Annotated in this window: 50 protein-coding genes; 34 read left to right on the top strand and 16 right to left on the bottom strand. The window is 37.2% G+C overall.

Annotated elements, in window-relative coordinates; translation table 11 throughout:
- Positions 1 to 296 (top strand): transposase (locus AO843_RS19285; RefSeq protein ID WP_197278961.1); only part of this gene is annotated, 296 nt, incomplete at its 5' end.
- Between the two features lie 195 nt (positions 297 to 491).
- Here the strand turns inward: AO843_RS19285 and AO843_RS19280 are convergent.
- The 3 genes from AO843_RS19280 to AO843_RS19275 form a co-directional block, all read right to left on the bottom strand.
- A complete protein-coding gene (locus tag AO843_RS19280; protein WP_054612715.1) occupies positions 492 to 1,055 on the bottom strand; it encodes a beta-class carbonic anhydrase in 564 nt (187 codons plus the stop codon).
- A gap of 180 nt (positions 1,056 to 1,235) precedes the next feature.
- Complete coding sequence (locus AO843_RS25425; RefSeq protein ID WP_255350389.1) at positions 1,236 to 1,370, bottom strand: hypothetical protein; 135 nt, start codon at positions 1,368 to 1,370, stop codon at positions 1,236 to 1,238.
- 138 nt (positions 1,371 to 1,508) lie between these two features.
- The gene (locus AO843_RS19275) at positions 1,509 to 2,750 is read right to left on the bottom strand and encodes an aminopeptidase (protein ID WP_054612714.1); all 1,242 of its coding nucleotides are present in this window, start codon (positions 2,748 to 2,750) and stop codon (positions 1,509 to 1,511) included.
- Positions 2,751 to 2,941: 191 nt separating this feature from the next.
- On the opposite strand from AO843_RS19275, the gene motA reads away from it, so the two are divergent.
- Together motA and motB are read left to right on the top strand one after the other, a co-directional pair.
- Positions 2,942 to 3,745, top strand: coding sequence for a flagellar motor stator protein MotA (gene motA / locus AO843_RS19270; protein ID WP_054612713.1), 804 nt, complete (start codon positions 2,942 to 2,944; stop codon positions 3,743 to 3,745).
- Positions 3,729 to 4,493 carry a flagellar motor protein MotB gene (gene motB / locus AO843_RS19265; RefSeq protein ID WP_054612712.1) on the top strand — a complete coding sequence of 255 codons (765 nt, stop codon included), beginning with the start codon at positions 3,729 to 3,731 and terminating at the stop codon, positions 4,491 to 4,493. Before motA ends, motB begins: the two co-directional genes overlap by 17 nt.
- 55 nt (positions 4,494 to 4,548) lie before the next feature.
- Here motB and AO843_RS19260 read toward each other — a convergent pair whose 3' ends face one another.
- Positions 4,549 to 4,770: a DUF1128 domain-containing protein gene (locus AO843_RS19260; RefSeq protein WP_054612711.1), complete on the bottom strand. Its 222-nt coding sequence runs from the start codon at positions 4,768 to 4,770 to the stop codon at positions 4,549 to 4,551.
- A 177-nt stretch (positions 4,771 to 4,947) separates the two neighbouring features.
- Here AO843_RS19260 and AO843_RS19255 point away from each other — a divergent pair, with 177 nt between their 5' ends.
- A complete protein-coding gene (locus AO843_RS19255) occupies positions 4,948 to 5,274 on the top strand; it encodes a hypothetical protein (RefSeq protein ID WP_054612710.1) in 327 nt (108 codons plus the stop codon).
- 22 nt (positions 5,275 to 5,296) lie between these two features.
- The gene (locus AO843_RS19250) at positions 5,297 to 6,214 is read left to right on the top strand and encodes a YihY/virulence factor BrkB family protein (RefSeq protein WP_054612709.1); all 918 of its coding nucleotides are present in this window, start codon (positions 5,297 to 5,299) and stop codon (positions 6,212 to 6,214) included.
- A gap of 63 nt (positions 6,215 to 6,277) precedes the next feature.
- Here AO843_RS19250 and AO843_RS19245 read toward each other — a convergent pair whose 3' ends face one another.
- Positions 6,278 to 8,182, bottom strand: a complete 1,905-nt coding sequence (locus AO843_RS19245; protein WP_054612708.1) for a heavy metal translocating P-type ATPase — start codon at positions 8,180 to 8,182, stop codon at positions 6,278 to 6,280.
- Positions 8,183 to 8,444: 262 nt separating this feature from the next.
- Positions 8,445 to 9,983 (bottom strand): fumarate hydratase, encoded by a 1,539-nt coding sequence (locus tag AO843_RS19240; protein WP_054612707.1) that lies wholly within the window; start codon positions 9,981 to 9,983, stop codon positions 8,445 to 8,447.
- Positions 9,984 to 10,172: 189 nt separating this feature from the next.
- Between AO843_RS19240 and AO843_RS19235 the strand changes: the two genes are divergently transcribed.
- Entirely contained in the window at positions 10,173 to 10,973 is an 801-nt protein-coding gene (locus tag AO843_RS19235) for a YwqG family protein (protein ID WP_054612706.1), read from the top strand.
- 42 nt (positions 10,974 to 11,015) lie between these two features.
- On the opposite strand, the gene AO843_RS19230 is transcribed toward AO843_RS19235, so the two are convergent.
- Positions 11,016 to 11,201 carry an SE1561 family protein gene (locus AO843_RS19230; RefSeq protein ID WP_036123069.1) on the bottom strand — a complete coding sequence of 62 codons (186 nt, stop codon included), beginning with the start codon at positions 11,199 to 11,201 and terminating at the stop codon, positions 11,016 to 11,018.
- A 370-nt stretch (positions 11,202 to 11,571) separates the two neighbouring features.
- Here AO843_RS19230 and AO843_RS19225 point away from each other — a divergent pair, with 370 nt between their 5' ends.
- Together AO843_RS19225 and AO843_RS19220 are read left to right on the top strand one after the other, a co-directional pair.
- A complete protein-coding gene (locus tag AO843_RS19225) occupies positions 11,572 to 12,756 on the top strand; it encodes an MFS transporter (RefSeq protein WP_054612705.1) in 1,185 nt (394 codons plus the stop codon).
- A gap of 237 nt (positions 12,757 to 12,993) precedes the next feature.
- Positions 12,994 to 13,629, top strand: a complete 636-nt coding sequence (locus AO843_RS19220; protein WP_054612704.1) for a hypothetical protein — start codon at positions 12,994 to 12,996, stop codon at positions 13,627 to 13,629.
- A gap of 571 nt (positions 13,630 to 14,200) precedes the next feature.
- Here AO843_RS19220 and AO843_RS19215 read toward each other — a convergent pair.
- The 5 genes from AO843_RS19215 to AO843_RS19195 form a co-directional block, all read right to left on the bottom strand.
- Complete coding sequence (locus AO843_RS19215) at positions 14,201 to 14,863, bottom strand: peroxiredoxin-like family protein (RefSeq protein ID WP_054612703.1); 663 nt, start codon at positions 14,861 to 14,863, stop codon at positions 14,201 to 14,203.
- A gap of 137 nt (positions 14,864 to 15,000) precedes the next feature.
- Positions 15,001 to 15,684: a Crp/Fnr family transcriptional regulator gene (locus AO843_RS19210; protein ID WP_054612702.1), complete on the bottom strand. Its 684-nt coding sequence runs from the start codon at positions 15,682 to 15,684 to the stop codon at positions 15,001 to 15,003.
- A 233-nt stretch (positions 15,685 to 15,917) separates the two neighbouring features.
- A complete protein-coding gene (rlmD, locus tag AO843_RS19205) occupies positions 15,918 to 17,306 on the bottom strand; it encodes a 23S rRNA (uracil(1939)-C(5))-methyltransferase RlmD (RefSeq protein WP_054612701.1) in 1,389 nt (462 codons plus the stop codon).
- A gap of 37 nt (positions 17,307 to 17,343) precedes the next feature.
- Positions 17,344 to 18,168 carry a polysaccharide deacetylase family protein gene (locus tag AO843_RS19200; protein ID WP_054612700.1) on the bottom strand — a complete coding sequence of 275 codons (825 nt, stop codon included), beginning with the start codon at positions 18,166 to 18,168 and terminating at the stop codon, positions 17,344 to 17,346.
- Positions 18,169 to 18,223: 55 nt separating this feature from the next.
- Complete coding sequence (locus AO843_RS19195; RefSeq protein ID WP_054612699.1) at positions 18,224 to 19,132, bottom strand: TIGR01777 family oxidoreductase; 909 nt, start codon at positions 19,130 to 19,132, stop codon at positions 18,224 to 18,226.
- A gap of 177 nt (positions 19,133 to 19,309) precedes the next feature.
- Here AO843_RS19195 and recX point away from each other — a divergent pair, with 177 nt between their 5' ends.
- The 3 genes from recX to AO843_RS19180 are packed head-to-tail and all read left to right on the top strand — an operon-like array spanning position 19,310 to position 20,709.
- Positions 19,310 to 20,113 (top strand): recombination regulator RecX, encoded by an 804-nt coding sequence (gene recX / locus AO843_RS19190; protein ID WP_054612698.1) that lies wholly within the window; start codon positions 19,310 to 19,312, stop codon positions 20,111 to 20,113.
- Entirely contained in the window at positions 20,110 to 20,439 is a 330-nt protein-coding gene (locus tag AO843_RS19185; protein ID WP_054612697.1) for a YfhH family protein, read from the top strand. The genes recX and AO843_RS19185 overlap by 4 nt, the downstream gene beginning before the upstream one ends.
- Complete coding sequence (locus AO843_RS19180; RefSeq protein WP_054612696.1) at positions 20,440 to 20,709, top strand: YfhJ family protein; 270 nt, start codon at positions 20,440 to 20,442, stop codon at positions 20,707 to 20,709. It abuts the gene before it with no gap.
- Between the two features lie 35 nt (positions 20,710 to 20,744).
- Here AO843_RS19180 and AO843_RS19175 read toward each other — a convergent pair whose 3' ends face one another.
- Positions 20,745 to 21,731: a metal-dependent hydrolase gene (locus AO843_RS19175; RefSeq protein ID WP_054612695.1), complete on the bottom strand. Its 987-nt coding sequence runs from the start codon at positions 21,729 to 21,731 to the stop codon at positions 20,745 to 20,747.
- A 202-nt stretch (positions 21,732 to 21,933) separates the two neighbouring features.
- Here AO843_RS19175 and mutY point away from each other — a divergent pair, with 202 nt between their 5' ends.
- The 19 genes from mutY (at position 21,934) to AO843_RS19085 (ending at position 42,320) form a co-directional block, all read left to right on the top strand.
- Positions 21,934 to 22,971, top strand: coding sequence for an A/G-specific adenine glycosylase (mutY, locus tag AO843_RS19170; RefSeq protein WP_054612694.1), 1,038 nt, complete (start codon positions 21,934 to 21,936; stop codon positions 22,969 to 22,971).
- 88 nt (positions 22,972 to 23,059) lie between these two features.
- Positions 23,060 to 23,236, top strand: coding sequence for a gamma-type small acid-soluble spore protein (locus tag AO843_RS24210; RefSeq protein ID WP_008173504.1), 177 nt, complete (start codon positions 23,060 to 23,062; stop codon positions 23,234 to 23,236).
- Between the two features lie 277 nt (positions 23,237 to 23,513).
- Positions 23,514 to 24,062 (top strand): nucleoside tri-diphosphate phosphatase, encoded by a 549-nt coding sequence (locus AO843_RS19165; protein ID WP_025115837.1) that lies wholly within the window; start codon positions 23,514 to 23,516, stop codon positions 24,060 to 24,062.
- Between the two features lie 227 nt (positions 24,063 to 24,289).
- Positions 24,290 to 26,014: an ABC transporter ATP-binding protein gene (locus AO843_RS19160; RefSeq protein ID WP_197278962.1), complete on the top strand. Its 1,725-nt coding sequence runs from the start codon at positions 24,290 to 24,292 to the stop codon at positions 26,012 to 26,014.
- 305 nt (positions 26,015 to 26,319) lie between these two features.
- Entirely contained in the window at positions 26,320 to 27,333 is a 1,014-nt protein-coding gene (locus AO843_RS19155) for an ABC transporter ATP-binding protein (protein WP_054612692.1), read from the top strand.
- The gene (locus tag AO843_RS19150) at positions 27,308 to 28,288 is read left to right on the top strand and encodes an ABC transporter ATP-binding protein (protein ID WP_054612691.1); all 981 of its coding nucleotides are present in this window, start codon (positions 27,308 to 27,310) and stop codon (positions 28,286 to 28,288) included. The genes AO843_RS19155 and AO843_RS19150 overlap by 26 nt, the downstream gene beginning before the upstream one ends.
- A 31-nt stretch (positions 28,289 to 28,319) precedes the next feature.
- Entirely contained in the window at positions 28,320 to 29,936 is a 1,617-nt protein-coding gene (locus tag AO843_RS19145) for an ABC transporter substrate-binding protein (RefSeq protein WP_054612690.1), read from the top strand.
- Between the two features lie 233 nt (positions 29,937 to 30,169).
- Complete coding sequence (locus AO843_RS19140) at positions 30,170 to 31,174, top strand: ABC transporter permease (RefSeq protein WP_054612689.1); 1,005 nt, start codon at positions 30,170 to 30,172, stop codon at positions 31,172 to 31,174.
- Positions 31,175 to 31,186: 12 nt separating this feature from the next.
- A complete protein-coding gene (nikC, locus tag AO843_RS19135) occupies positions 31,187 to 32,083 on the top strand; it encodes a nickel transporter permease (RefSeq protein WP_054612688.1) in 897 nt (298 codons plus the stop codon).
- A gap of 285 nt (positions 32,084 to 32,368) precedes the next feature.
- Positions 32,369 to 32,992, top strand: a complete 624-nt coding sequence (locus AO843_RS19130; protein WP_054612687.1) for a TerD family protein — start codon at positions 32,369 to 32,371, stop codon at positions 32,990 to 32,992.
- Positions 32,993 to 33,023: 31 nt separating this feature from the next.
- Positions 33,024 to 33,605 carry a TerD family protein gene (locus tag AO843_RS19125; RefSeq protein ID WP_054612686.1) on the top strand — a complete coding sequence of 194 codons (582 nt, stop codon included), beginning with the start codon at positions 33,024 to 33,026 and terminating at the stop codon, positions 33,603 to 33,605.
- Between the two features lie 33 nt (positions 33,606 to 33,638).
- A complete protein-coding gene (locus AO843_RS19120; protein ID WP_054612685.1) occupies positions 33,639 to 34,214 on the top strand; it encodes a TerD family protein in 576 nt (191 codons plus the stop codon).
- A gap of 35 nt (positions 34,215 to 34,249) precedes the next feature.
- Entirely contained in the window at positions 34,250 to 34,996 is a 747-nt protein-coding gene (locus AO843_RS19115; protein WP_054612684.1) for a TerC family protein, read from the top strand.
- An 82-nt stretch (positions 34,997 to 35,078) separates the two neighbouring features.
- On the top strand, positions 35,079 to 36,272 hold the full coding sequence (locus AO843_RS19110; RefSeq protein WP_054612683.1) for an HpcH/HpaI aldolase/citrate lyase family protein: 1,194 nt from the start codon (positions 35,079 to 35,081) through the stop codon (positions 36,270 to 36,272).
- Positions 36,253 to 37,614: a phosphoribosyltransferase family protein gene (locus tag AO843_RS19105; RefSeq protein ID WP_054612682.1), complete on the top strand. Its 1,362-nt coding sequence runs from the start codon at positions 36,253 to 36,255 to the stop codon at positions 37,612 to 37,614. The genes AO843_RS19110 and AO843_RS19105 overlap by 20 nt, the downstream gene beginning before the upstream one ends.
- Entirely contained in the window at positions 37,611 to 38,711 is a 1,101-nt protein-coding gene (locus AO843_RS19100) for a cysteine protease StiP family protein (protein ID WP_054612681.1), read from the top strand. The genes AO843_RS19105 and AO843_RS19100 overlap by 4 nt, the downstream gene beginning before the upstream one ends.
- An 11-nt stretch (positions 38,712 to 38,722) precedes the next feature.
- Positions 38,723 to 39,535 carry an HAD family hydrolase gene (locus AO843_RS19095; protein ID WP_054612680.1) on the top strand — a complete coding sequence of 271 codons (813 nt, stop codon included), beginning with the start codon at positions 38,723 to 38,725 and terminating at the stop codon, positions 39,533 to 39,535.
- 96 nt (positions 39,536 to 39,631) lie between these two features.
- Positions 39,632 to 41,263, top strand: coding sequence for a YceG family protein (locus tag AO843_RS19090; RefSeq protein ID WP_054612679.1), 1,632 nt, complete (start codon positions 39,632 to 39,634; stop codon positions 41,261 to 41,263).
- A 22-nt stretch (positions 41,264 to 41,285) separates the two neighbouring features.
- Positions 41,286 to 42,320, top strand: coding sequence for a toxic anion resistance protein (locus AO843_RS19085; RefSeq protein ID WP_054612678.1), 1,035 nt, complete (start codon positions 41,286 to 41,288; stop codon positions 42,318 to 42,320).
- Positions 42,321 to 42,410: 90 nt separating this feature from the next.
- Here AO843_RS19085 and AO843_RS19080 read toward each other — a convergent pair whose 3' ends face one another.
- Positions 42,411 to 43,499: an FUSC family protein gene (locus AO843_RS19080; protein WP_054612677.1), complete on the bottom strand. Its 1,089-nt coding sequence runs from the start codon at positions 43,497 to 43,499 to the stop codon at positions 42,411 to 42,413.
- Positions 43,500 to 43,634: 135 nt separating this feature from the next.
- Positions 43,635 to 44,921: a glutamate-1-semialdehyde 2,1-aminomutase gene (locus tag AO843_RS19075; RefSeq protein WP_054612676.1), complete on the bottom strand. Its 1,287-nt coding sequence runs from the start codon at positions 44,919 to 44,921 to the stop codon at positions 43,635 to 43,637.
- 130 nt (positions 44,922 to 45,051) lie between these two features.
- On the opposite strand from AO843_RS19075, the gene bcp reads away from it, so the two are divergent.
- The 3 genes from bcp to perR all read left to right on the top strand — a co-directional run bounded on the left by bcp (position 45,052) and on the right by perR (position 47,032).
- A complete protein-coding gene (bcp, locus tag AO843_RS19070) occupies positions 45,052 to 45,528 on the top strand; it encodes a thioredoxin-dependent thiol peroxidase (RefSeq protein ID WP_054612675.1) in 477 nt (158 codons plus the stop codon).
- On the top strand, positions 45,525 to 46,469 hold the full coding sequence (locus AO843_RS19065) for a D-2-hydroxyacid dehydrogenase (RefSeq protein ID WP_054612674.1): 945 nt from the start codon (positions 45,525 to 45,527) through the stop codon (positions 46,467 to 46,469). Before bcp ends, AO843_RS19065 begins: the two co-directional genes overlap by 4 nt.
- A gap of 119 nt (positions 46,470 to 46,588) precedes the next feature.
- On the top strand, positions 46,589 to 47,032 hold the full coding sequence (perR, locus tag AO843_RS19060) for a peroxide-responsive transcriptional repressor PerR (protein WP_054612673.1): 444 nt from the start codon (positions 46,589 to 46,591) through the stop codon (positions 47,030 to 47,032).
- Positions 47,033 to 47,053: 21 nt separating this feature from the next.
- Here perR and AO843_RS19055 read toward each other — a convergent pair whose 3' ends face one another.
- Positions 47,054 to 47,407 (bottom strand): YgzB family protein, encoded by a 354-nt coding sequence (locus tag AO843_RS19055; protein WP_054612672.1) that lies wholly within the window; start codon positions 47,405 to 47,407, stop codon positions 47,054 to 47,056.
- A 149-nt stretch (positions 47,408 to 47,556) separates the two neighbouring features.
- On the opposite strand from AO843_RS19055, the gene AO843_RS19050 reads away from it, so the two are divergent.
- The gene (locus tag AO843_RS19050; protein WP_054612671.1) at positions 47,557 to 48,444 is read left to right on the top strand and encodes a nucleotidyltransferase-like protein; all 888 of its coding nucleotides are present in this window, start codon (positions 47,557 to 47,559) and stop codon (positions 48,442 to 48,444) included.
- Positions 48,445 to 48,755 lie beyond the last annotated feature (311 nt).

Here is a 48,755-nt window from a genome sequence, read left to right as displayed (position 1 = left end):
AGTGTCCATGTCTATCACAATGTACAGAAAGTAAGAATCACCAAAAACTCATTCAACGCCATATTTGGGAATCGTATGTGGAGGAAGCTGAACATTTACACCATTCCTATGAGATCAAACAAATCTATGCAAAGCGCAAAGAAACGATTGAGCGTGTCTTTGCAGATGCGAAGGAAAAGCATGGTATGCGATGGACGACCTTAAGAGGTCTTAAAAAATTGTCCATGCAGGCGATGCTTACTTTTGCTGCCATGAATTTAAAGAAACTGGCTACTTGGACGTGGCAAGTAGCTTAAGAGAGCAACTATGCTCGAAGAGTATGTTGGATTCGGCAGTGATTTACCAAATATTGAAAATGAGAGAGAAAGAAAAATGACAAAAGTCATCGAGAGTGAACTTCTCGATGGCTTTTGTCTACAGTCTGAAACAAGTGCCTTTCTTTCACAGAAAGGCACTTGTTCATTGATTACCTATAAATCAAGAAATGATAACTATTGTTGGTTACCATTTTCAATTAAATCTAGATGACCTGTATTTGGATCAATAATTAAACCATGTACAGGAACGTCTTTTACCATTAATGGGTGATTTCGAATAGTATCGACACTTTTCTTAACACTTGTTGCTACGTCTCCAAAACCTCGTAAAAATTCTTTCAAATCAAAACCAGAATACTCCAACATTTTTATGGTTTCTGGGTCAATACCTCTTTTAACCATCTCACTTAACATGGCATCAGGATCAACTGCGCTCATACCACAGTCATAATGTCCAACCACGTAAACTTCATCCGCTTGTAAGCCATAGACAGCAACTAATAGACTACGCATAACAGCACCGAAAGGATGGCTCACTAATGCACCAGCACTTTTCACAATTTTTACATCGCCATTACGCAAATTCATCGCTTTTGGTAAAAGCTCTACAAGACGAGTATCCATACAAGATAAAACGACAATACGTTTATCAGGATATTTTGTAGTGATGAATGGCTCATATTTCTTTTCTTGTACAAACTCTTTGTTAAACCCTAAAATATCTTGTAACATTGTCATGAAGATTGCTCCCTTCCTTACAAAAAATATTTTAGAGCAAAACTTTAATTATGCAAACAATAAAGACTTTATTCAGACAATTTTTACAATAAAGGAGCAACTTCATACACTTTAGCGGATTAAAAACTTCGAAACTATAAAAAAACAGCTACATTTGCAGTAGCTGTTTTTTTATAAATATTAAAATTTTTCGTTTGGCTTTGGATCTACAGTTACTGAAGACTTGCTATCTAAACCAACTTGTAGGTAGTGGATGAAGAATCCAGTTGAAAGTAATAAAACTACTGAAAAGCCAAGAACAGTTGTAATGAACATTTTTAGAGCTCCTCTCTACTTAAATGATCTACTAAATACCATAAATCAATTATACAATAGGATACTAGGAAAATCTAAGGATAATTTATGACATCCATAACATACTAGCCTAGAATACTATTAGTAGGAATGGATTATTTAGAATGCCCAATTTCCATCACGGAATATTGGGTCTTTTTGATTATCATGGGTAATACCATCAATATTCATTTTATTCGATCCAATCATAAAGTCTACATGTGTTAAGCTTTGGTTAAGGCCATGTGCAGCTAATTCATCAGTAGTCATTTCTTTGCCACCCTCAATACAAAATGCATAGGCACTACCAATCGCTAAGTGATTAGAGGCATTTTCATCAAATAATGTATTGTAGAATAATAAATTGGATTGTGAAATTGGTGATTGGTGGGGTACTAATGCTATTTCACCAAGGTATTGTGCTCCCTCATCTGTTTCAATAAGAGAAGCTAAAATTTCTTGACCTTGCTCTGCTTTTACATCCATAATCCGACCATCTTTAAAAGTTAATGTGAAATTGTCAATAATATTACCGCCATAGCTTAATGGTTTAGTGCTGGTTACAAACCCATTAACACCTGTTTTTAACGGTGCAGTAAAAATTTCTTCCGTAGGCATATTCGCCATAAATGTTTGACCTTGTATGTTGACACTACTACCGCCTGTCCATATGTGTTGTGTAGGTAACTCAATTGTTAAATCTGTACCTGGAGCTGTGTAGTGAAGTGATTTATACTGCTTGCTATTTAGATAATTCGCTTTGTCATGTAATTCCTTATCGTGCACTAACCAAGCCTCCACGGAATGTTCAAGATCCATACGTGTCGCAGCAAAGATGGCTTCCCATAAAGCATCAATTTGTTGATCCTCAGGTAAATGAGGGAACACCTTAGCTGCCCAAGCCTTGGATGGAGCTGCGATAACTGACCAACTAAATTTATCGGACTGTAGCGATTGGTAATAATTCGCTAATGCTTTACCAGATGCTTTTTGGAAGGCCATAATTCTGTCACGCTCAATGCCTTTTAGTAAATCAGGGTTTTGTGAACTAATGCTTAAGAAAGCTGCACCATTTTCAGCCAGCCATTCGCGTTCTTGAACTTTCCAAGGTGGGAAGAAATCAAATGAGTCTTTCGGTGCCCCTTCATAGCGAGCGCGAACAAGTTCATCATCGGATAAATCGACAAATACCTGTTTCGCACCATTTTTATAGGCAATTTTAGTAATTATTTGAGCTAGTTTTAAGTTATCGGTCGAACAGCTTATATAAAGATATTGATCTTTTTGGATATTTACTCCTACTTTTACCGCTAATTCGGCATATTTTAGTAATTTTGTGTTAAATGATAATAACAAATTCATATCCCCTTTCGAAATAAGACAGTTTAGTGTAATATTCTTAATTCAATATAATCAAAAATGGTCGAAATGTGAATAAAAAGCATTAATTACATCGAAAAATATTTAAAATACATTTATACTAGGAATATATATATTTAAAATTTGGAAAAACAGACGAAATTAACAGTAATAGTAGATTTGGAGGTTCTAGAATGGATAAGTCGTCGGTCATAGGGTTAATAATTGCGTTTATAGCGCTATTAACAGGGATGGTAATGAAGGGTGTAAGTTTAACAGCTTTTTATAACCCAGCAGCCATCCTAATTATCATCTTTGGTACTATTTCCGCAGTAACAATTGCCTTTCCAATGCAAGAGTTAAAGCGTGTACCAAAGCTATTTAAAATTCTTTTTAAAGAAACTAAATTAGCGGATGATATTGAAATTATTAAGATGTTTTCGCAATGGGCTGACTTAGCTCGTCGTGAAGGGTTATTAGCGCTTGAAAGTAAAGCGTCAGAAATTGAGGATCCGTTTTTGAAAAATGGTCTTACATTAGCCATTGATGGACAAAATGCAGACTACATCCGTGATGTATTAACAGAGGAAGTAGAGGCTATGGAGGAACGTCATGCTAGTGGTTCTGCCATTTTTACACAAGCAGGTACATATGCACCAACTCTTGGGGTTCTAGGTGCAGTAGTAGGGTTAATCGCCGCATTGGCTGATATGAATGATATCGAAAAGCTTGGACATGCAATTTCAGCAGCTTTCATGGCAACATTACTAGGTATCTTTACTGGTTATGTTTTATGGCACCCATTTGCGAACAAGTTAAAACGTAAGTCTGCTTTAGAAGTCAAACAAAAGAGAATGATGATTGAGGGTATCCTTTCAGTATTAGAAGGGGAGGCTCCACGTGTTATTGAACAAAAACTATCATCATACTTAACGATGGAAGAACGTCGTCAAATTTCTGGTGAAAGCGGGGCGGGTGGCCTTGGCAAAGAAAGCTAAGAAAAAAAAGCATGATGAGCACATAGATGAGTCTTGGTTGGTACCATACGCAGACATATTAACATTGCTCTTAGCTGTGTTTATTATTTTATTTGCTTCAAGTTCGGTAGACCAAGAAAAGCTAGAAAGAATGTCAGCAGTTTTTAGTCAAGTTTTTGATGGCGGAACAAGTTTTTTAGAGCAGCCTTCACCAGTGCCTAGTCCCAATGCGGATAGCGACCAAACACCACAACAAAGTTCAGCCTACTTAAAGGATCAACAGGAGTTGGCTGCAATTAAAGACAGTGTAGATAATTTTATCGCTGTCAATGAAATGGAAGGTCAATTCGCTACAGAAATGACAGATGAAGGGTTGCTTGTGACAATCCGTGATAGTATTTTATTTGATCCTGGACAAGCAACAGTTAAACCTGAATATGTGCCAATTGCCAAAGAGCTATCAAACATGTTGGTATCTGACCCAGCTCGAAATATTGTCATTACTGGTCATACTGATAATGTGCCAGCAGGTCCAAATTTCACATCAAATTTTCAGTTATCTGTCATGCGTGCAACGAAATTTTTAGAACTTTTAATTGAAAGTAATAACCAATTAGATCCTACAAGATTTAGTGCAAAAGGTAATGGGGAATATCGTGCGATTGCACCAAATGATACAGCAGAAGGTCGTGCAAAGAATCGTCGTGTAGAAGTACTCATCCAACCATTAGTGACTGAAGATGGCTCAGAATTAAAGAATACGCAATAAAATAAAAGCTATTAGCACTGACTGATCGTCTCGTGCTAATAGCTTTTCGTTTGCATTATTTACGTAAAGAACCCAATTCAGCCACAATCGCTTGCATCTCGCTTGGGCTAAATGAATCTCTTTTCATCACCATTTCGTATAAATACATTAAATCTTCATAGTGTGCTTCATTGAAGTGTTCCGATTTCATAGCATCGACATTAACCATGCGAAGCTTGTCCTTCATTTGATCGATCATATAAATAACGTTTTCTTTAGACGGGACTGATAAATCCATTTTTTACCCTACCTTTCATATTCCTCGCACATATCATTTCATTGAATAAAAAAAATGTCAACTCCGTATTTGGGCATTGCTTTAAAAATAGACTGTTATTGGGTAGAATAAGGGCAGTAGACTGTTTATTTATGTAATAATAGGGAATATGCAATTACACAAGCAGGAGGTTTTAATATGGGTCAAAGTAAATTATTAGCATCTATCGTAGCAGGAGCAGCAGTTGGAGCGGCGTTAAGCATGCTCGATCGCACTACTCGTGAGAAAACAATTGCAACAACTAAAAAAATGAAAGAATCTGTCTCGTATTATGCAACAAATCGAGAAGAATTACAGGTTTTAGTGGAGGAAAAAGTACTGGCTGCGAAGGTACTTTGTGAAAGTGTGTCAGATAATGTGAACACAATTGCTGAAAAGGTGGAAGAATTTAAAGAATTGCCTTCTACGATACAAAGTATGATTGAGGACACGAAGTCAGCTTTTACTTTACCTCATAAAGAATAATTGTAGTTTTAGGAGGAGTTATATGGAAAAGAAAAAGGCAACAATGCATAATGCCTTTGGATTCGTAAAATCATTCGTATCTCCTGAGGAGGATGCGATTGATGTTATGACATCCAAGGGCTTTGTCCAAGATTTACTAGGTCGGCTAAAGCGAGTTGAAGTTTCGGCGCTTTCCGCACAACTCGCTTATTTCTTTTTACTATCATTCTTCCCATTACTTATTTTCCTCGTTACATTGCTACCATATCTTAATTTAGAAACAACGCAAGTTTATTCTTTTTTAGTAAATATATTGCCAGATGAAGTTTATAGGCTCATTGAAAATACGTTGAAAGAAATTTTAACAAACCGTAACAGTAGTTTATTGTCCATCGGGGTACTAGGTACGATATGGTCTGCATCTAAAGGTATTAATGCGCTGATTCGAGCCTTGAATAAAGCATATGATACAGAAGGAAGAGCAGGCATATTAGATAGAGGGCTGTCTCTTGTCTTTACAATCGCTCTTGTTATTGTCATTGCAGTTGCTCTTCTATTACCGGTATTTGGACAGCAAATTGGCCATTTTTTATTTTCAATCGTTGGAATAGAGGAACAATTTGAATCGATTTGGCATAATTTAAGATGGTCGATACCACCGTTACTTATTTTTATTGTTTTAATGGGTATCTACTGGTTTGTGCCCAATACAAGTCCTAGGTTGAAAATAATGGGTGTTTGGCCAGGTGCAATGTTTGCTACACTTGCCTGGTTAGCAGTCACATATGGTTTCTCTTTTTACATTAATAACTTTGCGAATTATTCTGCTACATATGGTAGTATTGGTGGCGTCATTATTTTAATGCTCTGGTTATATTTTACTGGAATTATCTTAATCTTTGGTGGAGTATTGAATGCAACAATGCAGAAAAGGGCGCTGCAAAAGGAAATTCATAAGTAAAGAAATGACAAGATTAAAAAATGGCCTCGCTTCTCGTGTGGGAGAAGCGAGGCTGCTTTGTGATTAGACATTTTTATTCAGCATGCGTAAACCATTCAAAATAACTAGAATTGTACTTCCCTCATGCCCGATTACACCTAGAGGTAAATCGACTACTTGTAAAAAGTTAGAGGCAATTAACAAAGTAATAACCCCGATAGAAAAGACAATATTTTGCTTCACAATACGCTGCATTTTACGAGACAAACGAACAGCATAAGCGATTTTAGATAAGTCATTTTTCATTAACACGACATCAGCTGTTTCTAATGCAACATCTGTACCTTCTCCCATCGCAATACCAGTAGTTGCTGTAGCCAATGCAGGTGCATCATTTATGCCATCGCCAACCATTCCTACAAATTGATATTGGGAAAGCAAACGCTTCATTTCTGTTACCTTTGTTTCAGGTAGACATTCAGCAACGTGTTCAGTGACGCCAGCTTCTTTAGCAATTACTTTAGCCGTTTTTTCGTTGTCCCCTGTAAGCATCACTACTTGAATACCAAGCTCTTTTAATAATGACACTGCTTTTTTGGCTTCGTTACGTACAGTATCCTTTAAGGCTGTCAATGCCATAATACCATTTTGATCGCGAATGAAAATAACCGTTTTCCCTTGTGCTGCAAGTTTTGCGGCAGCGCCATTTGCAAAATCATTGGCACGTTGCGCATCTACAAATTCAGGTTTTCCAACTTGATATTCATTGTTGTGGATCGTTCCTTTAATACCCCAGCCAGGGATATCCTCGATTGTTGCTTGTGGAAATACTGTAATTCCTTCCGATTTTGCATAGGTGGTAATGGCTTGAGCAAGTGGATGGTTGGACTGTGTTTCAATCCCTGCAAGAATAGCTAAAGCCATATCACGATCGATTCCCTCTCTGATAATAAAATCTGTTACGACTGGTTTGCCTTGGGTTAATGTCCCCGTTTTATCGACAGCTAATGCACGTAAAACACTAAGGTGCTCTAAATGCAACCCACCCTTAAATAACACACCATTTTTTGCACCATTTGAAATAGCTGCAAGTGTCGCAGGCATAATGGATGCGACAAGTGCACAAGGAGAAGCAACTACCAATAATACCATTGCGCGATAAAAAGTTGTTGTCCAATCCCAACCAAGGACGAAGTGGGGAAGGAACATCATGATTGCAACACCTAGTAAAACAAATTTCACATAAGTTCCCTCGAATTTTTCGATGAATTGTTGAGACGGAGATTTTTCACTTTGAGCACTTTGGACAAGCTGGATAATTTTTTGAAAGAGTGTTTCTGAATTTGCCTTTGTCATTTCCATCGTAATAGCGCCATTTAAGTTTACTGTACCTGCAAAGATTTCATCACCTTCACTTTTTAAAACTGGTAATGGTTCACCGCTAATGGCTGACTCATCAATAGAAGATTGTCCTTTAAAAATAATACCATCGGCAGGAATGCGTTCTCCTGGTTTAATCAATAAATGGTCACCAATTTGTAATGTAGAAACAGATACCTTCATTGGTTCAAAGTTGCCTCGGACTAACCAAGCTTCTTCTGGCTGAAGGTTCATTAATGCTGATATTTCACGATGACTTTTATTCATAGCATAAGTTTCAAGTGCACCACTTACTGCGAAGATAAAAATAAGAATAGCGCCCTCTGTCCAATAACCAATGGCGGCTGAACCAATGGCAGCTAATACCATTAGTAGTTCAACATTCAACTTCTTATCTTCTATCGTTTCTTCAATGCCTTCTTTCGCTTTTGCAAAGCCACCTACACAAAATGCAATTACATATAGGAGCACAGAAGCAGTTGTTTGTCCGCTAGTATCTAAACGCCATGCAAGTAAGATGAAAATACCGGCTATCAGCGCAGCGATTAATTCTGCATGTTCTTTTGTTTTCTCAATTAAATTTATATTTTCTCGATTAGAGTATTCCATTCAAATCCCTCCTGATAATGAAAATCAATATCAAAACCTTTATAAATTAACATCTGTAATATTATCGTAATTGAAAATGGATTTCAATTACCATATCCTTTATTTAGAATTATTATAACAAAGGAATTTATAAAAATAAAGTGAGAAGTTTAAAAAAGGAGAGATTTTTATAAACAGAAAAAAGGCACAGTCTATTCAATAGGAATATTCTGTGCCTGACAAAAGTGTGCAGCAAGAAGGGTTACTGCTTACTTGTATTTAATTAGAAAACTCTTTCTGCATGCAATGCAAGTTTTTCTAAAGAAGATTTATCCACATCTGCGTGTAAAGAGTTACCGTGTGAATCCATTGTTACAACTGCTGTAAATTTTTCAACATTTAAGTGCCACATAGCTTCTGGAATACCAAATTCCATTAAATCAACACCGTCTACACCTTTAATGCAGTCTGCGTAGTATTGAGCTGCTCCACCGATAGCATTTAAGTAAACGCCACCATGTTCATTAAGAGCTTTTAACGTTTTTGGTCCCATACCACCTTTACCGATGACAGCACGGATACCGAATTTTTTCATGATATCGCCTTGATAAGGTTCCTCACGAATAGAAGTAGTTGGACCAGCTGCTTTTACTGTCCAATTGCCTTTTTCATCTTTTGCCATAACTGGCCCACAGTGATAGATAACTTGTCCATTTAGATCGACTGGTGCATCATGGCTCATTAAATGGTGGTGGATAGCGTCACGGCCAGTGTACATACGACCAGTAATAGAAACAACATCTCCAACTTTTAGTGAACGAATTTGTTCTTCTGTAATTGGTGCAGTAAGTTCTACTACATCTGTTGTTGTGTCTTCTGTTGTAGCAGCCACTTCATCCTCTTTGAATGTAATTTTTTCGCCTTCTTGGTAGTGCCATTTAATAACTTCACCAGTTTGAGGATCGATGTCCACAGCCATACGACGGTATGCCCAGCAGTTATATGCTACAGATACATAGAAGGAAGCAGGGATACGGTGCATAACTCCAATTTTACATCCTAGTAATGTTGCTTCACCACCGAAGCCCATTGTACCGATACCAAATGTATTAGAAGTTTTAACAACATACTCTTCTAATTTTGCAAGATCAGGATTTGGATTAGTATCTTCAACATGACGGAATAATTGTTCCTTTGCTAAATCGTAGCCAGAAGAACGATCTCCACCAATACCTACTCCGATGAAACCAGCTGAACAGCCTTGACCTTGAGCTTGGTATACAGAGTGTAAAATACATTTACGGATACCATCTAAGTCACGACCTGCACGGCCAAGACCGTCTATTTCACATGGTAGACTGTATTGAATGTTTTTGTTTTCACAGCCTCCACCTTTTAAAATTAATTTAATCGTAATGTAATCATTTTCCCATTGTTCGAATTTCATAACTGGTAAACCATCACCAAGGTTATTACCACTATTTGCACCAGTTAATGAATCCACTGCATTTGGACGTAGTTTTGCATCTGCTGTAGTATCAATGATTGCTTTTTTAATCGCAGCTTTAATTTCTAATTGGTTTACGCCCACAGGTGTATAAATCTTGAAAGTTGGAAGACCTGTATCCTGACAAATTGGTGATACGTTATCTTCTGCCATAATAATATTATTTGAGATTGTGTCTAAGCTCATTGCAGCGCGAGTTCCAGCATTCTCAGCTTGTTTTGCTTTTTTAATCGCACGACGTACATCCTTAGGTAAATTTGTGGATGTTTCAGTAATTAAATCATAAAGACTTTTCTCCAAAGTTTGTAGATTCATTCGTATTGCCCCCCATAGAAAATTTGATTATTTCCACGTAACATTATACTCTTTTCAACTAATGAAAAAAAGAGTCCTTATCTGTGAGGGTTAAATTAAAGTATATTTTAATAGTATTTAGATAGGGAGTTGATTTAATAGAACGTTTGTTCTAAAATAATGATAAACCCACAATTAGGAGGAATTTGTATGTCTGCTAAAACTTTACTAGAATTACCGGAAGAATTTGAGCTATACAGACCGATAATAGAAGAAACAATGAAGCCTGTTGTCTTTATTGATGCAGATGCGAGAAAAACAACTTTGTTTCAGAGTAAGTTTGCAGGGGATCCTTATTTTCCACTGTCAATGGACTATCCAAAAAATGCTAGCGGAAAACCACTAAAGCTGCTAGCCCAAATTAATTTTGTAGAGTTCCCTAAACATTTGTCAAATTTCCCAGAAGAAGGGATATTGCAGTTTTATATTGATGGCTATGACGATGTATTAGGGATGGATTTTGATAATGGTCAAAATCAGGAAGGCTTTCGTGTTATTTTTCATGATACGGTTATCCATGACGAAGCACAGCTCATTCAAGATTTTTCATTTTTAGAAAAAGAGGATGAGGAAATATATTTTCCAGTAGAGCGTGAAATGGCATTATCCTTTAAAACTGGTTTTGAACCTTTGTCGATTGATGATTTCAGAGCCAATGAAATTTACAGTAACATCTTAACGTCGATTGAGGATAACGAAACATTAGAGGATGCCTTTTACGATGCAATGACAGGGGATGGTCTCAAAATAGGTGGTTATCCATTCTTTACACAAGAAGACCCACGTGCATACGGTGATTATACAGACTCTACAATTTTACTGTTGCAAGTAGATAGTGTAGGCGATGATATACTATGGGGCGATTGCGGAGTTGGCAACTTCTTCATTACCGAAGAAGAATTAAAAAATAAAGATTTTAGCAATGTTCTGTACAATTGGGACTGTCATTAAAAAACAAGCGAGCATACTATGTGCTCGCTTGTTTTGTATTCATTATTGTTCACGAGCATTAAATTGCTCCATTTTGTCTTCTAAGTCGTCCATCATTTGAATTAAGCGATCAATATCTTCTAATTCAGCTGTTTCGGGATCAAGGGCATCTAATACTTCTAAAAAAATTTCGAGACGCTCTTTTAAATAAGTTACTTGCTGTTTTTTATCAGTGATTGGCTTGGACATTCGTACACCTCGTTTCATCCCTTTCATCGTAGCTGATTTAGGCTTAAATTTCAATGTTTAGGTAAACACCTAGGACTAAGCGATTAATTTTAAAAAAATAATAGACAGAATATTTACAATATTGATGATGTATGTTAAAGTTGTTTTAAGATAAAGTAAAGGAGCTGATCGAAAACTTCATTAAAACTCTAACTCGAAAAGGAGGGAGTTTAAACAAGTACTCGGTAATAATCAAAAGCCGAATTTCGTGTTTATACAATTAAATGACTATAAGTATTAGTTAAGCCTTAGCGTAAAATCACATGTGGTGAGCGCTAAGGCTTTTTGGTATGCTGTTCTTTGGAAGAATGACTTGATATTGGAGGAAAAGATGACATACTTCTCAGATTACAGCAAAAAAAGATTTATCATATTAGTAGTAATTGTATCCATATCAGGCTTTTCGCAAGGAATGTTATTACCGCTCATTTCAATTATTTTTGAACGTGATGGCGTTTCCTCTGCATTGAATGGCTTGAATGCAACGGGCTTATACATAGGGACATTATTAATTTCACCATTTATCGAGCAGCCCTTACGAAAATGGGGCTATAAACCAATTATTTTAATTGGTGGCGCACTTGTTTTTATCTCTTTACTTGCATTTCCTTTATGGAAAAGTGTCACTTTTTGGTTTGTACTTCGTTTACTGATTGGTGTAGGGGATCATGCCTTGCATTATGCCACACAAACATGGATTACTAGTACAACTGATCATAAAAGCTTAGGAAAAGGAATGGCCATTTATGGTTTGTCCTTTAGCATAGGTTTTGCCGTTGGGCCACTGATGGTCAAGTTGATTGAAATGGCTGAAGCTTTACCATTTATCGTATCGTCTATAATGTGTTTAATCGCGTGGTCCTTTGTATTTTTCTTACAAAATGAAAAACCAGAGCGATTAACAGGCGACTTAAATGCCAGAGGGTGGCAACGTTACAAAATGGCTATTATATTTGGTTGGATTGCCTTTTTAGGGCCATTTGTATACGGGTTCCTCGAATCTTCATTAAATGCATTGTTCCCAGTATATGCACTTCGTAAAGGCTTTGAAGTTGGTATGATTCCAATTATTTTATCAGTCTTTACATTTGGCGGTATATTAACACAAGTACCATTAGGTGCACTAGGCGATAAAGTGGGGAGAAGGAATATCTTGATGGTAGGATCATTTGGTGGGGCTATTATTTTTGCAATTGCCAGCTTTTTAGAACATTCACAAATTGCTGTTGGTGTAGCATTTTTCTTAACGGGTACACTAGTCGGCTCAATGTTCTCTTTGGGGATAACATTTATGGCAGATTTAACACCAAAAGAGCTACTGCCTACAGGGAATTTACTGTGCGGTATTGCCCTAAGTATAGGGAGTTTAACAGGACCGTTCTTAGGTGGGGTATACTTAGAATATGTAAAAAATTATAGCTTCCTTTTACTGGTGGCAATGCTTTTGCTAGCCGTTGCAATGGTTTTACTTATATTTGGACGCCACAAGCATAAACAAACAACGATGGCAAAATAAAAAGAGCGGGGCTCATCTCCCGCTCAAAAAACAAAAAACGCCCAGCAAATCCGTGCTGTTATGGCGTTTTTTTGCGTAACAAGGATGTTCCGTCCAAGTTACATAGGTTTGGCACCTAAAAAAGTATTATACAGACAAGTTCTTGTGAAATCAATAAAAATAAAAAGGGATATTTTGGACATTGCTAATGTTTCTATATATAATGAAAGAACACTTGCTTAAGAAGGAGGTTTTATCATGACCGAAATGAAAAAACTATCTATTCATCGTGCTTTAACAGAATTGAAAATGCTGAATCAACGAATTGAAGCAGCAACAAATGAGGTTAGCTCTGTATTAGCTAATCGTAAAAGTAATCTGAAAATAAATGGAATAGAAATAGTTGATTATGAGAAGCAAATGCAAGCATCCTACGATAAAGTAATTGGCTTAATTAGCTATAGAAATAAAATAAAAGCGCTAGTTGTACAGTCTAATGCCAGTACAAAGGTAATCGTTGGCAAGGAAGAAATGACTGTCGCGGAGGCAATTGAACGAAAACAATCCATTCAATACGAAAAGAATTTGCTAGAAATTATACAGCATCAGTACCGCTCAGCAATCAATACAGTTGCCAAAGAAAATGATGCATTACCTGCCAAACTGGAGACCTATTTAATTAATATATTAGGCAATAAAGATAAACAATCTCCGGAAGAAGTGAAATTACATACGGAAACATTTATGAAAAGAAATGAGTTTGAAATCATTGATCCACTAAATGTCAAACAGCAAATAGAGACATTAAGTAGTCGAATTGAAGAGTTCGAATCAGAGGTCGATGCAGTCTTATCTGAATCGAATGCCACAACATTTATTGAAGTCCAGGCTTAAAGGGATATGCATGGCCTCGCGAAAACGGAAAACGAAGAGTCGCTCGCGCTTTAAGGCATGTGTGCGAGTTTAAACATAAAACATGTCTTACTCAAATGGAACTTACAATGAAAATAACCTAAAGGCTTAAAGGTTAAAGGTAAAAGAACAAAGTTTACGTTTCAAAAATCTTTCTATAAAAGTTGAATGTTTAACATTTAAAAATCTTTTAAATCCTGGGGTAATGGTTGAGGTATCGACTTTTCTGGACCGTCCGTCATCCACCAGGCAGCTTGTGCTGTGCATCATAAAGATAAGGACGTCTCAATTTATTTTGAGACGTCCTTTTTATTATTATTTATTTATCAATACCAGCTTTGCTACACATTCCACCTGGAGTGTTTTTACAACATAGGTTTAAGCTATGATTAAATATTCTAATATATAGCAATATCACCGCCGGTAACGATTATTTTATTGTTTAATTTGGCGGCTATCAATAGACTCTGTTCCAACTTCTCGTTAACCAAAACGAATGTGGTAACTGAGAGACTGTTTTTTTATTTCATCATATTTTTATAATTCTAGGATGCTAATAAAATGACTGGAGAATATGCATCACCTTACTAGGTTCCATACGTTTTTTATAGTCTGCCTCCACGCTAGCAAAACGGATGATTCCTGCTTTATCAATTACATAAGTAGCTGGTACTGGAAGTTCCCAAGAATGGTCACCATTAAATGTTTCGAGTGAAATATCGAGCGATTTGTAGATAGGATATACATACTCAGGCAATTTAAATTTAAGATTATATTTTTCAGCAGTTTTATTTTGCAAGTCGCTTAAAACATGGAAATTTAATTCGTTCTTATCTTGTACAGATGCAGAATAGTATGGAGTTTGCGGGCTAACTGCAATCAATTGGCCCCCAATTGCCTTAATGTCATCATTCATTCGCTGGTATGCTTTCAACTCAAGGTTACAGAATGGACACCATGTACCGCGGTAAAATATAAGAACAACAGGACCTTTCAAAATTTCTTCAGACAAAGTTATCTTTTGTCCTGTAGAATTCACTAAAGTGAAGTCAGGCGCTTTGACTCCAGCTATTAAACCCCTACCTGAATCAGATGTACGTAAATCATGAATGGATTTTTCGAATATATCCAGCACTTCCTTTGGGAGCACCTTTTCCATATCTGTAGCTGCTATATCTAATTCTCTTTGCAATTTTTGAAATGGTGTGTTTTCCATTATGTCATCTCCGTATCGTATTATATTTTGTATGTAGTTATACGATACATCTTTTTCTTGAAGGAAGATGTAATGTTGTTTACAACTCTTTTTGAAAATATCTATGCTACTTGATACTATCCAGCATTTTTTTCAGCCTATGAAATGTTTCTCTCCAAAAGCTTTTCTCGATGGATATAAATTGTTTTAAATCCTGTCTTAATGACTTCTTCTTTAACAAGTTCTTGTAAGACCACAGTTACAGCTTCTCTGGTTGCACCAACTAAATTGGCGATTTCTTGATGTGAAAGAGGAAAATCTATTTTGTAATACTCATTATCACCCGTAAGTCCAAACTGATCAGATAGCTTAATAAGCGCATATAAAACTTTGTCATGTAGTTTCCCAAGAGCTAGATTTTGCGTTAATTGACTCATACCGATAATTCGATTACTTAGTACTTTTAATAATGTCATCATAAATTGAGGCCGCTGAATTAAAAAATTTTCAAATCTTTCCTTATTCATCAAACAAATGTGGCTTTCCTCTATCGTTTCAATATAATTCTCTCGAGTACCAAATGAAATAATATCCATTTCCCCAAATACATTACCTTCGTTGAGTATATCTGAAGTAAATTGCTTACCTTGAGCATTTACTTTATACAGGCGCAACTTCCCCTTTTTAACAAAGTATAGCCCCTCCGAAAAAGTTTCTGGTGTTTGAATAAAAGTGTTTTTCGGAAAGGTCGTTATTAAAGTTAATTGTTCCATCTCTATTAAATCTTCCATCGAGAGCGAATTAAGCAGATTAAATTGTGATAAGTATTGAATGTTATCCATTTTTCCTCCTTATAATTGCGTAGGCCCCACAAGACTATAACACAATGTAAACACATTGAAATCAATCGACAATCGGTGACAGTCACTCAACGTTTTGCATTTTGTTTTTCAAATGTTTAGCTATTCTTCTTAGAGAAGAAAACTGTGGAAATGGCTATCAAAAAAGAAAAAAAGCGCAGTCTACAAAATGCAGACTACGCCTAATCAAGTCGCCAAAATTTACAAAGGAAATATCAATTTCGATGTTCTGCTTTAAGAACCATTGAGCAAACACATTCTACCTGTGCAGTCTGTGCAAACATATCAACAGGTTGAATATACTCGACATGATAAATCTTCGATAATTGCTGTAAATCCTTCGCTAAAGTGGATGGATTACATGATGTATAAACAAAACGCTTAGGTTTAAGCTTAAGCACTGTTTGAATGAATTCAGGTGCTAGTCCTGTACGTGGTGGATCTACCGTAATCACATCTGGAGTAAATCCTTCCTTGCGCCATTTTGCTAGGACACTTTCCGCTGTACCGACTGCATATTTCGTATGCTTGAAGCCGTGGTTGCGAGCATTTTTACGAGCATCCTGAATGCTTTCAGGAATGACATCCATTCCACGAACTTCTTTCGCTTTATCTGCTAACCATAGTCCAATTGTGCCAACGCCACAGTATGCATCAACCACTGTTTCATTTCCCGATAAAGCAGCAGCCTTTTTTATTTCATCATAAAGATGAACCGTTTGCGTTGGATTTAGTTGGAAGAAGGCTCGGGCAGATAAATCAAAGGCCAATTCGCCAAGCTCTTCATGAATTGTTTCTTTGCCATCAAGTACAACGGTTTCATCACCGAAGATTAATGATGTTTTATCACGGTTAATATTTTGCGCAATGGATACAATACTTGGATCAATTTTTTTAATACGTGTAATCAATTCAGCTAAATGAGGGATCTCTTTTCGTGTTGTGACAAGAACGACTTGTGTTTCCCCAGTACGAATCCCTGTACGTACCACAATCGTACGCACTAATCCATCAAGTGTACGACCATCGTAAATAGTGATATTCAATTTTTGTAAAATCTTACGTATTGCAACTGTAATTTTAGAAGTGACGGGGTGCTGCACCAGGCAATCGTTAATATTAAGCAGCTTATTGCTTCCTTCAACAAATAAGCCTGCATATACTCGCTTGCCTTCCTTACGAACTTGGAACTGACTTTTATTACGATAATGCCAAGGATTATCCATACCCATCGTTTTTCGTACTTCAACAGTTTCTGCTAGAGGTTTTGCATAACGCTCTAAAGCTTGGATGACAATATCACGCTTTTCCATCAGCTGTTTATCGTATGTCATATGTTGAAGTTGACAGCCACCACACTCATTGTAGACTGGACAAGGTGCTTCCTGACGATGCTTAGAAGTATTACGGATGGCTAAAATCTCTGCTTCAGCAAAATTACTTTGCGTTTTCGTAACCTGAGCCATAATTTCTTCCCCAGGGATAGCTCCTTTTACAAATACTACATTCCTTTTATAAAAACCAACACCTTCTCCATTGATGCCGAGCCTTTTTATTATTAGTGGGAATTTTTGTCCCACGGTCATTGTTGTTTGCTGCGTCAAACGTTCCACGTCCCTGCTTTATAATGTCATCTAACCATTATAACGAAGGAGCAGACGATTGCAAAGCAACAGGAAAATCTTCATATTCTAATACTAAATCGTCCAGCGATAAGAAGGTATAGCCTTGCTTCTTGGCTTCTGCAATAAACATCGGCAAAGCTTCAGCATTATCTTGGGCAACAGTATGCATCAATATAACGGCACCTGGATGCAATTGTTCCATTAGTGCATTATAAGCATAATCCGCACCACGACGCTCATCCTTCATCCAATCCTTGAATGCCACAGACCAAAAAATATGGCGATAGCCTTCCGCATTTCCAATCTCTAAAAGCTTTGCATTAAAAATTCCTTCAGGTGGGCGAGCATATGTTGTACGATCAATTCCTGTTAATTCACGTAACTTCCCATCAAACTTCTTCCATTCTGCACGCATTCCATCTGGGGAGAGTCGTGCCATATTCGGATGACCGTACGAGTGATTCCCGATAGTATGACCATCATTCACCATACGCTTCACTAAATCACTGGCACTGTCTAAATAATGCCCAGTTAAAAAGAAAGTGGCAGGTACATCTTCTTTTTTCAATGTATCCAAAATGCTTTCAGTAAAGCCGTTTTCATAGCCATTATCAAATGTTAAATAGGCAATTTTTTTATCAGCCTTTCCTTTGTAAATCGCACCATATTTATCAAGTAACTGATCGAGCTGCGCTCCAGCCTCAGCCTGTTCACCGTTTTTAGCACGTTTTATGCCCCAATGATGTTCATCAGAACCTGCAGCAAAATATGGATTAATGCTAATACCTGCGGCAATAATAAAAGTAGCGATTACCGCTCCTACAATATGTTGTTTCCACATAAAAACGCATCCTTTCTTTTTCATTAGGATGCGTAAAATAGCTATAAATTATCCACTAATTCTGAGCAATTAATAAGTCTTCAAGTGCTTGAGTTAAATTAGGATATTTAAATGTAAAATGATACTTTTCTAAAACAGTTGGTAGAACATGTTGCCCCTCTAAAACAAGGGAGCTCTGTTCTCCAAGGGCTAAGCGCATTGCAAAACTAGGGACAGGCATCCAATGGCGTCTGTTCATGACCATTGCGATTGTTTGTCCAAATTCTTTCATCCGCATAGCATGAGGTGCTGTTACATTGAAGGGCCCATGAATTTTTTCATGAATGATTGCAAAATATAAAGCACGTGCTACATCTTCAATATGTACCCAGGAAAGCCATTGCTTGCCCGAACCAATTGTTCCGCCGACATGCATTTGATAGGGCAATAGCATGGTTGGTAATGCACCGCTCTTTCGACCTAAAATAACACCAAAACGGGCAAGGGCCACCCGAATTCCTAATTGTTCTGCCCGTTTCGCGTGTCTCTCCCAATCATGAACAGTTGTGCCTAAAAAATCAGTCGCTGAATCAGCAAACCCCTCATCATAAATAGCCTCTGTAGAAGTAGGGTAAATACCCACTGCACTAGCATTAACCAATACTTTAGGTTTTTTCGTAAGCTCTTCTATGATGCGCACTATTTCAAGTGTCGCATTCATCCGACTCCAGTAAATTTCCTTTTTTTGTTTTTTCGTCCATCGGCCATTATTTAAAGAAACCCCTGCTAAATTAACAAAGGCATCGGCTCCTTCTAATGCCTCTATTGGTAGGGAGTCATGTTGTAACCATTGCACATAATGAATACCGTTTTTTTCGGAAGATGTACGCCGAGTTAAGACAAAAAGGTCGTGACCGTTTTCTTGCGCTAACTTGATAAGAGCTTTTCCCACAAAGCCAGTTCCACCCGCAATAACGATTTTCATAAGAAGCACCCCTTTTTTTATCGAATAAATTACCTACTAGTAAGTGTACCATTTAACTCGAAAGCCAACATCTATAGTGTAATGCTAAGAAAATGAAATGCCTGAGAAAGGTAAATACCCTCGAAGTACCAGTTACTATAAAAAGAAATGTTATAATGGACAAGTGAGGTGTTTGCTATGCGTATGATTACAAAAATTGCACGTCAAAAAAACAATCCTGAACGTTATAATATCTATTTAAATGAAGAATATGCTTTTCCTGTTGACGAAGCTATTCTACTTCAATTTGGTTTAACAAAGGGGAAGGTGCTGGATGAATTCGAAATCCAGGAAATTGCCTATGAGGATGAAATACGTAAGGCATTTAATAAGGGGTTAAACTTTCTGTCATACCAAATGAGAAGTGAGCATGAGGTTAAGAAAAAACTCCTTGCCTTAGAATTTGGAGAAGCAGTAGTTTTGGAAGCGATTCAGAAATTAAAAACGTATGGCTTTATCAATGATGAAAACTATTCTAAGGCTTTACTAGATACAAAAAAGGCCACGATGAAAAAGGGACCAAGAGCTATTAGACAAGATCTCATCAAAAAAGGAATCGATAAAAACCTGCAAGATGAGGTCCTTGCTACATATAGTTTTGAGGAACAATTAAAATTAGCCTTGCAATTGGCGGATAAAATTATACGTTCGGAGAAAAAAAAGACGCCAGCCCAAATAAAGGCTAAAATTCAGGATTATCTGTTAAGAAAAGGCTATGCATTTCCGATTGTAGAAGAGGTGCTTAATCAAATAGAGTTAGAGCAAGATAAAGACAACTGGCAGCAATTGCTCGATGCACAAGGTGAAAAGGTTTGGAAAAAATACGTATCGAAGTATACTGGTTATGAGCTGAAAATGAAGGTAAAGCAGGCGCTCTATCAAAAGGGTTTTCCTATAGAAGTAATAGATCGTTTTATTGAAGAGAAGGAGAATGAGGAATGAACGAAAAAAATTATGCTGCTATGTCTGAGCATGAACTGCGTGAGGAAATCGCGTTTCTAAAAGAAAAGGCAAGAAAAGCAGAACAGCTTGGAATCATCAATGAATTTGCTGTTTATGAACGCAAAGCATTAATGGCAGCTGCATATTTAGTAGATTTAGATACCATCGTTCCAGGAGAAATGTATCGTATTGATAGTTCAGATAATGAATTTTTCCAAGTTGATTATTTGAAGGGACGCTTTGCATGGGGGCACCGTTTAGGCGGTGACAGGTACCAAGAGGCGTTACCAGTATCTATGCTGTCTCCTGTAAAGGTGGGCAAATAAATGGAAGAAAAAATTGAAAATTTGACAGCGGAGTTGCTCGTCAAAAATCCACAGATGTCAGTTGGACGTGCACGAGTTTGGATTGAACTATTATGGAGCGACTTCGAATCAACAGCAGCAAAGGCAGGGTATGATTATCGTGGGGCAGATTATACGGAAAATCTTGTCCGTCAATTAATTACAAGCTATGGTGATAAGCTACATGCCTTTGCAGGGCGCAATCCAAAATATGTCCATCTCCTAGATGCTAGCGATGATATGATACAATAATAAAACCCTGACCAGTATTGGTCAGGGTTTACTGCTTAATTACTTGCACCAATCTGTAGTTTTTTCTGAAGCTTATCTTCTGTAAAAATCCAACCCGTGTAAGATGTAATGATTTCATTATCGTCGTTTAAATGTGCTACTGCCACGAAAGGATAGCGATTGTCACTACGATAACGCAAGTCGATTAATCTTACCTCCAATAAGCCGTTTTCAAGCTCAGAAATCTCCCATCGGTACATCGGGGAAAAAGATACAAATGCAGCTAAGTTAGGGTCTTTCAATGCTGCATTAACAAGTGCAGTTTTTGGTAAAGGCTTAATTTCGAATTTATCATAAATATTAACAGTCCTTCCATAAGCACGGCCAACATAATAATGTGTTTTAGACTTTGCAGCAATTCGCCAATGGAAGAAGCGCATGGTTGGTGCTACGATGACATATTCTTCATCTTGTATCGTACTGTGAACAGCTTTTTTTACAGCTTTTTGAACAGCGAATCGCAAAATATAATAAATCACAATAATGATATACATGATGCTAAATGTCCAAATAGGATTTGTACCAAAAGCCCATAATACAATACCCAAACAATGTAATGAAAAGATAATCGGATCAAATGTATTTATGACACCTAATGCAACCCATTTTCTGGAGAATGGTCGTATGGCTTGTGTGCCGTATGCATTAAAAATATCTACAAATACGTGAAGAGCAACAGCTAAAAATGTCCAAAGCCATAAATGAAACACATTTACGTCTTGCAAAATAAGGGAAATAACAACTGTAATTAAGATAGGCCATATAGCTACTGCCGGTAGTGAGTGTGTAATTCCGCGATGATGTCGAATATAGATGGCATTATTGCGTAGTTTTAACACAGTGTCGACATCCGGAGCTTGTGAGCCAATAATCGTGCCTGCCATGACTGCAGTAAAGGTCATTGAGTGATTGGCTACTATAGGGTCGGCTAATGCAAGACCGCCAAGGGCAATACCCATAACGAAATGTGTACCTGAATCCAAAAATATCCACTCCTAGTATGCATTAAAATCGAGTACAATTTGCATACATCTTTATTTCAATTATAAATAGCTTTATTCAATTTTTTTTATTCTGACATTCATAAAAGACGAATTTTGTCAGTTATGGACGAATGTTCTTTCATTATATTAATTGTATACCCTTTTCAACATAAATTAAATCGTAAAAACATCGGAGGTCACTGTGAATTACCCATATGTAACAGAATTTCGACATTCTTTAGTCGATTGGTTTAACGCTGAGAAACGCGACTTACCGTGGAGACATACTACAGATCCTTATAAAATTTGGGTATCTGAAGTAATGCTACAGCAGACACGTGTCGACACAGTTATTCCTTATTACAATCGTTTTATGGAAAGTTTTCCAACATTAAATTTGCTTGTAGAAGCTCCTCAAGAATATTTACTAAAGCATTGGGAAGGACTAGGCTATTATTCACGTGTGCGCAATTTACAAGCAGGGGCACGCGAGGTTTTAGAGAATTACGGAGGCATAGTTCCAGACAATCGCCATGAGATATCAAAATTAAAGGGTGTAGGCCCTTATACTGCAGGAGCTATTTTAAGTATTGCCTATAACAAGCCGGAACATGCAGTAGATGGCAATGTTATGCGCGTATTAAGCAGAGTGCTTAACATACATGAGGACATAGCAATTCCAAAAACGAAGAAAATATTTGAAGTAGCGGTTGAGGAACTAATAGATCCTAATAATGCATCTTCCTTTAACCAAGGTTTAATGGAGCTTGGAGCACTTATTTGTACGCCTACCTCACCAAAATGTTTATTATGCCCTGTACGAGAATATTGTACAGCATTTAATGAGGGTGAACCTGAAAAACTGCCAGTTAAATCTAAAAAAACGAAGATGAAGCATTTGATATATGATGTTTTTGTCTGTGAAGATGAACAAGGACGTTTTTTATTGCAGCAACGTCCTGAAGAAGGTTTATTAGCTAATCTATGGCAATTTCCCATGATTGATACTAGCCATTCATCAGTAGAAAACTTTCTAAAGGAATGTGCCATCAGTGTACAAGCTAAGCATGAACTACTCACATTTAAGCATGTGTTTTCCCATTTAACATGGCATTTAAATAGCTATTATATGAAGTGTGAATCCACTTCAACAGGCGATTGGTTAACTCGCGAACAAATAGAACTATTGCCGATGCCTGTTCCTATGTTAAAGATTTGGGAAGAGGTAAAAAATAAATAGGAAATTAAATCCTCCTTTAAACAACAAAATAGTGAGCATAAAATTCATCACCTCGGTACACAATAATTAGCGTGGAGGTGAATGAACAATGAAAAAGCAAAACAACCAAAATTTCCAACCGAATAAAAACATGCAACGTCAAAGTGAAGAATTTGGTTATGAAACGGACGTAAATGAAGTGCAAAAGCAAAATGCGAAAGCAGAGCAAAAGAAAGCTCCAGCTTCAGGTCGTTTCTCTAAAACTAACCAAGATCTAGGTGAGTAACTTTGTAATTGCATAATTGCATTTACCTCTAAGGGGCTGTCTGAAAATCGAAAAGATGAAAAAGACAGCTCCTTTCTATATTCTTTAGTAAAACCAATAAAAACCAATTAAGCTGATCTTCTAATAAATTTCGCCTTAAGTTTACTAAATTTTATACAAATTCAAAATAGCGAAGTGAATTTTGTGGTTTTCTAACTACACCTTTCGCGTACACATTGCTATAATATACTAGAGACTGCTAGATTAAGGTAGCATAGACGAAAAGGTGGGCTTCAAAATGGCATTACCGGTAGAAGGAGAAACGATACAAATACATAGTTATAAACACAATGGCCGTATCCACCGAGTTTGGCAAGAAACGATGGTTTTAAAAGGAACAAAAAATATCGTGATCGGTGCGAATGAACGGACACTTGTGACAGAATCCGATGGTCGTACATGGCTAACGAGAGAGCCTTCTATTTGTTATTTCCATGCGGAACACTGGTTTAACATCATCTGTATGCTACGTGAAGACGGTGTGTATTATTATTGCAATCTAAGCTCACCATTTGTGTTTGATAATAATGCCATTAAATATATCGACTATGATCTAGACATTAAGGTTTTTCCTGACATGTCTTATACGCTCTTAGATGAGGATGAATATGAGCTTCATCGTAAAGAGATGTCTTATCCTGACGTTATTGATAAAATTTTAAAGCGCAATGTCGATAAATTAATAAGCTGGATTCAACAAAAAAGAGGACCTTTTGCACCCGATTTCATCGATGTCTGGACAAATCGTTATAAGTTCCAGCTTGATATGCAGTCAGATGATTGTTAGTGACACCTATTAGTTTACCTAATAGGTGTTTTATGTTGCCTGATTTACCCGCACTTAATGAGTATGGGCTGTTCTGTTACGAAAGGTTTAGACAAAATAGTTAGCGGTAAAGTCATCTTAACTGTATTTTAATCAAAATATTGCTATAATACTTAGGGCATTCATCTTCGAATGCCTGTTTCTTTTTGTAAGGATGTGATGAAAAATTGGGAAACATAAAGCGGTATATGCGTTTTGTAAAACCTTATACTTGGGAGATCGTTTTAACGATTGTTATTGGTATAGTAAAATTTGCTATTCCACTATTTATTCCGTTGCTCATTAAAATAGTGTTGGATGATATTATTGCTGCGGATGACTTAACAGATGGAGAAAAAAATAAAGAGCTATTTTATTGGTTAGGCGGAACTATTATCGTATTCTTTATTATTCGTCCACCAATTGAGTACTATCGTCAATATTTTGCACAACATGTTAGTAATAAGGTGCTGTTTGATATTCGCAAGGAGATCTATGCACATTTACAACGATTAAGCTTAAAATACTATGCTAATACACGTGCTGGCGATGTTATTTCAAGAGTCATCAATGATGTTGAGCAAACGAAGAACTTTGTCATGACAGGTTTAATGAATGTCTGGCTAGATCTTGCGACCATTGTGATTGCAATTGTCATTATGCTAACGATGGATATTAAGCTGACATTAGTAGCCTTATTAGCTTTCCCGTTCTATGCATTAAGTGTAAAGTACTTTTTTGGGAAACTACGTGACTTAACACGTAAACGTTCACAAGCACTTGCAGGTGTGCAAAGCTACTTACATGAACGAGTAGCTGGCATGAGTATTATTAAAAGTTTTACATTAGAAAAACACGAACAAACATTATTTGATCAAGCAAATGGTGAGTTTTTAGAGAAGGCCCTTGATCAAACAAAGTGGAATGCTAAATCTTTTGCTGTAGTAAATACCATTACAGATGTAGCCCCTTTACTAGTTATTGCTTATGCGGGTTATCAAGTAATAAATGACACTTTATCTGTTGGAACTATGGTGGCATTTATCGCTTATATTGAACGATTGTATGGGCCACTACGCCGCCTTGTTAGTTCTTCAACGACTTTGACGCAATCCATAGCATCAATGGATCGAATGTTTGACTTAATGGATGAGCCGTATGAAGTGAAAAATAAAGTAGGTGCGCAGGAGTTACCGGCTGCTACTGGAGAAGTTCGTTTTCATAATGTATCTTTCCAATATGAAAAAGATGGCGTAGCTATTTTAAACAATATCGATTTTACTATTAATTCAGGTGAGACTGTCGCCTTCGTTGGAATGAGTGGTGGCGGTAAATCCACGATTATTAGCTTAATTCCTCGTTTCTATGATACAACAGACGGTAGTGTAACTATCGATGGACAGGATGTACGAAATGTTACACTGCATTCGTTACGTTCTCAAATCGGTATTGTCCTCCAAGATAATATACTTTTTAGTGACTCCGTTAAAGAGAATATTTTAATGGGAAAACCAGAAGCTACAGATGAGCAAGTTATAGAGGCTGCTAAAGCGGCGAATGCCCATGATTTTATAATGACTCTGCCAAATGGTTATGACACGAGAGTAGGTGAGCGAGGAGTAAAATTATCAGGTGGACAAAAACAACGAGTTGCAATTGCTCGTGTATTTTTAAAAAATCCTCCAATTTTAATCCTTGATGAAGCTACTTCAGCGCTCGATTTAGAAAGTGAAGCATTGATTCAGGAATCATTAGAAGAGCTGGCACATGAACGGACAACCATTATAATAGCCCATCGTCTGTCAACAATTACCCATGCTGACAAAATTTTTGTCATAGACCATGGTCAATTAATCGAAAGTGGCTCTCATGAGCAATTAATGATGAAACAAGGGACATATTATGATTTATTCCAAGTGCAACATTTGGAGTAATAATAGTGAAATTATACGGAAATCATCAAATATGAAATTTTTTTCAAAAAAAGTCTTTCATTTATTTTTAAATGAAAGGCTATTTTTTTTTGAAGATCTATATAAAAATATTACTTTATAAGATGTAATTAATACTGAAGGCGAATGATGCAGAAAAACTACGTAAATTGCAGAATATTAATGATTGAAAGAGTGATGATTTTTAGTTAGAATTATCTGAAAATAGGGAATTTAACAAAAGTTATAGTATTCTGTTAATATAATTATACAATTAAGTAAAATATAGGTAGGGTGGGACGTTGCGCATGAGGAAAAAGCTACTAGAAATAAAAGGTTTAAAAACAACCTTTTTCACAGATAATGGACAAATTCCTGCTGTAGATGATATCGATTTTTCTGTCCAGGAAGGAGAAATATTAGGGATTGTAGGAGAATCGGGAAGTGGTAAAAGTGTTACGTCACTGTCCATCATGGGATTAATTCCATCACCTCCAGGCAAAATAACGGGCGGTGAAATATTGTTAGATGGTAAAAATCTTGTGAAATGTACGGATAAACAAATGCAGAAAATACGTGGAAAAGACATAGCCATGATCTTTCAAGAGCCTATGACTTCACTAAATCCCTTGTTTACTATTGGTGATCAATTAAAAGAAGCTATTTTAATTCATAATCCAAAATGGTCGAAAAAGAAAGCGTTTGCTAGAGCGGTTGAAATTATGAAACTTGTAGGTTTACCACGTGCAGAGGAATTACTAAAAGATTATCCGCATCAGCTATCGGGTGGTATGCGTCAAAGGGTCATGATTGCTATGGCACTTGTCTGTGATCCACAAGTATTAATTGCGGACGAGCCGACAACTGCTCTAGACGTTACGATTCAAGCTCAAATTTTACAGCTTATGAAAGACTTAAATAAACGATTGAATACAGCAGTACTATTAATTACACATGATTTAGGCGTTGTGGCAGAAACATGTGAGCGAGTGATTGTCATGTATGCTGGACAAATTGTAGAAGAGGCACCGATTCAAGAAATATTCTCTAATCCGAAGCATCCTTATACACAAGGTCTTATTCAATCAGTGCCTGATATGCGGTTTAAAAAGGATAATTTATACTCTATCCCTGGGAGTGTACCAAAACCAGGAAGTATTCTGGTAGGGTGTCGTTTTGCGGCGCGCTGTGAATATGCAATGGAACGTTGTTTACAGGAAACACCACCTTTATTTGAGGCAGCAGAGCAGCATAAATCGAGATGTTTTTTACTAGAGAAGCAGGAGGTGGAGCAACGTGTCGAAAGTGTTATTAAAGGTTGATGGTTTAAAGAAATATTTCCCGATTCGAAAAGGTGTCCTAAATACACAAACGGGGGATGTAAAGGCAGTAGATGATGTTTCATTTGAGGTTTTTGAAGGAGAAACATTAGGGATTGTTGGTGAATCAGGCTGTGGTAAATCGACAACTGGTCGCTTATTAATGCGTTTACTAGAGCCAACTGAAGGAAACATTGAATTCGCAGGTAAAATGATTTCAGAATTATCCAATAACGAAATGAGGAAGGCGCGTAGAGATATTCAAATGATTTTCCAGGATCCCTATGCCTCCCTTAATCCGCGACATAACATTGGTAAAATTTTAGAAGAGCCTCTTATCGTTCACGGAATAGGTAATGCAAAAGAGCGGAAGCAAAAGGTGTTGGAGCTGCTTGAAATTGTAGGTCTGAATGAATATCATATCAAACGTTATCCACACCAGTTTAGTGGTGGTCAAAGGCAACGAATTGGTATCGCACGTGCCTTGATGACCAATCCTCGTTTACTTATTGCAGATGAGCCAGTATCGGCATTAGATGTGTCCATACAGGCACAAGTATTAAATTTATTGCAAAAACTGCAAAAAGATTTAAAGCTAACCTATATTTTTATTTCCCATGATTTAGGGGTAGTGCGTCATATCAGCAATCGGGTTGGCGTAATGTATTTAGGTAAATTAGTAGAGTTGACAGCGAGTGAGGACTTATATGCTGAACCGCTTCATCCATATACACAAGCACTCTTATCTTCGGTCCCAGTGCCAGATCCAACGTTTGAACGGGAACAAATTATTATTACTGGGGATATTCCGAGTGCATCCAATCCGCCGAGCGGCTGTACTTTCCACACAAGATGTCCTTTTAAAAAGGAACAATGCTCACAGGTAGTACCCAAAATGCAAGAAGTGAAACCAGGTCATTATGTTGCTTGCCATCTTTATGAGGCACTCCAACATTAAATGATATAAAAACCACATAGGGGGAAATTGAATGAAGAAAAAGAAGCTTTGGACTTTAGGTGTAATGCTACTCCTTATTCTTTCGACGATCTTAGCAGCTTGTGGCGGCTCTGATACTAAGGATACGGGTAGTAAAGATACTTCAACTGGTGGCGATACAACAAACAGTGGTGATCCCAAAATATTAGTGTATGGTCGTGGTGGAGATTCTGTAGCACTGGACCCTGCTGTTGTAACAGACGGTGAATCCTTTACAGTGACAGCTAATATTTATGAAACGCTTGTAAACTTTGGTGATCGAGATGTAACGATTCAACCAGGCTTAGCAAAATCATGGGAGGCATCAGAGGATGGTTTAACGTATACTTTCCAGCTACAAGAAGGTGTGAAATTCCATGATGGCACAGATTTCAATGCTGAGGCTGTTGTTAAGAATATTGAACGTTGGAAATCAGGTGCGGATAAACACCCTTATTTTAGTTCGCAATTTGTCGTTGGTGACAAGCAAGTAATCGAATCAGTAACTGCAGAGGGTGACTATACAGTTGTCTTTAAATTAAGCCAACCACAAGCACCATTCCTGAAAAACTTAGCAATGTCTCCATTTGCGATTGCTTCACCAACAGCATTTGATGCAGATGAAGAGGGATTGTCAGCAAATCCTGTAGGAACAGGTCCATTCAAGTTTGTCAGCTGGGTACGTAATGATTCGATAACAATTGAGAAAAACCCTGATTACTATATTGATGGCTATCCTAAATTAGATAAAGTGATTTATCGTTCTATTCCAGAAAACTCTGCACGCTTAAATGATTTAATCGCAGGCAATATTGATGTAGCTGATGGTATAAGTCCATCTGATAAAGCAACAATCGAGGGAGATGCCAATTTACAATTAATTGAGCGTCCATCTATGAATGTTGGGTATTTAGGCTTAACAGTGACTCGACCTCCATTTGATAATGTAAAAGTGCGCCAGGCAGTTAACTATGCAATTGATAAACAAGCATTAGTGGATGCATTTTATGAAGGGCTAGCTGAGCCAGCAAAAAACCCAATGCCACCAGTAATTTCTGGTTATAACGATGAAATTACAGGCTATACGTATGATCCTGAAAAGGCGAAAGCATTACTTGCTGAAGCAGGCTACGATGGCAAGGAGATTGAGCTTTGGGCAATGCCAGTACCACGTCCATACATGCCAGACGGTCAAAAAGTTGCTGAGGCGATTCAAAAGAACCTAGAGGATGTGGGCATTAAATCTAAAATTGTGTCATTTGAATGGGCTACTTATCTAGAAAAAGCACAAAATGGTGAAGCGGATGCATTCTTACTTGGCTGGACAGGTGATAATGGGGATGCGGATAACTTCCTATACACGTTATTAGATGGAGATAATATAGGTTCTAACAACTATACATTCTATGACAATCCAACATTACACGAGATCTTAACGAAGGCTCAAACTGAAATCGATGAAGACAAGCGTAATGAACTTTATAAGCAAGCTCAAGTAATTATTTCTGAGGATGCTCCATGGGTTCCACTTGCTCACTCTATTCCAATTTTAGCTGCTAACAAGAAAGTTACAAATTATATTGCGCATCCTACTGGCTCTGACCGTTTAGATGCGGTAGATATTCAATAGTAAATTCCATCATTTTTAATTGAACAAAGGAACATGAAGAATCTGCTTGCTTTTCTGCGGGTAAGCCGTGGAATTCTCGCAGATTCTTTTCTACTAAAAGAAAATCAAAACATTTTCTCCTGTATGAAAGACCACTCATCTAAACATTCAAAACCGTTTGGTGAAGGCTCAACCTTTCAACAGTATATAAAGACTTCAAAGTAGATTATGAAAATCATAGAGAGGTGATGAAAATGCTTCACTATATGGGGAGACGCTTACTTCAATTAATCCCAGTTTTGCTTGGAATGACTTTTATCGTCTTTATGTTGATACGTGCAATCCCTGGTAATCCAGCACAAGTTATTTTGGGACAACAGGCGACAAAAGAGGCGGTCGAGGCATTAAACGCAAGTTTAGGATTAGATAAACCTTGGTATACACAATATTTTAGTTATTTGACAGGTATTTTTCAGGGAGATTTAGGGGTTTCCTTACGTACAAAATTACCTGTATCAGAAGAAATTTTTCCATACTTAGCAGCAACAGCGGAACTTGCCTTTTTTGCTATGATTATTGCTATCGTTATTGGTGTGAATGCTGGCATTATTTCTGCATGGTTCCAAAATTCCTGGTTCGATTATACAGCGATGATTATAGCATTAATTGGTGTTTCTGTACCCGTGTTCTGGCTTGGTTTGATGGAACAGTGGACATTTAGCAGTAAGCTTGGTTGGCTGCCTACCTCTGGTCGAGAAGATGTGCGAAATCCAATTACCGCCATAACCCATTTTTATTTATTGGATACGCTCATTCAAGGGCGCTTTGATCAATTCATTGAAGTCATAAAAAGATTAATATTACCAGGAGTCGCACTTGCAACTATTCCGATGGCTATCATTGCTAGAATCACAAGGTCTTCTATGTTGGAAGTTATGCGCTCTGATTATGTACGTACTGCACGAGCGAAGGGCCAAAAAATGTTTATTGTTGTGTATAAGCATGCGTTAAAGAATGCGGTTATTCCTGTGTTAACGGTAATTGGCCTACAAACAGGATTATTGCTGGGTGGGGCTATTTTAACAGAGACAATTTTTAGTTGGCCAGGAATTGGTCGTTATATTTATGATGCGATTGGCTTCAGGGATTATCCTGTTATTCAATCAGGTATTCTAATCGTTGCATTTATTTTCATCATGATTAACTTAATCGTGGATTTACTGTATACAGTGGTCGATCCACGAATTAAATACAAATAGAAGGGAGTTGCAATGATGACTGGAGCAATCGATATAAAAAAAGAAGCAGCACCCGTTCAAGAACGGGCTGTAGGTCCATGGCTCGAAGGCTGGCGTAGCTTTAAAAAGAGCAAAGTATCCCTCGTAGGAGCAGGAATTGTTATATTTTTTATTTTACTTGCTGTCGTTGGTCCGTTCATTGCACCACAGGGCATCAATGAACAGGATTTAGCGAAGCGTTTACTGGCACCATCTGGTGAACATTGGTTTGGAACGGATGATTTTGGACGAGATATCTTTTCGAGAATCATTCATGGCGCACGGATTTCCCTATGGGTGGGCTTTTTCTCAGTTATTTTATCCGTCATAGTTGGCAGTTTCCTTGGTATTGTTGCTGGTTACTACGGCAGATGGATCGATACGATTATTTCACGCATTTTTGATATTATGCTGGCTTTTCCTAGTATGTTACTAGCGATCGCAGTAGTATCAGTGCTAGGTCCATCCTTACAAAATGCATTAATTGCTATAGCCATTATTAACGTACCGAATTTTGGACGTTTAATCCGCTCTAAAGTATTGAGTGTTAAGGAAGAAGAGTATATTGTAGCTGCCAAAGCAATTGGTATGCGCGATTCACGAATTTTATTTTCCCATATTTTGCCTAATTCGATAACACCAATAATTGTACAAGGAACACTAGCTATTGCGACAGCTATTATTGAGGCTGCAGCACTAGGTTTCCTTGGACTAGGAGCTCAAGCACCAGCACCGGAGTGGGGAAAAATGCTTGCGGATGCCAGAAAGTTTTTATTAAATGCACCATGGACAATGATTTTCCCTGGTATAGCAATTATGTTAACGGTTCTTGGCTTTAACCTAATGGGTGATGGTCTGCGTGATGCACTTGATCCAAAAATGAAAAGTTAGTGAATAGATTGATTAGCCTTCTACAAGTTAGAAGGTTTTTTTCAGCTGTTTCGGAGTAGTTCAGCAAAATATAATAGGAACTCTTTTACAGTTGAAACGTCCTTTATAGAAATATTCCTAGAAAAATTATTAAAAAATGAGGAACCTTTCGGAGCCATTTATTGAATTTTTTGTCACGTTATTTTAGACTTAAAGTATTGTTGATAAATGACAATCTAAATTGGGTAGATTATGACTTTACATATAGTCTTTCAGTTGAAATACATATTTTAGGAGGGGTACAAATTGGCGATTAATTTACAAAAAGGACAACGAGTTGATTTAACAAAAGGTAACGCAGGATTAAACAAAATAAAAGTAGGTTTAGGGTGGGACCCTGTTGGCCAAGAAAAAAGTGGTGGCTTCCTTGGTGGTTTATTTTCTAGTAGAAATAGTGGTAGTGGCAGTGGCAGAAGTGTTGACTGTGATGCCTCCGTATTAATGCTACAAGATGATAAAGTTTTAGCTGGCGATGATGTCATTTATTTTGGAAAATTAACAAGTAACTGTGGTTCCGTGCGACATTCTGGTGATAACTTAACAGGAGATGGCGATGGGGATGATGAAGTAATTACAATCGAGCTATCGTCTGTTCCGACGCAATTTAATAAACTAGTGTTCGTTGTAAACATCTATGATGCGGCAGGTCGAAATCAACATTTTGGCATGATTCAAAATGCATATATTCGTGTGTATGATGACAGGACAGGAAGCGAACTAATTCGCTATAATTTAAGTGATAATTATTCGAATTTAACGACGTTAATCTGTGGTGAGATTTACCGCCATCAGAATGAATGGAAATTCGCAGCAGTTGGTTCAGGAACGAACGATATAAAACTGGGCGACGTTGTTCGAAGATATCAATAAAATAAATGACTAATTAGGAGGAATAAAAAGTATGGGCATTTCACTACAAAAAGGTCAAAAAGTAGATTTAACGAAAACAAATCCAGGATTAACAAATGTAATTGTTGGTTTAGGTTGGGATACAAATAAATATGATGGTGGAAATGATTTTGATTTAGACTCATCAGTATTTTTACTTGCTGATACAGGAAAAGTAGCAGATCAAAATGACTTTATTTTCTACAACAATACAACAGGTGGTAACGGTTCAGTTGAACATTCTGGTGATAATTTAACAGGTGTCGGTGAAGGTGACGATGAATTGGTGAAAGTTGCATTAACTCAAGTTCCTGCGCATATTCAACGACTAGCATTCACTGTAACTATTCATGATGCAGAGTCACGCAATCAAAACTTCGGCATGGTATCGAATGCATATATTCGAATTGTAAATGCTGAATCTAACCAAGAACTAATTCGCTATGATTTAGGTGAGGATTTCAGTATTGAAACAGCGATTGTAGTTGGTGAATTATATCGTCATAACGGAGAATGGAAATTTAACGCAATTGGTGCTGGCTATCAAGGTGGCTTAGCTGCTTTATGTAATGACTATGGCTTGAGCGTAAACTAAAATTTCATCTTTGGACAGAAAGGGAGATTTTGAATGGCTATTCAATTAAGTAAAGGACAACGAATTGATTTAACGAAGCAAGACCCAGGTTTAAACAGCATTGGTATTGGCTTAGGATGGGACGTTAAGCAATTTGATGGTGGACAAGACTTTGACCTGGATGCATCAGTATTTTTACTAGATGCATCGGGCAAGTGTCGTAATGAACAAGACTTTATCTTTTACAATAATTTAGCGAGTCCAGACCAATCTGTAGTTCATACAGGTGATAACCGCACAGGGGAAGGGGATGGGGATGATGAAAAAATCCTTGTCAACTTAAAGCAAGTGTCTCCTCAAATTGACAAAATTGTTGTGACGGTAACCATCTATGATTCAGAGGGACGTCATCAAAACTTTGGACAAGTGCTAAATGCTTATGTTCGTTTGACAAATGAAGAGTCAGGAACAGAGGTATTGCGTTATGATTTAGGCGAAGATTTCAGCATTGAAACAGCTGTAGTATTTTGTGAGCTGTACCGTCATAATGGCGAGTGGAAATTTGCCGCAGTAGGCTCAGGTTATCAAGGTGGCTTGGCAGCATTAATCAGCGCATATGGCCTACAGTAACTAGTAGGGTGTAGGTACATGACGGAGGATCTTGTGTGGAAGTAATTAACGAGATATTAAGTACATATGCACAGTTTTTTAACTGGCAGATGTGGGGACAAGTTTTAACAGATCCAGTATCTTGGGGCCTTATTTTTTCATTGATTATTATGGAAGGACTATTGTCTGCAGACAATGCGCTAGTTTTAGCGGTGCTCGTGAAGCATCTTCCACACCATCAAAGAAAAAAAGCATTAATGTACGGGATGTTTGGAGCATATTTTTTCCGATTTCTCTTTATAGGTATTGGCGTTTATCTTGTAAAATTCGCTATTGTTAAAGTGATTGGTGCGACTTATCTATTGTGGTTAGTCATACTGCATTTTAAAAATAAAAGCGCCGATGAAGGAGAATCACACGAGTTTAAAAAGACAGGATGGATGGTCAGGATCTTTGGTACGTTCTGGGCAACTGTTATTTCAGTTGAATTAATGGATATTGCCTTTTCAGTAGACTCTATTTTGGCCGCGTTTGCAATTTCAGATCAAGTATGGGTTCTATTATTAGGCGGTATTTTAGGAATTATCATGATGCGTACTATAGCTGGTGTATTCCTTTCTTTAATTGAGCGAGTACCAGAGCTTGAAACGACAGCTTATATTTTAATTGCAATTATTGCACTGAAAATGTTTGCGAGTATTTTTGGATTCCATCTATCACATGAAATATTCTTCATTATTCTAATTGCTGCATTCTTATTGACATTTGTTGTACACAAGATGAATAAGAAAACAGCAGTGTAACAAGGCACTGTATTGGTCTGTATAGAACAGGCTGATACAGTGCTTTTTTCACAAAAGGCATACTTATTGGGGAGAGGATTAGATGCAACACTTTGCAACAGAAGCAGAGACAATTTTTTATAAGAAGCCACAGCCTTTTACGAAATGGGAGACGCCAGACATTTTATCCTATGCTTTAGGAGCTACTTTGTATATGCCTGCTTCTATGCCTAATATTGTAAGTATGATCCAATCAAAAAAGTATAAAGAATTGACGTCACTTGTCATTGATTTAGAGGATGCGGTGGGGGATACAGAATTAGGAGATTGTGAAGCAAAATTGATTGGGGACATTAGCGAATTATACGCACTCTATCACCAAAAACAATTGCTACTTCAGGAATTACCCTTACTGTTTATTCGTGTTCGACATGTTGAACAATTTAGTTATTTAACTTCTAGATTAGGAAAGAAGCAAGAAATTCTAACAGGGTATGTCTTTCCAAAATTCACAGCAACACAGGGAGCACGTTATTTTGGGCTTCTTGAAAAAACGATTCTAGAGAATGATCTAACCTTATACGGTATGCCGATTTTAGAAAGTAGCGAGGTATTATATAAAGAATCTCGTATAGAGGCATTATTAGACATTAAATCCATTCTACTTCAATACAAAGAACGTGTTTTAAATATAAGAATTGGTGCTACTGACTTTTGTGGTATTTATGGTATTCGCCGTCGTATGGACTCGACTATATATGATATTAGCGTCATCCGGGATTGTATAGCGGATATAGTGAATATCCTAGGTCGTGAGGAAGATGGTTTTGTGATATCTGGGCCAGTGTGGGAGTATTTTAGTAATCATCGTGTGTTAAAACCAGCATTACGAATGACACCATTTAGTGAGAAGGGAGCGCTGGATACTAGGAAAGCATTGTTAGACGATTGTTTAGATGGATTAATGAAGGAAGTTTTAATGGACAAACAAAATGGAATTGTCGGTAAAACGATCATTCATCCTAGTCATATCCGCGTCGTGCATGCGCTATATGCCATATCATATGAAGAGTATTTAGATGCACTTAGTATTGTTGAAAATAATGATGGTCGCAAAGGTGTCATGAAAAGCCACTATGCTAATAAAATGAATGAAATCAAACCGCATATGCGATGGGCACAACGTATCTTAAAACAGGCACATGTCTATGGCGTATATCACGAATCTGTGGATTTTGCCTCACTATTATTAAATTCTGAACTGGGTGGTCGTATTTATGCAACAACAAATGAGTAAACTCAACATTTTGCCAAATTATTCAATCGATATTGAAATGACTCATAATCCACACAATTTTGCTTTAGCAGACTTGTTTCAAATGGCAGCACGTATTAATAAGAAGCGACAATTTTTATTTGTAAGCACTGTGCTGGGCAAACATTTAGCTGTTCGCCCACAAATTCCTTTACTAACAGGAACACTTTTAGCCATGATGTATGATCAGCATTTTAGTAGTCAAACAGTCAATACGGTACCATCTGTCGTGAAAGCGTTAAAAGAAGGAACAGATATAAAGGAATTACTAAATTCTGTGGAAGGAAGCATTGAGTTAGCACAAGAGACATTGTTTATTGGATTTGCAGAAACGGCCACAGCGCTTGGTCATGCAGTATTTAATGCATTTCAAGCAAATGCTATGTATATCCATACCACACGCGAAGTACTTCCTGATATTGAACCATTTGTTACATTCGAAGAAGAACATTCGCATGCGACAAGCCATAGAATTTATACAGAGGAGCCTGATGTTTTACAGCAAGCTAAACGTATTGTGTTAATTGATGATGAAATTACTACTGGGAACACAGTCATTAACATTATTCAAACATTAAGAAAGAAGTTTCCTTTCGTTAAGCAGTATGCAGTTCTATCTATTTTAGATTGGCGATCAGCACAGCAACGAATGGTCTTCCAGCAATTAGAAGAGCAATGGGGGATTTCTATTGAATTCATTGCTATTATGTGTGGCCAGTTCAGCTGTACGGGCAAACCAAGTCTAACTAGTACACAGCCAACCGTGACTACACTTGTAGCACAGGACATCACCCTATTGCCAGTTAATGACCCCATTGATCGTTTATTCTATTATTCAGTTGCAGAGAACGGCATAATTAACAATCAACCTTATCTTCAAGCAACGGGGAGATTTATGTTAACGTCTACACAACATTTTGAACAAAAGAAAATGTTGCAAGCCATCGCTAAGCAACTAAAAGAACTACGGACAAATGGACCAGCTCTTGTTATTGGAACAGGTGAGTTTATGTATGTGCCTATGCAAATTGCGTCTTATTTAGGGAATGACGTTTATTTTCAATCAACAACTCGCAGCCCTATCTATTGTACAGATGATTTAAATTATACGATTACAGAAAAAATAGTCTTTGAGAGTCCAGAGAATAATGGGGTTGAAAATTATTTATATAATGTCCAAAGTAACCCATATACGGAACTTTTTTTGATGGTGGAACGTATAGCAAATAAAGAGGTAGTAGCTCGGGTGGTAGAGGCACTACAATCAGTTAGTAGCGCGAAAGTATATGTGATTTGTATGCATGAATTGGAGGTAGAACGATGATATCGACTTTGCAGCCAGATAAAATGGGTAGCTATGCATCAGAGGATGTTACTTTTTTATTGCGTGATATTGGGAATGTTTTTCTGGAAATGGATAATGAAAAACGGGAACAGCTTATTCAAACAGGTACGCATTATTCGGAAATGCTACCAATGGAATATCAACCATCTCAAACATATATGAATCTATTTTATAAAACTTTGGATGCTTCCGCAGAAAGAATAGCCATAGCTGTTGGTTTAGTAGCAGAACGAATCATTAAGAATAGAGGGTTAGAAAATTTAATTCTTGTTAGTTTAGCAAGAGCAGGTACGCCAATCGGCATTTTAACAAAACGTTACATATCGATGCACTATAAGGTGAATGTGCCACACTATTCTATTTCTATTCTGCGTGGTCGTGGGTTTGATGAAACTGCGATTCGTTACATTTTGATGAAACACCCCCAAGGATGTCTTCAATTTATTGATGGTTGGACGGGGAAAGGTGCTATTACCAAAGAATTGATCCAATCTTGCCAAAAATTTAATGGACAACATCAAACACAGTTAAGTGCCGATTTAGCTGTATTAGCAGATCCAGGCCATTGTGCTACGATTTATGGAACTCGTGAAGATTTTTTAGTTCCATCTGCTTGTTTAAATTCGACTGTGTCAGGGTTGGTGAGTAGAACCGTTCTAAATTTGCAGTTTATGGATGAGCACGACTTTCATGGAGCAAAATACTACAAAGAATTAGAAGCTATAGATGTCTCGAACTTGTACATAGAACGCATAGTTTCATGCTTTGAACGAGTACAGAGTGAAGTAATAAGGCAACTTCAGGAGCAAGCCTCCTCACAAGTTACTTGGGCGGGCATGAAATTTGTTCAAAAAATTCAATTGGATTTTGATATAGATAATATTCAATTTATTAAACCTGGTGTTGGGGAAACGACAAGAGTTTTATTGCGCCGAATACCTTGGAAAATCTTAATTAATCCGCAATACATGGATGAGCTAGATCACATTCTATTATTAGCGCATGAAAAAAATGTGTTAACAGAAGAATATTCGAATATGTCCTATGCATGTTGCGGTTTAATAAAAGAATTGTAGAGGAGATCCAGATGATATTATTTACATCAGATTTAGATAGAACACTGATTTATTCTAAACGTATGATGGAGATGTTTCCGCCCATTTCAGAAACAGTGGAAGTTGAACAAAAGGCTAACGAAACGATGAGCATGATGACAAAGAAAACAGCAATTTTATTGCAACAAGTGCATCAGCAAACATTATTTGTACCTGTTACAACTAGAGCATTGCATCTATATAAAAGAATACACTTTATGAATGACTTGGACCCTGCTTTTGCAATTACGAGCAATGGGGGTACAATATTAGAAAAGGGTCAGCCGTATGACAAATGGACAAAAACATTATGTAGGCGTATTGAAGATTCTTCTATTCCACGAGAGGATATGTTACACCTGTTTCAAACTTTCAAATCGGATGCATGGCTACAACGTTCTTTCTATGTAGATGATCTTTTTTATGTCCATCATGTAGATGTTAATGTTTTACAACAGGCTGATTTACACGCCATAGTTCAAGAGTTTGATACCCATGGCTGGTACGTTCTTCTCCAAGGGAAAAAATTGTATTTTATGCCCAAGGTACTGACAAAGGAAGCTGCAATAGAATATATGATGGAGTTGTGTACATACGATGTGCATATAGCAGCAGGTGATTCTATTATGGATTATGGAATGTTGAAGATGGCTGATTTAGCTTTTACACCAAACCATGGTGATTTAAAGAATAAACAGCCCAAAGTACTATCAAATACTACGTACTCGCCATATGACGGAGAAGCATTTACACAACATTTGCTTCAGACTGTTTTACAGATGGCTACACAACAGACGGTAGTATAGATTGTTGTTTTTACGCTATCATAGGGTAGAAATGTCCTATGACAAACGAATTCTTGAGCATATGCTGAGGATGATTTTTTAGGAGGTGGCGTTTGTATGCAAACAATCACAATTAAATCAATAGTGGAGCGTAATCCAGATGATTGGCTACAGGCGTTTCAAGATTCACCAAAGAATCGCGCATTTTATGAGGAAACACCACAACAAATAAGTTTTAGCCGTATTGCTCTACGTGTATTAGGAGTACCAATTGAGGAGGATGAGTATTTCAATTCATTATTTACCTTATCTCAAAACCAAAATATTCATATTTTAAGTGAAGAATTAAATAAGCATATTGAACAAAAAGACTTTCAATCCATACAAAATATCCTAGCGCAACATCAGCAAACACCTAAAGGGCTTTCCATTAATCGTTTAGTTGCGATGATGTATGGGTATCAACTGATTCCCAAGCATGATGACAGTATAATGAATCGACATTTACAGCTAACAACCATTAAGGTTATAGAACTGTTTCAACAACAACAATCATTAGGCTTACTTGCCAATGAATTTCGCCGTTTTTTAATTGATATGGTGAAGTGGTTAAAAAACCATTGGATTCATTGGACTAAAGCCATGAAGCCAACCGAAGATTTCCCTAAAGTTATTTGGTATGGAGAAGCCACTGTTAGTCAGCGTTATTTTCTGTTACTGCTCATGGAACTTGGCTGTGATGTATTGATCTTTCATCCATCAAAAGTAGATGAGTTTGCTGAAATAGATCCTACTGATGCGTTTTCCATCAGTTATTCATACACCAATCAAACAACATTACAGCCATTCCCTGACAAGCTTCGTGATCGTCAGGCAACTGTAGGATATCGTTCAAGTCAGCATTTTGAACAATTAATGCATGATCAGCAATCAGGAGTCTATAAACCTTGGCAATTTAAAGATTTTATGCCCCGCTCCTTAACATTGCGTATGACATATGATGATATTTTTATTTATGCGCAAGAAAAGGCTTTGGTACGACCTCAATTTGAAGTCATTGGAAATGAGGTAATTATTCCTGTAATCTTTGCAAAAATTAGCGGAGTCTCGAGCCAACGTGAGGAATACTGGCGCTCTATGCATCAAATATTGATAAACCCACAGACTATCTTTGTGCAGGAATTTCCTTTTACAAAAACGAGCAAAGCCAACTTTCATTTTCACTATAAACATTGCATAGTGAATGGTGAGCTTTCAGTGGAACGTATTTTACAAAGTGATTGGTGGCAGTATGGTGAATTAACGTTGGAGCTACAGCGAGCAATTGCCCACACGATAAAAACTTCTTGTGAGCAGCCAATGTTAAAACACCAGCCAAATGAAACTGTATATGATTTACAGTTATTCTTATTTAAACAGCTGACAATGATCCCTCAAGATATACTACGATTATTGCAAAGCTTTGACTATTCACAAGAGATACCGAAGATTGTCTTGTATCAAGCACCACAGCAACCTGCTCTATCGCGAGAAGATATTGCATTACTAGCGTTTTTAAATCGCTTCGGTATGGATATTGTTTTTTATAATCCAACTGGCCAATTAGATTTAGAAAAGCACTTGCAAGAGGACACTTACGATGTACATCGTTTAGAGCATATGTTATTTGATTTAGCCTATGAAGAACCACAGCAACAAAAAGCGGCACCTGATAAGATTATTAAAAAGCTCTTTAATCGCTTTTTCTGATGATAGGAAGGAGGCAGCGACAATGTCAGACATCCCTATGACGCTTGAGCAACTGACACTAGAAACAGCAGATGCCGTCAAACAACAATTACGAGAAAACGTAGAGGTACAACGAATTGCTCGTGAAATTGATATAAAAAACCATTTGGAGCTAATGGCGTTGGGAAAAGAGCCGGCTACAAAATTAGCGAAATTTGCAGATCAAATTTTAGATATAGTAACCCAATCAGCTTCATATGAATCAAGTGAATTATTTAAACAACTTGAATCCTTAATGGTGACATTTGATAAAAAGGATTTTACCGAGCAAAAGGGCATTTTCAAAAAGTTATTTTCACGTAAATCCAAAAGTGAAGATGATGTGTTTGCGAAATACAATGTGCTCGGTAGAGATATTGAAAAAATTCATTATCAATTTGTAATTATGGAAGAGGAATTAGCGAAGGATAATCGATTACTCGCTCGGCTATACAAGGAAGATTTGATGTTTTACCTTGATCTAGAGAAATATATCGTAGCAACCGATATGAAATTACATGAGGTGCAAACAACATTAGTCCCTATGTATGAGAAGCAGGGTGAGGCAGGCAATCAGATGGCAAAAATGGAGCTGAACCGTTTACAAACAATTGCTGAAATGCTTCAACAGAAAATAGATGAGTTGGAGAAATCACGAATGGTTGCCATTATAACAGCTCCACAAATTGAGATGCTACGTCATGGTAATAGTGAGTTAATGGAACAGATTAATGGTGCTTTTGTTAAAACCATTCCTGTTTTTAAAATGGGGTTGATGAATGCTGTAAATGAAAGACGTCAGCAATTACAGAATCAATCAGCATCAGCCTTTGAAAAGCGGATGAAGCAATTTGGAGGAGTCAGCAATGAAACAGTTCAACTAAGCACGGCTTTGGCTCAACAATCGGGTACAACACAGACCTTAGAGGAAATGTGGGACACCATTGTTTCTGGTATTACTAATTATCAGCATTTACGCGATGAGCAGACAGTCAAACGTCAGCAAGCTGAGCAACAACTGCTAACATTGCGTCCTTAGTTTTTGCCTCTAAGTAGCGTTCTACTTGGAGGTTTTTTCGTGAAAAAAACAACAGATTCGTTGTATATGAATCTGTCGCTTACACAGTTACTAGATGAATTCCTCTTCAAATTCTACATTAATTTCATGGCCATGGTGGCTTTGATATGAAACGATGAGTGTATCCAGATGCTCTAAATTTTCCTCATAATCTAAAATCCTCGATAAAATATAGAGTAGGTGATAGCTAGAAAATTCCGTATCGCCTTCTTCGCGAGCAAAGTTGATTTGCTTGATGAAAATTTCCATTAGCTCATTGCGTTGAACATAGTCGATGTTATTACTCCACTCAGAGAGCTCGGGCTTTAGTTTCCCAGTATATTTTAAGAGCAATTGTTCATGATACGTTAATAAGGAATCAAGTCGCTCCTGAATCATTAAGTGAAATTGCGTAGGTAGCTTAGCCAATTCATTTTCGTGATTATGCAAACGTTGTAGCAATTCTAGACTTTTTTTGGAAGTTAAAATCATTTGACGATAGACTACCAGTTTACGTGCTTTCACGTACTTTTTATTTTTGAAGTAATTACGCTCTTCCTTATAGAAATCATACAGTGTATCAACTCTTAACATACGACTTTTAAATTTACTTAATGCGACCTTTGTGGATGTATGCTCAGATGCCTGACGTACAGCAAGTCGTGTCCAACGAATAATATCATCTTGCAAAATATAGATTTTGCGGAACAGTTTTACCTCGTATTTCGGCGGTAGAAAAACAAGGTTAACGACAAATGCTGCTAACACCCCAACTAATATAGTCACAAAGCGTATCAAACCAAACGTTAAAAAGTCATCTCCTTGGAACTCCATAATGGCCACGACTGACACCAACGCCAGTGAAAGCGACTTTTCAAGTCTAAACTTCAACATTAAACCAATAGCTATTATGACGGCTATGCCAATGGCAACAACATGATGGCCGAATAGTAAGCCGAAAATGACGGCAATTGTCGCACCTATAATATTTGCTTGTACTTGTTCTACAATGGTTTGATAAGAACGATAAATAGAAGGCTGAATTGCAAAAATAGCTGCAATTCCAGCAAAAACAGGTGAAGGTAGTTTTAATAACTCTGCAATAAACAGGGCAAATACGATAGCGACACCAGTTTTAAATACACGGGCACCTAATTTCATAAAGATGTCCTTTCTGTCTAATATTTTTTAGCTTCTTTACATTATAGAAGGAAGTGCTCATAAAATACATAGATTTGTATGCATGAATAAGAAAAAGGCGACTTATAATAGAAAGTCGCCTTTGTATTGTCATTATTACAATTGTGAAAATGCGTAATTTACAGCTTTAATGGTTTCAAGAATATCTGCTTCAGTATGTTCTGTCGTTAAGAACCATGCTTCATATTTAGAAGGAGCTAGATTGATACCTTGCTCAAGCATTAGTTTAAAGAAGCGACCAAAGATTTCACCGTCTGAGTTTTCAGCTTGCTCATAGTTTTCTACTTTCACATCCGTAAAGTAAATAGTCAGCGCACCTTTAAGGCGATTTAATGTGATTGTCACGCCATGCTTTTTAGCTGCAGCTAAAATACTCTCTTCTAAAATTTTCCCTAGTCGATCCATTTCATCGTAAATGCCTGGCGTTTGTAGCACTTCTAGACAGGCAATACCAGCTTGCATTGATGCTGGGTTTCCAGCCATCGTTCCTGCTTGATAAGCTGGGCCGAGTGGTGCAACTGTATCCATAATTTCTTTACGACCACCATAGGCACCAATTGGTAAACCACCACCAATGACTTTACCAAGTGCAGTTAGATCAGGTGTAAGACCAAGTAAATTTTGAGCGCCACCATAGTGGAAGCGGAAAGCCGTGATTACCTCATCGTAAATCGTTAAGGCTCCTTTTTCTTTTGCCGTAGCATGTACTAATTCAAGGAAGCCTGGATTCGGTTCAACAATACCGAAGTTTCCTACGATTGGTTCAATTAAGATAGCCGCAATTTCCTCGCCCCATTTATTCATTGCTTCTGAAAAGGCTTCAGGGTTATTGAAGGGTACAGTAATAACTTCTTCTGCTGTAGAAGTCGTTACACCTGCTGAGTCTGGTGTTCCTAATGTAGCAGGACCTGAACCAGCAGCTACTAATACTAAATCGAAGTGACCGTGGTAGCATCCTGCGAATTTCATTATTTTTGTACGTCCTGTATAGGCACGTGCAACACGAATAGTTGTCATAACAGCTTCTGTACCAGAGTTGTTAAAGCGCACTTTATCCATGGATGGGATTGCCTCTTTTAGCATTTTTGCAAAAGTAACCTCGTATTCAGTCGGCGTTCCAAACAATGTACCATTTTCAGCTGCATGTGTAATAGCCTTAGTGATGTGAGGGTGTCCATGTCCTGTAACGATAGGGCCATAAGCTGCAAGATAGTCAATATAACGATTGCCATCTACATCCCAAAAATAAGCGCCTTTTCCTCGAGCCATTGCCACAGGAGAACCGCCACCTACTGCTTTATATGAACGAGAAGGGCTGTTTACACCACCAACGATATGTTGTAACGCCTCTGCATGTATTGCTTCAGATTTTGCGTGATTCATAGTATTGCCTCCTAACTTTTTATACGTAATCTATTGTAGACCTATCAGTGTAAGAAATCCAAAGAAATTAAGGAATATGACTTGATTTGTCACTTGGAGTAAAATAGAACGTACAGAGGAGGAGATTATTATGACTTTATTAGAAGGGCAAAAGGCACCAGTTTTTTCTCTTATGAACGAAAAAGGGGAAATGGTACATCTAACTGATTTTAATGGACAAAATGTTATTTTATACTTTTACCCCAAAGATATGACACCGGGTTGTACAACAGAGGCGTGTGATTTTCGAGATAAGTTTGAGGATTTCAGTCATTTAAATGCTGTTATTCTGGGAATTAGTCCAGATGATTCAAACAAACATACAAAATTTATTGATAAGCATGGCTTGCCTTTTTCATTATTAGTAGATGAAGATCATGCTGTAGCTGAAGCTTACGGTGTATGGGTTTTAAAGAAAATGTATGGACGTGAATTTATGGGGATAGAGCGTTCAACGTTTTTAATTGATACTGAGGGTAAGTTGATGAAAGCTTGGCGTAAGGTACGTGTCAAAAATCATGTTGAAGAAGTGTATGCCTATTTAGCAGAACAGGAGGCGGCGAAATGAGAATCTATTTCACATTTGAACCTAGACCAGATTTATGTGAGCCATTATTAGCAGAATTTCCACAGGTTGATTTTATATTTGAAAGCGGCTTAACAAATGAAGAGCTACAAAAAGCGGATGTTTTAGTTACATATGGTGAAGATTTAACAAATGAGAACATCCAACAGGCGACGGCGTTAAAGTGGATATTCGTTGCGTCAGCAGGTATCGAAAAAATGCCAGCCCAAGCTATTATGGAGCGTGGAATTTTAGTTTCTAATGTACGCGGTATTCATAAAACGCCTATGGCAGAATCAATGCTTGCCCATATATTAGCGATTAAACGTGCTTTGCCTTGGATGTATGAGCAACAAAAGAACAGGGAATGGTCAAAAAAAGGCAAACAAACTGAATTACGTGATAGTACAGCGCTTATATTGGGTCCAGGTGCTATTGGCTCGGAAGTAGGGCGACTATTACAGGCTTTTGATGTCACGACGATTGGCTGCAATCGTTCAGGAAATGAAGCGGCAAACATGGATAAGATGATTAGCTTTGCCCAATTAAAAGATGCCTTACCGGGTGCGGATATTGTTATTTCTGTGTTGCCAAAAACACAAGAAACTACGCATTTATTAAAGAAAGAACATTTTGTAGCTATGAAAAATAGTGCGATTTTCATGAATTTTGGTCGAGGTAACTTAGTTGATGAAAATGTACTCATTCAGGCGATTGAAGCTGGCGAATTTGGATATGCCGTTTTGGATGTGTTTGAAGAAGAACCTCTGGCATCTGACAATCCATTATGGACATTCCCGAATGTCATTGTATCCCCCCACGTATCAAGTCATTCATCTCGTTACGTGGAACGAAGCTTAGAGATATTTAAGCCAAGCTTAGAGAAATGGTTAAAGGGTGACATGAATTTAGAAAATGTCATGGAATTATCGAGAGGATACTAAGGAACAGACAATGACATAAGAGGATTAGTAATGTGTGATTGTTGACGAAGTAGCGCTAATTGGATACACTATTTATAACAATTATAAATTAATAATACTTATGGAAGAGGTGCATGGCGATGTCTACAACGCATTTACAGAATGCACTGGACACGTTAAAAACAACTGGTGTACGTATTACTCCTCAGCGTCATGCTATTTTGGAATATCTAATTCAATCTATGGCACATCCTACTGCCGATGAAATTTATAAAGCACTTGAGGGAAGGTTTCCTAATATGAGTGTAGCGACAGTCTATAACAACCTGCGAGTTTTTCGTGAAGTAGGTCTTGTGAAAGAGCTTACTTATGGAGATGCTTCAAGTCGCTTTGATTTCGTGACAAATGATCATTACCATATGATTTGTGAATGCTGTGGTAAGATCGTCGATTTCCATTACCCTGGGCTTGATGAAATAGAGCATTTTGCATCACAGGTAACTGGCTTTGATGTGCATTCGCATCGTTTAGAGATATACGGCACATGTCCATCATGTAAAGATGTTACTGCTAAAGTACAATAAAAATCCTAGCTCTTAAAAGGGCTAGGATTTTTTAGTTTTATGATTATAGGATTGGTCGAACTCTTTACCTACAAGAGTAGGATCGAGTGTTAACGGCTCATTGCAGTACATACACATATCTACTCGACCTAGAACTTTTGTATGTTTATGGCAATTTGGACACTCAACTTGAACAGCTCGTGTTGACAATAAACCTATCCAGGCATAGACAACTGTACTACCAATAATACATAAAACACCTAATGTCATGAAAATTAAAACTAATATCGGGCTATTTTTAAAGAATATGCCTCCGTACATTACAATAAAACCGAAAAAGATTAGTGCTAAAGCGAATGAACGTATTTTATTAATTTTACTTTTATAAGGTTTCATTTTTCATCTTGCCTCCCAATCTAAAATCTACTATAACATATAAGGGCAAAGTATTTTAGCTTTGAGGTAGTTGTAAGAAGGAATACTTTTAGAGTATGTCGAATTTTTAACGGAACAAGAGAACCTATATGAAAAAAGGGGGGCTGAACATGGAGCAAGTATTGCGTCCTATATACCAAGAACGTGCGAGTCAGTCGAATACATTAGGCGTTATTTTAGTAGAAAAACGTGAGGAGCAAAGTAACGTTACAGATACATTTGATACAGTTTTATTAATTATCGTAAAAGAAGCAGAGCAGCCAGTTTTTTCGAAACATTACTTATATGAAGGAAATAAAGTCGCTCTACATACTGTCACAGAGAAATTAATACGAAAATGGCTTCTAATCGGTTCTAATAAGAAAGTAGTCGATTGGATTTTCTTTGGCAGGGTCCTATTTGATCGGAATGAATTTCTTCATAAATTAAAAATAGAATTGCAGGAATTTCCGTATAGTGGACGTAAAATAAAAACGGGCATTCAATTTTCAAAGTTAATTCGCCGATATTTGGAGGGGAAAGAATACTTCGATAAAGGAAGCTACTTGGATGCATATAACCATGTAGTTGATTCGTTACATCATTTGGGCCGTCTATCTATTATTGATAGTGGACTGTATCCAGAAGTTACTGTTTGGGCACAGGTGAAAAAAATAGAGCCGGCGATCTATAAGCTGTATGAAGAGCTTGTAACGAGTAGTGAGCCAATAGAAAAGCGCTTAGAATTATTGTTTTTAGCAAGTGAGTTTTTAATTCATTCACGTACGCGGGATGGCGCACAGCATATATTAGAAGTCATGCAAACAAAAGACATGTGGACAATTCAAGAATTGCATAACCATCATGAGCTCATGAATTACTCGGTAGATTTAGAAGTGTTTGTCGAGTATTTAGTGGATAAAGGCTATATACAAATAGAGCCGATTGCTGCGAAAAGTGAAATGATTTTTCACCGTCATTACAAGGTCAATAAAGATTCTCTAGAAATAGGGCAATGACTGTAGTATGCTTGTAATCGAGGTATCTAAAAAATACCTCGATATTTTTTTAGAAAAGTAGTTGACGAATGATATCTTGGTATTGTATTATATTAATTGTCGCTAAGACATAACGAAATACTCAATGAAAAACACGAAAAACTTTTTTAGAAAAGTAGTTGACATGATTTGAGTGAGATGTTAATATAAAGAAGTCGCTGAAAAACGACTTAAATAATGAACCTTGAAAACTGAACAAGCAAAACGTAATCAATATAGTTTTTAGTAACTAGCCTTGCTAGTAAACGAAACAAAATTTTGGACATCAAAAT

The organism is Lysinibacillus sp. ZYM-1 (assembly GCF_001308875.1).
Classification (GTDB): domain Bacteria; phylum Bacillota; class Bacilli; order Bacillales_A; family Planococcaceae; genus Lysinibacillus.
The sequence above is the reverse complement of the archived record's forward strand: the minus strand, read 5'-3'. Positions and strand labels throughout refer to the sequence as shown.

Bases quoted from the DNA above. Each gene is read 5' to 3' on its own strand.
- AO843_RS19210 (WP_054612702.1), bottom strand. From the start codon at position 15,684: ATGGATAACATTCAATACTTATCACAATTTAATCTGCTTAATTCGCTC.
- AO843_RS25425 (WP_255350389.1), bottom strand. From the start codon at position 1,370: ATGTTCATTACAACTGTTCTTGGCTTTTCAGTAGTTTTATTACTTTCA.
- AO843_RS19090 (WP_054612679.1), top strand. From the start codon at position 39,632: ATGCAAACAATCACAATTAAATCAATAGTGGAGCGTAATCCAGATGAT.
- AO843_RS19180 (WP_054612696.1), top strand. From the start codon at position 20,440: ATGGAAGAAAAAATTGAAAATTTGACAGCGGAGTTGCTCGTCAAAAAT.
- AO843_RS19220 (WP_054612704.1), top strand. From the start codon at position 12,994: ATGACCGAAATGAAAAAACTATCTATTCATCGTGCTTTAACAGAATTG.
- AO843_RS19215 (WP_054612703.1), bottom strand. From the start codon at position 14,863: ATGGAAAACACACCATTTCAAAAATTGCAAAGAGAATTAGATATAGCA.
- AO843_RS19275 (WP_054612714.1), bottom strand. From the start codon at position 2,750: ATGAATTTGTTATTATCATTTAACACAAAATTACTAAAATATGCCGAA.
- bcp (WP_054612675.1), top strand. From the start codon at position 45,052: ATGACTTTATTAGAAGGGCAAAAGGCACCAGTTTTTTCTCTTATGAAC.
- AO843_RS19230 (WP_036123069.1), bottom strand. From the start codon at position 11,201: ATGTCCAAGCCAATCACTGATAAAAAACAGCAAGTAACTTATTTAAAA.
- AO843_RS19095 (WP_054612680.1), top strand. From the start codon at position 38,723: ATGATATTATTTACATCAGATTTAGATAGAACACTGATTTATTCTAAA.
- AO843_RS19100 (WP_054612681.1), top strand. From the start codon at position 37,611: ATGATATCGACTTTGCAGCCAGATAAAATGGGTAGCTATGCATCAGAG.
- AO843_RS19185 (WP_054612697.1), top strand. From the start codon at position 20,110: ATGAACGAAAAAAATTATGCTGCTATGTCTGAGCATGAACTGCGTGAG.
- AO843_RS19280 (WP_054612715.1), bottom strand. From the start codon at position 1,055: ATGACAATGTTACAAGATATTTTAGGGTTTAACAAAGAGTTTGTACAA.
- AO843_RS19120 (WP_054612685.1), top strand. From the start codon at position 33,639: ATGGCTATTCAATTAAGTAAAGGACAACGAATTGATTTAACGAAGCAA.
- AO843_RS19055 (WP_054612672.1), bottom strand. From the start codon at position 47,407: ATGAAACCTTATAAAAGTAAAATTAATAAAATACGTTCATTCGCTTTA.
- AO843_RS19195 (WP_054612699.1), bottom strand. From the start codon at position 19,132: ATGAAAATCGTTATTGCGGGTGGAACTGGCTTTGTGGGAAAAGCTCTT.
- AO843_RS24210 (WP_008173504.1), top strand. From the start codon at position 23,060: ATGAAAAAGCAAAACAACCAAAATTTCCAACCGAATAAAAACATGCAA.
- AO843_RS19260 (WP_054612711.1), bottom strand. From the start codon at position 4,770: ATGGATTTATCAGTCCCGTCTAAAGAAAACGTTATTTATATGATCGAT.
- perR (WP_054612673.1), top strand. From the start codon at position 46,589: ATGTCTACAACGCATTTACAGAATGCACTGGACACGTTAAAAACAACT.
- AO843_RS19065 (WP_054612674.1), top strand. From the start codon at position 45,525: ATGAGAATCTATTTCACATTTGAACCTAGACCAGATTTATGTGAGCCA.
- AO843_RS19085 (WP_054612678.1), top strand. From the start codon at position 41,286: ATGTCAGACATCCCTATGACGCTTGAGCAACTGACACTAGAAACAGCA.
- AO843_RS19245 (WP_054612708.1), bottom strand. From the start codon at position 8,182: ATGGAATACTCTAATCGAGAAAATATAAATTTAATTGAGAAAACAAAA.
- AO843_RS19200 (WP_054612700.1), bottom strand. From the start codon at position 18,168: ATGTGGAAACAACATATTGTAGGAGCGGTAATCGCTACTTTTATTATT.
- AO843_RS19155 (WP_054612692.1), top strand. From the start codon at position 26,320: ATGAGGAAAAAGCTACTAGAAATAAAAGGTTTAAAAACAACCTTTTTC.
- AO843_RS19140 (WP_054612689.1), top strand. From the start codon at position 30,170: ATGCTTCACTATATGGGGAGACGCTTACTTCAATTAATCCCAGTTTTG.
- AO843_RS19235 (WP_054612706.1), top strand. From the start codon at position 10,173: ATGTCTGCTAAAACTTTACTAGAATTACCGGAAGAATTTGAGCTATAC.
- AO843_RS19225 (WP_054612705.1), top strand. From the start codon at position 11,572: ATGACATACTTCTCAGATTACAGCAAAAAAAGATTTATCATATTAGTA.
- AO843_RS19080 (WP_054612677.1), bottom strand. From the start codon at position 43,499: ATGAAATTAGGTGCCCGTGTATTTAAAACTGGTGTCGCTATCGTATTT.
- motA (WP_054612713.1), top strand. From the start codon at position 2,942: ATGGATAAGTCGTCGGTCATAGGGTTAATAATTGCGTTTATAGCGCTA.
- AO843_RS19255 (WP_054612710.1), top strand. From the start codon at position 4,948: ATGGGTCAAAGTAAATTATTAGCATCTATCGTAGCAGGAGCAGCAGTT.
- AO843_RS19125 (WP_054612686.1), top strand. From the start codon at position 33,024: ATGGGCATTTCACTACAAAAAGGTCAAAAAGTAGATTTAACGAAAACA.
- recX (WP_054612698.1), top strand. From the start codon at position 19,310: ATGCGTATGATTACAAAAATTGCACGTCAAAAAAACAATCCTGAACGT.
- AO843_RS19110 (WP_054612683.1), top strand. From the start codon at position 35,079: ATGCAACACTTTGCAACAGAAGCAGAGACAATTTTTTATAAGAAGCCA.
- AO843_RS19250 (WP_054612709.1), top strand. From the start codon at position 5,297: ATGGAAAAGAAAAAGGCAACAATGCATAATGCCTTTGGATTCGTAAAA.
- AO843_RS19050 (WP_054612671.1), top strand. From the start codon at position 47,557: ATGGAGCAAGTATTGCGTCCTATATACCAAGAACGTGCGAGTCAGTCG.
- AO843_RS19160 (WP_197278962.1), top strand. From the start codon at position 24,290: ATGCGTTTTGTAAAACCTTATACTTGGGAGATCGTTTTAACGATTGTT.
- AO843_RS19165 (WP_025115837.1), top strand. From the start codon at position 23,514: ATGGCATTACCGGTAGAAGGAGAAACGATACAAATACATAGTTATAAA.
- AO843_RS19145 (WP_054612690.1), top strand. From the start codon at position 28,320: ATGAAGAAAAAGAAGCTTTGGACTTTAGGTGTAATGCTACTCCTTATT.
- nikC (WP_054612688.1), top strand. From the start codon at position 31,187: ATGATGACTGGAGCAATCGATATAAAAAAAGAAGCAGCACCCGTTCAA.
- AO843_RS19075 (WP_054612676.1), bottom strand. From the start codon at position 44,921: ATGAATCACGCAAAATCTGAAGCAATACATGCAGAGGCGTTACAACAT.
- AO843_RS19240 (WP_054612707.1), bottom strand. From the start codon at position 9,983: ATGAATCTACAAACTTTGGAGAAAAGTCTTTATGATTTAATTACTGAA.
- AO843_RS19105 (WP_054612682.1), top strand. From the start codon at position 36,253: ATGCAACAACAAATGAGTAAACTCAACATTTTGCCAAATTATTCAATC.